This window comes from Streptomyces sp. NPDC005931 (genome assembly GCF_042871235.1).
GTDB lineage: Bacteria > Actinomycetota > Actinomycetes > Streptomycetales > Streptomycetaceae > Streptomyces.
Genome location: NZ_JBIAIG010000001.1, coordinates 112964 through 168744 on the forward strand (window position 1 = coordinate 112964; position 55781 = coordinate 168744).

A 55781-nucleotide genomic window follows, 5' to 3' on the forward strand; every position below is an offset into this window, starting at 1 on the left:
GCGCACCGCCCGCCCCGTCGCCCCGTACCACAAGGGCGACGGCCACGTCACCGACGACACGTTGATGACGCACGCGCTGGTCCGGGTGTACGGACGCGTCCGGGACCACCTGGACGCCTACTCCGTCGCCGACCACCTGGTCCCGGACCTGATGACCAACCCGCGGTGGATCCCGGAGCTGGAGGCGGAGGCACTGCCCCTGCAACGGATCTTCCTCGCGGAGAAGTGGCTGGTGGCCCGCCTGCACTACGGCCACGTCGACCCGCGTGAGGCAGGCACCGGCAACATCGTCAACTGCGGCGCGGCGATGTACACGGCCCCCGTCGGACTGGTCAACGCGGCCCATCCGCCCGCCGCCTACGCCGAGGCGCTCGACGTCGCGGGCGCCCACCAGTCGTCGTACGGCAGGGAGGCGGCCGGTGTGCTCGCGGCCGCCGTAGCGGCGGCGTGCGCGCCGGGGGCGAGCCCGGACTCGGTCGTCTCCGCCTGCCTGTCGCTGGCGAAGGACGGCACCCGCGCGGCCATCGAGCGGGTCTGCGAGGAGGCGTCCCGGCACACGGACTTCGAGTCGGCGCTGCGCCCGCTGCGGGAGGCGGTGGCCCCCTACGACACCGTGGGCCCCGACTACCGCGCCCCCTCCCTCGGCGCCCGCCGCCCGTCCCGGCTGCACTCCATCGAGGAGCTCCCCGTGGCCCTGGGCATGGTGGTGGTGGCCCGCGGCGACTTCCGGCACGCGGTGCTGGGCGCGGTGAACTACGGCCGCGACTGCGACTCCATCGCCACGATGGCGGGCGCGCTGACCGGTGCGCTGGGCTCACCCGTGCCGGACGACTGGGCGAAGACGGTCGCGGAGGCCAGCCGTCTCGACCTGTGGGCACCGGCGGCCACGCTCACCGAGGTGGCCCGCGAGATCTTCGCCCGCGACGTACGGCGCCGCCGCGCCCACGAGCGGGCGTTCGCGGAGCTGGGAGGCCCCGGATGCTCCGACTGACCTGGGTCCAGCCGGAGGATCTGATCGGCCATGAGCTGCGCCAGGCCGCCCAGGACGGCCGGGAGCCCTCGGCCGTCGCGGCCCGCTGGCGCGCGGCCGGCGGCCCCGAGGCCCCGCTGCGGGCGGGCGCCTCACCGCGTCCGGCCTCCCGCTACCTGCGGATGCTGGCCGAGGACCTGCTGGACGAACTGGCCGACCTGCCCAGCGGCCTCGCGGACGACGAGCCGACCGATCTGGCGCGGATCCGGGCCCTGTGCCCCGGCTGGCCGTCCGGGCCCGCCGCTCCCCCGCTCCCTCCCGGCCCGGAACGCCTCGAAGCGGCCTGGCTCGGGCGGGCCGTCGGCTGTCTGCTGGGCAAGCCGGTCGAGAAGCTCCCCCTGGACGGCATCCGCGCACTCGCCCGGGCCTCCGGCAACTGGCCCCTGACCACGTACTTCACCGCCCGCGGAGTCCCCGGTGAGCTGCTGGCCCGCCACCCCTGGAACCGCCGCTCCGCGGCCACCTCGCTCGTCGAGAACATCGACGGCATGCCCGAGGACGACGACCTCGACCACCCCCTCCTCGGTCTGCTCCTGCTCCAGCGGTACGGCCGGGACTTCACCACCACCGACCTGGCCCGCGTCTGGCTGGACGAACTCCCGGCCGGTCGCACCTTCACCGCCGAACGCGTCGCCTACCGCAACCTGCTCCGCGGTCTCGAGCCCCCGCACACCGCCCGCCACCGCAACCCCTTCCGCGAGTGGATCGGCGCGCTGATCCGCGCCGACCTGCACGGCTGGACCAACCCCGGCGACCCCGCCGCCGCGGCCGGGCAGGCCCACCGCGACGCCACGCTCAGCCACACCGCCAACGGCGTCTACGCGGCGATGTTCACGGCCGCCGTCATCGCCACCGCGACGACCGGTGACCACGACGTCCACGCCTGCCTGCGCACCGGCCTCACGGTCGTCCCGCCGCGCTCCCGCCTCGCCACGGCCGTCCGCCACGCCCTCGAACTCGCCCGCGTCCACAACGACTTCACCGCGGTCGTCGACGAACTCCACGCCGTGCACGCGGACCTGCACTGGGTGCACGCCGTACCCAACACCGCGCTGATCGCCGCCGCGCTCACCCACGCCGACGGCGACTTCACCGGCTCCCTCTGCCGTGCGGTGTCCGGGGGCTGGGACACCGACTCCAACGGGGCGACCGCGGGCGGCATCGCCGGTCTGCTCGCCGGCTCACCCGCGGCGCTCCCCGACCGCTGGACGGCACCGCTGAAGAACCGGCTGGCCACCTCCGTCGGCGACTTCAACGGCGTCGGCTTCGACACCCTGGCCCGGCTCACCCACCAGGAGGCCTCCCGCCCATGACCCGGCCCGATCCGACCGCCGCCTCCTCCTCCCCCGCCACCCCTCCGCTGGCCGGTCTGCGCGTCCTCGACCTCGCCACCCTCTTCGCCGGTCCGCTCGCCGCCACCCTGCTCGGCGACTTCGGCGCGGAGGTCGTCAAGGTCGAGCACCCCAGGAAGCCGGACCCCTCCCGCGGCCACGGCCCGTCCAAGGACGGCGTGGGCCTGTGGTGGAAGGTGCTCGGCCGGAACAAGCGCACCATCACCCTGGACCTGTCCCGGCCCGGCGGGCGCGCGACCCTGCTGCGCCTGGCCGCGACCGCCGACGTGATCATCGAGAACTTCCGCCCCGGCACCCTGGAGAAATGGGAGCTGGGCTGGCCGGAGCTGTCCGCCGTCAATCCCCGCCTGGTGCTGGTCCGGGTCACCGGCTTCGGACAGTTCGGCCCCTACGCGCACCGCCCGGGCTTCGGCACCCTCGCCGAGGCGATGAGCGGCTTCGCCGCGATCACCGGCGAGCCGGACGCGCCGCCCACCCTGCCGCCGTTCGGCCTGGCCGACTCCATCGCCGGACTGACCACCGCGTACGCGACCCTCACCGCGCTCGCCGGCCGCGACCGCACCGGCGAGGGACAGGTCGTCGACATGGCCCTGATCGAGCCGATCCTGACCGCCCTCGGCCCCCAGCCGACCTGGTACGACCAGCTCGGCCACGTCCAGCCCCGCACCGGCAACCGCTCCCAGAACAACGCCCCGCGCGGCACCTACCTCACCGCCGACGGCACCTGGGTCGCGGTCTCCACCTCGGCCCAGTCGGTCGCCGAGCGCGTGATGCACCTGGTGGGGCGCCCCGACCTCATCGACGAGCCGTGGTTCGCCACCGGCGCCGGCCGGGCCCGGCACGCCGACCTCCTCGACGAGGCGGTTGGCGGCTGGATCGCCGCACGCACCCGCACCGAGGTGCTGGCGGCGTTCGAGAAGGCGGAGGCGGCCGTCGCCCCCGTCCAGGACGTGCGGGACGTGATGGCGGACCCGCAGTACCGGGCCCTCGGCACGATCACCACCGTCGACGACCCCGAGCTGGGCCCGCTGCGCATGCAGAACGTCCTCTTCCGGCTCTCCCGCACCCCCGGCGCGATCCGCTGGGCGGGCCGGCCGCACGGCGCGGACACCGACGAGGTGCTGACCGAGCTGGGCCTGACCCCGGCCGACCTCGGCGCGCTGCGGGCGGAGGGCGCCCTGTGAGGGGCTTCCCCCTGACCTGGCTGTACGCCCCGGGCGACCGACCGCGGGCGGTGGCCAAGGCCCTGGCCGCCGGGGCCGACGTGGTGGTGGTCGACCTGGAGGACGCGGTGGCCCCGGACCGCAAGGCGTACGCCCGCGCGGCCACTGCCGAGTTGCTGCGGGACCCGCAGCCGGTGCCGGTCCACGTCCGCGTCAACGCCCTCTCCGGCCCCTGGGGCGAGGCGGACCTGGCCGCCGTCGCCGCGGCGCCCGGCCTGTCCGGCCTGCGGCTGCCCAAGGTCTGCGCCCCGGCCGACGTCGTCCGTGTCGCGCGGCGTGCCGTGTCCGCCCATGGCGGGACCCTCCCCCTGTACGCCCTGCTGGAGACGGCCCTCGGGGTCGAACGGGCCTACGCCGTGGCCACCGCCCACCCCTCCCTGCGGGGCATCGCCCTCGGCGAGGCGGACCTGCGGGCGGATCTGGGGCTGTGCGACGACGCCGGGCTCGTCTGGCCCCGCTCCCGGGTGGTCCTGGCGGCGCGGGCGGCGGGACTGGCCCCGCCCGCCCAGTCCGTCCACCCCGACATCCGGGACCTGGACGGCCTCACCGCCTCCTGCGCCCACGGCCGTGCCCTGGGCTTCCTGGGCCGTGCGGCGATCCACCCCCGCCAGCTCCCGGTGATCGAGCGGGCCTACCTCCCGACGCAGCGGGAGATCGAACAGGCGGAGACGATCCTCAAGGCAGCGGCCACGCACCGGGGCGCCCAGGCCCTGCCCGACGGCAGCTTCGTCGACGCCGCGGTGGTGACGGCGGCCCGGCGCACACTGGCCCTGGTCCGCAGGGGCTGACTCCCTGCCCCTCCGCTCCCCCCGGAACAGGCCGAGGGCGCCCGGGCATCCCGGGCGCCCCCGCTGCGTACGGCGGGCGGGTCAGCTCTTCTTGGCGGACCCTGCCCCGTCCTTGGAGTCCCGCGCGGCCTTCACGTCCGGGGAGTCCTCCTGGTTCTTCTCGTCGTGCTCCTCGTGCGCGTCCTGCTCGTCGTTCGCGTCGTTCGCGTCGTTCTCGTCCGCCGCGTCGTTCTCGTCCTTCGCGGCGCCCTCGGCGTCACCGCCGGCGGCCGGCTCCACGACGTCCTCGCGCCCTGGGCGCTTCCTCGCCGACAGCACGATGTACGCCACCGCGAGCAGGAAGACGAGGACGGAGGTCCAGTTGTTCAGCCGCAGGCCCAGGATGTGGTGGGCCTCGTCGACCCGCATGTACTCGATCCAGAACCGGCCGACGCAGTACGCGGCCACGTACAGCGCGAACGCCCGCCCGTGCCCCAGCCGGAAGCGGCGGTCGGCCCAGATCACGAGCAGCGCGACCGCGACGCACCACAGCGACTCGTACAGGAACGCCGGGTGGTACGTGCCCGGGATCCGTCCGTCCGCTGAGGAGGTGATCTCCACCGCCCACGGCAGATCGGTGGAGCGGCCGTACAGCTCCTGGTTGAACCAGTTGCCCCAGCGGCCGATCGCCTGCGCGAAGGCGATGCCCGGCGCGACGGCGTCGGCGTAGGCGGGCAGCGGGATGCCCCGGCGACGGCAGCCGATCCAGGCGCCCAGCGCGCCGAGCGCGATCGCGCCCCAGATGCCGAGGCCGCCCTCCCAGATCTTGAAGGCGTCCACCCAGTCACGGCCCTCGCTGAAGTACAGCTCGTAATCCGTGATCACGTGGTAGAGCCTGCCGCCGACCAGGCCGAAGGGCACGGCCCAGACAGCGATGTCGGCCACCGTGCCGGCCCGTCCGCCCCGGGCGATCCAGCGCTTGTTGCCGAGCCAGACGGCGACGAAGACCCCGATGATGATGCAGAACGCGTAGCCGCGCAGCGGAATGGGGCCGAGGTACAGCACCCCGCTCGACGGGCTGGGAATGTAGGCAAGTTCCATGGCAGGGTCGACGCTACCGTGCCGGGCCACCCCCACGGCAGGCAGCCCGGCTACGGGTCCATAACGGGGACGGGGCGGCCCCCCGCCCGCGCGTCATTCCTTGTTCGCGTCCTGGACCATCTGCTTGAGCTTCGCCGGGGTCATCGACTGGTCCTGGTAGATGTTCCGGCCGTCGAACAGGACCGTCGGCGTGCCCGTGAAGCCGCCCTTGCGGAAGGCCTCGTGCGCCTTGGCCACCCAGGCGTTGTGCTTGCCGTCCTCGACGCAGGCGCGGAAGGCGGGCGTGTCGAGGCCGTCGACCTTGCCGGCCAGCTCGATGAGCCGGGCCTTGTCGGCGAAGGCGTCGTCGCTCTCCGGCGGCTGGTTCTCGAACAGCACGTCGTGATAGGCGGGGAACCTGCCGGCGTCCTGGGCGCAGGCTGCTGCGTTGGCCGAGTTGAGGGAGCCGGTGCCGCCCATGCCGCCGTCGATGAGGGTGACCAGGTGGTACTCCACCTTCAGCTGTCCGGCTTCGGTCAGCTCGTGGACGGTCGGGCTGTACGCCTGCTCGAAGGCCTTGCAGGCCGGGCAGCGGAAGTCCTCCCAGACGGTGAGCGTGGCCTTGGCACTCTCCTTGCCGACCGGGACGGCGGTGCCGTCCTTGCCGAGCGCCCCGGAGGGCGCCACAACGGGGCCCTTCGACTCGCTCCCGTCGTCCTTGCCGGCGTTGGCGGCGACCACACCGACCACCGCCGCGAGCCCCAGGACACAGACCACGCTCGCGCCCACGATCAGGGTGCGGCGTCGCTTCTCCGCGGACCTCTGCTTCTCGCGCTCGACCGCCAGCCGCTCCCGGGCGGTGCGCTTTCCCTCACGGTTCTTCTCGCTCACACCCCGCAGAACGAACCGGGGAGGCGCAGCGCGCCTCCCCGGTCCCAGGTCCACCCTTACGAGGGACCCGTACGACTGGCCGCCGTTGTCCGGCGGTCACGCCTGTCCGCGCACCCCCGCCGCGAGCTCGCCCGCCAGCGCGCGGACGGCCTCGAGGGCGGCGCCGTGGTCGGGGGCGTCCAGCATCCTCTTGACGAAGGCGGAGCCCACGATCACGCCGTCCGCGAAGCCGGCGACCTCGGCGGCCTGGGCGGCGTCGGACACTCCGAGGCCGACGCAGACGGGCAGGTCGGTGCCGGTGGCCCGGGTGCGCTCCACGAGGTCATGGGCCTGGGCGCCGACCGACTCACGGGTGCCGGTGACGCCCATGAGCGAGGCGGCGTAGACGAAGCCGCTGCCCGCCGCGGTGATCCGCGCGAGCCGCTCGTCCCTGCTGCTGGGCGCCACCACGAAGACGGTCGCCAGACCGTGCTTCTCCGCGTGCTCCCTCCACAGCGCCGACTCCTGCACGGGCAGGTCGGGCAGGATGCAGCCCGCGCCGCCCGCCTCGGCCAGCTCGGCGGTGAACCGCTCGACGCCGTAGCGGTCGATGGGGTTCCAGTACGTCATGACGAGGACCGGCTTCCCGGTGGCCTCGAAGGCTTCCCGCACGGTCCGCATGACGTCGGCGATCCTGACCCCGCCGCGCAGGGCGATGTCGTCGGCGGTCTGGATGACGGGGCCGTCGAGGACGGGGTCGCTGTGCGGCAGGCCCACCTCGACGACGTCGGCTCCGCCGTCGAAGACGGCCTTGACCGCGTCGATGCCGCCGTCCACGGTCGGGAACCCGGCCGGGAGGTAGGCGATGAGCGCGGAGCGTCCCTCCGCCCTGGCGGCGGCGAGGGTGTCCGTCAACAGCTGGATGTTCCCGCTCACTTGGCGTCCCCCTCGATCTCGGCGGCGTCGGCGTCCGCGTCGGCGGCCACCTCGGCGTCGGTGTCGTACAGCCCGAAGTAGCGGGCGGCGGTGTCCATGTCCTTGTCGCCGCGGCCGGACAGGTTGACGACGATCAGCCCGTCCCTGCCGAGTTCCCTGCCGACCTCCAGGGCCCCGGCCAGGGCGTGGGCGCTCTCGATGGCCGGGATGATGCCCTCGGTGCGCGACAGCAGCCGCAGGGCCTGCATGGCGGCGTCGTCGGTGACCGCGCGGTACTCGCCGCGGCCGGAGTCCTTGAGGTAGGAGTGCTCCGGTCCGATGCCGGGGTAGTCCAGGCCGGCCGAGATGGAGTAGGGCTCGGTGATCTGGCCCTCGTCGTCCTGGAGGACGTAGGAGCGCGAGCCGTGCAGGATGCCGGGCTCGCCCGCGGTGAGGGTGGCCGCGTGCTCGCCGGTCTCGACGCCGTGTCCGGCGGGCTCGCAGCCGATGAGGCGGACGCCCTCGTCGGGGATGAAGGCGTGGAACAGGCCGATGGCGTTGGAGCCGCCGCCGACGCAGGCGATCGCGGCGTCCGGGAGCCGCCCGGCACGCTCGAGGAGCTGGCGGCGGGCCTCGACGCCGATCACGCGGTGGAAGTCGCGCACCATGGCCGGGAAGGGGTGCGGGCCGGCGACGGTGCCGAACAGGTAGTGGGTGTGGTCGACGTTGGCGACCCAGTCGCGGAACGCCTCGTTGATGGCGTCCTTGAGGGTGCGGCTGCCGGACTTCACGGAGACGACCTCGGCGCCCAGCATGCGCATGCGGGCGACGTTGAGGGCCTGGCGCCGGGTGTCGATCTCGCCCATGTAGATGGTGCAGTCGAGGCCGAAGAGGGCGCAGGCGGTGGCGGTGGCGACGCCGTGCTGGCCGGCGCCGGTTTCGGCGATGACCCGGGTCTTGCCCATGCGCTTGGTGAGCAGGGCCTGCCCGAGCACGTTGTTGATCTTGTGGGAGCCGGTGTGGTTGAGGTCCTCGCGCTTGAGGAACACCCGGGCGCCACCCGCCTCGGCGGCGAACCGGGGAACCTCGGTGAGCGCCGAGGGGCGGCCGGTGTAGTTGACCAGCAGGTCGTCGAGTTCCCGGGCGAAGTCGGGGTCGTGCTTGGCCTTGTCGTACTCGACGGCGACCTGGTCGACGGCCGCGACCAGGGCCTCCGGGATGAACTTGCCCCCGAAGGCGCCGAAGTAGCCCTCGGCGGTGGGGACCTGCCCCTCCGGGTCAGGGATGAAGAAGTGGCTGGGCATGCTTGAGCCTCACGGTGAGTGCGTGCGTGGAAGAACACTGATCGCCGTGGGGGCGGAGACGGTCGGTGGGCTGCGGGCCGCTGTCGGCCCGTCGCGCAGTTCCCCGCGCCCCTACGAGGGGCGCTGCCATCGACGGCCGTTGACCTGGCCGGGCTCGTCACCGATGACGTAGCGCACACGGCGGCCGTGGACCCGGCGGGCGGGCGCACGGCAGCCACGGGGCCGGCAGCCGCGCGCGAGGCGGGCGTAGCGGTCCTGCGCCGTCGTGGTGATCGGGAGCGTCATCGTGCCCAGCCTAGCGGGAGGTCAGCCCCGGCCGTGGCGGAGTGCCGGGTGTTCGCCGGCCGCCACCAGGTCCGAGACGGCCGTCCTGGGGTCGCGGCCGGTGACCAGCGATTCGCCGACCAGCACGGCGTCCGCGCCGGCGTTGGCGTAGGCGATCAGGTCGTGGGGGCCACGGATGCCGGACTCGGCGACCTTGACGCAGTGCGCGGGGATCTCGGGGGCCACCCGCTCGAAGGTGCCGCGGTCGACCTCGAGGGTCTTGAGGTTGCGCGCGTTGACCCCGATGACCTTGGCGCCGGCGTCCACGGCGCGCTCGACCTCGTCCTCGTCGTGCACCTCGACGAGCGGGGTGAGCCCGATGGACTCGGCGCGCTCGATCAGCGACTCCAGGGCCGCCTGGTCCAGGGCGGCGACGATCAGCAGCGCCAGGTCGGCACCGTAGGCCCGGGCCTCCCAGAGCTGGTAGGAGGTGACGATGAAGTCCTTGCGCAGCACGGGGACGTCCACGCGGGCGCGGACCGCCTCGAGGTCGGCCAGCGAGCCGCCGAAGCGGCGCTGTTCGGTGAGGACGGAGATGACGGCGGCGCCCCCCGCCTCGTAGTCGGCGGCGAGTCCGGCCGGGTCGGCGATCGCGGCGAGCGCGCCCTTGGACGGGCTGGAGCGCTTGACCTCGCAGATGACCTTGACGCCGTCGCCGCGCAGGGCGGCCACGCCGTCCTTGGCCGCGGGTGCCTTCGCCGCCCGCTGCTTGAGCTCGTCGAGGCTGACGCGCGCCTGCCGCTCCGCGAGGTCGGCACGGACTCCGTCGATGATCTCGTCGAGCACACTCACGCGAGCGGCCCCCTTCCAAACGGTCGGTCTTCGGTGGGTCCGGTCCCGCCGCGGGCGCCCGCGGCGGGCGGTGGTCGGGCGGAACCGATGGTCACTGCGATGGTATCCGCAGCGGGGCGCAGGCCCCGCATCCGGTTGACGCCGGTCCCACTACCTGGACGTTCACGGGTTGATCACGGGTGCAGCCACCCGCCGAACGGCAGGTTCCGGACAACGGTGAAGACCAGCAGCAACGCTCCCAGCGACCACAGCAGCAGCGGTGAGGGGTCGATCCGCAGCGGCCCGCCGCGCACCGCGCGGACCACCCATACGGTCCACAGCACGGCGAAGGCGGCGTAGCCGAGCACGGCCGGGGCGTTGGCCTGGAGCGCCGCCAGGAGGTCGCCGTGGACGACGGCGTGGGCGCTGCGCAGTCCGCCGCAGCCGGGGCAGTAGAGGCCGGTGAGGCGCAGCAGCGGGCAGGCGGGGTAGTGGCCGGGCTGGTTGGGGTCGACGGTCCCCACGTAGGCGAAGGCCCCGGCGACGGCCGCGAGGGTCCCGGCGGGGAGGGCGAGGCGGGCGGCCCGGCCGCGCGCCGTGCTGGGGCTGACGGAGTTCACGCTGTGCATTCTGACCCGGCCGCACGCCGGGGGCGCGCCCGTGCGTCCGTAAGCGCGTCAGGGGCGGTTCCGGCACCCTCGGTGTGTGCCGGCCGCCCCTGTCCGGGGTGCTCCGCGGCTCAGCCCTCGGCGCCGGCCGGCTCGCGGTCGCCGGTGACCTGGTGCACGGGGTGGGCGGTCTTCGGCTGGCCCATGCCCATCGCGCGCATGATCGCACCGACGACGCCGCCGAGGAGCACGATCGCCATGCCGGCCCAGAAGCCCACCGGCTGGTCCATCACCATGAACGCGCCCGCGACGCAGAAACCGATGAAGGCGATAGTGACACCGGTCCAGGCGGCCGGGGTGTGACCGTGGCTGCTGCCCGCCATTGCTTGCTCCTCGTTGCTGTGTGCGTGTCTGAGCAGGACGCTCGGGCTCATTGTCCCGCACGCGTGCGGACGCCGTGACCGGGGGTGCTCCCCCGCGCGCCGGAGGCGGGCCGTCCGATGCCCGTCCCGCCCGCCGCTCTCGCCCGCCGTCCTCGACCGCGGACGGGCCGGTTCCCGCGTCCTTGCAGGTCGGCACCGGGCCGGGGTCCGCCGAGCCCCGCGCGCGGCAACGGGCTCACGGAACCGGGACCCGGGGGCACCACCCGGGCTCACGGAACCGGGACCGGGGCACCCGGGCTCACGGCACCTCGGCCCCGGGCACCACACCCGGGCTCACGCTCCCGTCGGGTCCTCGCCGCGGTCGAGGGCCTTCCACAGGTCCTCGGGCCGGTCGGGGTCGACGGGCGCGGCCGCGCGGCGCGGCCGGGGCGCGCCGCCCCGCTCGTAGCGGCCGGACATGGCGGGCCACAGCCGGCCGTACCGCAGGGCGAGCAGTCCGGCCAGCAGGAGCAGCAGGCCGCCCACGGCCGCGACGTAGGGCCAGGCGGTGTGGGTGAGGGCGTCCACGGAGGCGGAGGTGTCGCCGGACACCGCGGCGGCCTTCTCGTCGAGCGCGGAGCTGTCGGACGCGCCGAGCAGCGCCGCCGTGACGGTGCCCGCGCCGGACAGGGCGAGCAGCACGGCCACGGCGAGCCGGCCGGCGCGGCGGACGGCGAAGACGGCGACGAGCGCGGCCAGGCCGACCACGGCCAGCGCTGCGGGCACACCGGTGACGTCGCTGCCCTTGGCGGTCAGCGGGAAGGCCCCGCCGGCCACCGTCGCGGTGCCCTCGGACCACTGCTGCCGGGTCGCGAGCAGGGCCACGGCCGCGCCCAGGGCGCCGCACAGCAGTGCGGCGGCGAGGCTGAGGCGGCCTGCCCGGCCTGGGCCGGCGGCTTCGGAGCGGGGGTGAGGTACGGCAGTCACGTAGTCCACTATCGCCTGAACCCCGGGCGAACCGTCACCCGGGGTTCGTCTCAGCCCTGTCCCAGCCGGTTCGCCGTGTGGACGGCGCGCAGCACCGCGGCCGCCTTGTTGCGGCACTCGATGTCCTCGGCGACCGGGTCGGAGTCGGCGACGATCCCCGCGCCGGCCTGCACGTACGCGGTGCCGTCGCGCAGCAGGGCGGTGCGGATGGCGATGGCGGTGTCGGAGTCGCCCGCGAAGTCCAGGTAGCCGACGCAGCCGCCGTACAGGCCGCGGCGGGACGGTTCGAGTTCGTCGATGATCTGCATGGCGCGGGGCTTGGGCGCGCCGGAGAGGGTGCCGGCCGGGAAGCAGGCGGTGAGCACGTCGAAGGCGGTGCGCCCGGGGGCGACCCGCCCGGTGACCGTCGAGACGATGTGCATGACGTGCGAGTAGCGCTCGACGGACATGAAGTCGACGACCTCGACCGAGCCGGGTTCGCAGACCCGTCCCAGGTCGTTGCGGCCCAGGTCGACGAGCATCAGGTGCTCGGCGCGTTCCTTGGGGTCGGCGAGCAGGTCCTCGGCGAGGGCCTGGTCCTCCCGCGGGGTGGCGCCGCGGTGCCGGGTGCCGGCGATGGGGTGGAGCATGGCCCGCCCGTCCTCGACCTTCACCAGGGCCTCGGGGGACGATCCGACGACGTCGAAGGCTCCGTCCTCCCCGTGGGGGAACCGGAACAGGTACATGTACGGGGACGGATTCGTGGCGCGCAGGACCCGGTAGACGTCGAGGGCGCTCGCCGTGCAGGGGGTCTCGAAGCGCTGGGAGGGGACCACCTGGAAGGCCTCCCCGGCCCGGATGCGCTCCTTGATGTCCTCGACGGCCGCCCGGAAGTCGGGGCCGCCCCACAGCGCGCTGTAGTCGGGCAGCTCGGAGGGCGGCAGGACGGCCGGGGGCTGGGCCACCGGGCGGGCGAGGTCGGCCTCCATCGCGTCGAGGCGGGCCACGGCGTCGGCGTAGGCCTCGTCGACGCCGGTCTCCAGGTCGTTGTGGTTGATCGCGTTGGCGATCAGCCAGACGGCGCCCTCCCAGTGGTCCATGACGGCGAGGTCGCTGGTGAGGAGCATGGTCAGCTCGGGCAGCCGCAGATCGTCCCGCTCGCCGGGGCCGATCTTCTCCAGGCGGCGCACGATGTCGTAGCCGAGGTAGCCGACCATGCCGCCGGTGAACGGCGGCAGGCCCAGGTCGTGGGTGAGGTCGCGGGGGGTGTGCAGCGTCTCCAGGGTCGCACGCAGCGCGGTGAGCGGGTCGCCGTCGGTTGGGACGCCCACGGGCGGGGTGCCCTGCCAGTGGGCCCGGCCGTCGCGCTCGGTGAGGGTGGCGGCGCTGCGGACGCCGACGAAGGAGTAGCGGGACCAGGAGCGTCCGTTCTCGGCGGATTCCAGCAGGAAGGTGCCGGGGCGCTCGGCGGCGAGCTTGCGGTAGAGGGCGACGGGCGTGTCGCCGTCGGCGAGCAGCTTGCGCGTGACCGGGATGACGCGGCGGTCGGAGGCGAGCTTGCGGAAGGTCTCGAGGTCCATGGCGGCAGACCCTACTGATCCGCGGCGGGCGCGCCGGAATCGGCGCCGCCGTCGTCCTTGAGCAGCACGTCGGCGTCGAAGCAGGTCCGGGCGCCGGTGTGGCAGGCGGCGCCGACCTGGTCGACCTTGACCAGCACGGTGTCGGCGTCGCAGTCGAGGGCGACGGACCGCACCCGCTGGACGTGCCCGGAGGTGTCGCCCTTGACCCAGTACTCCCGGCGGCTGCGCGACCAGTAGGTGCAGCGGCCGGTGGTCAGCGTGCGGTGCAGGGCCTCGTCGTCCATCCAGCCCAGCATCAGCACCTCTCCGGTGTCGTACTGCTGGGCGATGGCGGGCAGGAGGCCGTCGGGACTGCGCTTGAGCCGCGCGGCGATCTCCGGGTCGAGGCCACTGGGCCGGGAGGTGCTGGTCATGCCCACCATTGTGCCGCGCGGCGGGGTGCGGTCCGGGCCACGTCCACTGGGCGGACCGGGTGCACGGCCGTAGGCTGGCTGGCATGTCGACCCATGCCAAGCGTGAACGACTTCTTCTGGCCGATCTGTTGGAGACCGCGGGGCCCGAGGCGCCGACCCTGTGCGAGGGCTGGCTCACCCGGGACCTCGCCGCGCACGTGGTGGTGCGCGAGCGGCGTCCCGACGCCGCCGGCGGGATACTCGTCAAGCAGCTCGCGCCGCGCCTGGAGCGGGTGATGGCGGAGTTCACCGCGAAGCCGTACGAGGAGCTGATCCAGCTGATCCGTACCGGCCCGCCACGCTTCTCGCCGTTCTCCCTCAAGCAGGTGGACGAGCTGTCCAACATCGTCGAGTTCTACGTCCACACGGAGGACGTCCGCCGCGCCCAGCCGGACTGGGCACCGCGCGAGCTGGACCCGGTGTTCCAGGACGCCCTCTGGTCCCGCCTGGAGCGCACCGCCCGTCTGATGGGCCGCGGCGTCCCCACCGGCCTGGTCCTGCGCCGCCCCGACGGCCGCACGGTGGTCGCCCGCCGCGGCACCCCGGTGGTCACGGTCACCGGCGAGCCGTCGGAGCTGGTCCTGTTCACCTACGGCCGCCAGAGTGCTGCCCGGGTCGACCTGGAGGGCGACAAGGACGCGATCACCAGGCTCCACGAGGCCAAACAGCTCGGCATCTGACCGTTCCGGCGCGTCCGGCCGGCGCCGTGAGGCTCAGGGCTTCACCGGCGCGGCAGTTCGGCCCGCCGGACCGCACCGGAGCACAGGGCGATCAGCGCGCCCGTGGCACAGAGGGCGGCGCACCCAGCGAAGACCGGCCCGGTGCCCCATCGCTCGGCCGCCGCGCCCACCAGCGGGAAGGTGAGCGGGGCGACGCCGAAGCCCACCAGCGTGGACACCGAGGTGACGCGTCCCACGTAGGCGGGGCCCGCGTGCGTCTGCAGCAGGGCGGCACCGAGCGCACCACCGAGGCCGGTCGCCAGGCCGACGCCGAGGGCCACACACACGGCCACCACGAGGGACGGCAGCTGGGCGAGCACGCCGAGGGCCAGGCACCCGGCGAGCTCCGCCAGGGCCAGGACGAGCCCGGCCCGGGGCACCCGGCCCCGGAGGGTGAGCAACAGGGCCGCGCCCGCAGCACCCACGCCGAACCCGGCGAGCACCCAGCCCAGCCCGGTCGAGCCCCAGCCGCGCTCCTGGGCGAGCAGGGTCAGTCCGAGGTTCATGGGACCGACGAAGCCCAGGTCGACGAGGGCCGCACCGACGACGAGCGGGCACAGCACGGGGTCCCGGCCGATGTGCCGCAGCCCGTCCCGCAGTTGGGCGAGGACCGGTTCCCGCGTCCTGCTGTCGTCCGGGGACGGCGGGGCGGCTCGTACGGCCCGCAGCAGGGGCAGGGACACCCCGATCAGGACGGCGCAGAGCCCGAACGCCCCCGCCGTGCCGCCGACGGTGATGGCGAGGCCGCCGACCGGCCCGCCGAGCACCAGGGCGAGGCGGGTCGCGAGGCCGCGTATCCCCTGGACGCGGGCGAGCTGGTCCGGGCCGGTGATCCGGGCGGGCAGCGCTCCGGCTGCGGGAAGGAAGACGGCGTCGACGATCCCGAACAGCACCGCCACGGCGCCCAGCGCCCACAGCCCCGGGCCGGCCGTGAGGAGCAGTCCGGCCGCGGTGATCACCAGCGCACAGCGCACCGCGCTGCCGCCGAGGACGACGCGGCGCGGTCCGTACCGGTCGGCCACCACTCCGCCGCCGAGCATCAGCAGCGCGCGGGGCACCGCGCTGACCGCCGTGACCACTCCCGCCTGGGCGGGCGTGCCCACCTGAACGGCGGCCCAGGACAGGGCGAGGTAGTAGACGTTGTCGCCGATCGCCGAGGAGGTGTACGCGCCGGCCCAGCGCAGGACGTTCGGGTCGCGGTGGGCGGGTAAGCCGGCCGGAGGGACCGGCCGTGCGGTGATCGCGGGCATGCGGTTCCCCTCAGACGCGGAACGGGAAGCTGTAGGTGTGCACCGCGACGTTTTCGCGGCCCTCGGTGTCACCGGCCGCGTCGGCGGCCCGGCCCGCTTCCTGGTACCGGCGCAGCAGGTCGAGCATCTCGGCGTTGAGCCGGGCGAGTTCTTCGGCGGTGAGCCGGATCGCGGACTCGGAGGACTCGGCGGCTCGCTGCCACTCGGGCGCCCAGCGGGCCCGTTCGTCCAGGTAGCGGCGGTACATGTCGACGCGCTGTGCGAAGAGCAGCCGGGTGGCCGCCGAGTGGGCCGCGGCCTTCTCCGGTGCGTCCCGGAAGTCCTCGTCGTGGATGCTCACCCCGTCCGAGGCCGGCTGCCACCAGCGTTCCCGGCCGTCCGCGCTCTGAGCTTCGGCCTCCTCGATCAGCCCGTGCTCGGCCAGCTTGCGCAGGTGGTAGCTGACCAGCGACACGGCCTCGTCCACCTGCTCGGCGAGCTGCGAGGCGGTGGCGACGCGGGCCACGGTCAGCCCCCGGTAGAGCCGCATCCGCAGCGGATGGGCGAGGGCCTTGAGGGTGCCCAGGTCACTGATCCTGCGGTCTCTCTCCTTGCCTGTCATGACCCTGGACGCTAGATAGGAAAGAAAAGTTGCGCAATTGTTTTTGCGCGACTCGACCGCGCGTCCGGACGGCAGGAAGCCCCGGCCGCCGTGGGGCGGTCGGGGCTTCGGGAGAAGCGGAGGTCAGCGGACCGGGTGGCCCGCTTCGCGCAGGGTTTGCTTGACCTCACCGATGCGCAGGTCGCCGAAGTGGAAGACCGAGGCCGCCAGGACCGCGTCCGCGCCGGCGGCGACCGCGGGCGGGAAGTCGGACAGCCTCCCAGCGCCGCCGGAGGCGATGACCGGGACGGTGACGTGCTTGCGGACGGCGGTGATCATCTCCAGGTCGTAGCCGTCCTTGGTGCCGTCGGCGTCCATCGAGTTGAGCAGGATCTCGCCGGCGCCCAGTTCGGCGGCCCGGTGGGCCCACTCCACGGCGTCGATGCCGGTGCCCTTGCGGCCGCCGTGCGTGGTGACCTCGAAGGAGCCGGAGGCGGTGCGCCGCGCGTCCACCGACAGGACCAGGACCTGGCGGCCGAAGCGCTCGGCGATCTCGCGGATGAGGTCGGGGCGGGCGATCGCGGCCGTGTTGACGCCGACCTTGTCGGCGCCCGCCCGCAGCAGCCGGTCCACGTCCTCGGCGGTGCGGACGCCGCCGCCCACCGTGAGCGGGATGAACACCTGCTCGGCGGTGCGGCGCACCACGTCGTAGGTCGTCTCGCGGTCGCCCGACGAAGCGGTGATGTCCAGGAACGTCAGCTCGTCGGCGCCCTCGGCGTCGTACACCTTGGCCATCTCGACGGGGTCGCCCGCGTCGCGCAGGTTCTGGAAGTTGACGCCCTTGACGACCCGGCCGTTGTCCACGTCCAGGCAGGGGATGACTCGGACCGCCAGGGTCATGAATCCACGGCTCCTCTGAATGCTTCGAGTTCCACTGAGACCAGCACGCGCGAGTCGACGAACCCCTCCACCACCAGGAAGGTCGTGACCGGGCGCACCGAGTCGAACAGCTCCTTGTGGGCGCGGCCGGCCGCGTCGACGTCCCGTACGTGGGCGAGGTGGACGCGGGTGCGGATCACGGACTCCACGCCGAGCCCGAACTCGCCGATGGCCTCCAGTGCGGTGGTGAAGGCCACCTTGGCCTGCTCGTACGGGTCGCCCTCGCCGTAGAGCACGTCTCCTCGGAACGCGGTCGTGCCTCCCACCAGGACGCGGTCGCCCGCCGCCACGGCACGCGCGGAGCCGAAGGACTCCTCCCAGGGACTTCCGCTCTGCACGCGCCGTACGGCTTCGGATGTCATCGGGACACAGCCTCCAGGGCCTCTTCGAGTGTGAACGCCTTCGCGTACAGGGCCTTCCCGACGATCGCCCCTTCGACACCGAGCGGGACGAGGTCCGCGATGGCCCGCAGGTCGTCCAGCGACGACACGCCGCCCGAGGCCACCACCGGGCGGTCGGTCGCGGCGCAGACGTTCTTCAGCAGTTCCAGGTTCGGGCCCTGGAGCGTGCCGTCCTTGGCGATGTCGGTGACGACGTAGCGGGCGCAGCCCTCCTTGTCGAGGCGCTCCAGCGTCTCGTAGAGGTCGCCGCCGTCCCGGGTCCATCCCCGGCCGCGCAGGGTGGTGCCGCGCACGTCGAGGCCGACGGCGATCTTGTCGCCGTGCTCGGCGATGACCTCGGCGACCCACTCGGGGGTCTCCAGGGCGGCCGTGCCGAGGTTGACGCGGGTGCAGCCGGTGGCGAGGGCGGCGGCGAGGGTGTCGTCGTCGCGGATGCCACCGGACAGCTCCACCTTGATGTCCATCGCCGCGGTCACCTGGGCGATCAGCTCGCGGTTGTCGCCGGTGCCGAACGCGGCGTCCAGGTCGACCAGGTGCAGCCACTCGGCGCCGGAGCGCTGCCAGGCGAGGGCGGCCTCCAGCGGGGAGCCGTAGGAGGTCTCCGTGCCGGACTCGCCGTGCACCAGGCGGACCGCCTGGCCGTCGCGGACGTCGACGGCGGGGAGGAGTTCGAGCTTCGAGGCCATCAGAGGGTTCCGATCCAGTTGGTCAGCAGCTGGGCTCCGGCGTCGCCGGACTTCTCGGGGTGGAACTGCGTGGCCCACAGGGCGCCGTTCTCCACGGCGGCGACGAACGGCTTGCCGTGCGTGGACCACGTGACCCTGGGCGCGGTCATCGCCGGGTTGTGCACCTCCAGCGTCCAGTCGTGGACGGCGTAGGAGTGCACGAAGTAGAACCGGGCGTCGGGTTCCAGACCGGCGAACAGCTCGGAGCCGGCCGGGACGTCGACGGTGTTCCAGCCCATGTGGGGCACGATGTCGGCCTGGAGCGGCTCGACCGAGCCGGGCCACTCGTCCAAGCCCTCGGTCTCCACGCCGTGCTCGATGCCGCGCGCGAACAGGATCTGCATGCCGACGCAGATGCCCATCACCGGCCGGCCGCCGGACAGCCGGCGGTCGATGATCCAGTCGCCGCGCGCCTCCCTCAGGCCCTTCATGCAGGCGGCGAAGGCGCCGACGCCGGGCACCAGCAGCCCGTCGGCGTTCATGGCGGTGCCGAAGTCACGGGTGATCTCGACGTCGGCGCCGGCACGCGCGAGGGCGCGCTCGGCGGAGCGGACGTTGCCGAAGCCGTAGTCGAAGACCACGACCTTCTTGGTGGTGCTCATCTCACACCTCCAGCCTGAGGGCGCCCGCGACGAGACACATCGCGGCGCCGATCGAGAGCAGCACGACGAGGCTCTTGGGCATCTGCTGCTTGACGAACGAGATCACCCCGCCGACGAGGAACAGGCCGACCACGATCAGGACCGTGGACAGCCCGTTCACAGCGCGCCCTTGGTGGAGGGCAGGATGCCGGCGGCGCGCGGGTCCCGCTCGGAGGCGTAGCGCAGGGCTCGGGCGAGGGCCTTGAACTGGCACTCCACGATGTGGTGCGCGTTGCGCCCGTAGGGCACGTGCACGTGGAGCGCGATCTGCGCCTGGGCGACGAAGGACTCCAGGATGTGCCGGGTCATGGTGGTGTCGTACTCGCCGATCATCGGCGCCATCTTCTCGGGCTCGGTGTGCACGAGGTAGGGGCGGCCGGACAGGTCGACGGTGACCTGGGCGAGGGACTCGTCCAGCGGGACCGTGCAGTTGCCGAAGCGGTAGATGCCCACCTTGTCGCCGAGGGCCTGCCGGAAGGCGGCGCCGAGCGCGAGGGCGGTGTCCTCGATGGTGTGGTGGGAGTCGATGTGCAGGTCGCCCTCGGTCTTCACGGTCAGGTCAAACAGACCGTGCCGGCCGAGCTGGTCGAGCATGTGGTCGTAGAAGCCGACGCCCGTGGCGATGTCGGTCTTCCCGGTGCCGTCGAGATCGATCTCGACGAGGACCGAGGTCTCCTTGGTGGTGCGCTCCACGCGCCCAACGCGGCTCATGTGTTCTGCTCCTTCTTCAACTGGCGGACCGCGTCGAGGAACGCGTCGTTCTCCTCCGGTGTACCGGCCGTGACCCGCAGCCATCCCGGTACGCCGTTGTCCCGGACCAGGACGCCCCGGTCGAGGATCCTGCGCCACGCCTCGTGGGAGTCCTCGAACCTGCCGAACTGGACGAAGTTCGCGTCGGACTCGGTCACCGCGTAGCCGATGGCGCGCAGTTCGGCGACCAGCCGGTCCCGCTCCGCCTTGAGCTGCTCGACGTACTTCAGAAGGACACTCGTGTGTTCGAGCGCGGCCAGCGCGGTCGCCTGGGTGACCGCCGACAGGTGGTACGGCAGCCGGACGAGCTGCACGGCGTCCACGACCGCGGGATGCGCGGCGAGGTAGCCGAGGCGGAGCCCGGCCGCGCCGAACGCCTTCGACATGGTGCGGGAGACCACCAGGTGGGGGCGTCCTTCGAGCAGCGGCAGCAGCGAGCCGCGGTGGCTGAACTCGATGTACGCCTCGTCCACGACCACCATCGACGGCTTGGCCGCCTGCGCCGCCTCGTACAGGGCGACGACCGTCTCGGCCGGGACCGCGTTGCCGGTGGGGTTGTTGGGGGTGGTGACGAAGACGACGTCCGGACGGTGCTCGGCGAGGGCCCGCTCTGCGGCGGGGAGGTCGATGGTGAAGTCCTCGCCGCGGGGTCCGGAGATCCATCCGGTGCCGGTGCCGCGGGCGATCAGGCCGTGCATCGAGTACGACGGCTCGAAGCCGATCGCCGTGCGGCCGGGACCGCCGAAGGTCTGGAGCAGTTGCTGAATGACCTCGTTGGAGCCGTTGGCCGCCCACACGTTGGCGAGGCCCACCCGGTAGCCGGTGGTGTCGGTCAGGTACTCGGCGAGTCGGGTGCGCAGCTCGACGGCGTCCCGGTCCGGGTAGCGGTTGAGGTTCCGGGCCGCCTCGCGGACCCGCTCGGTGATCCGCTCGACCAGCGGTTCGGGCAGCGGGTAGGGGTTCTCGTTGGTGTTGAGCCGTACGGGCACGTCCAGCTGGGGCGCGCCGTAGGGGGACTTGCCGCGCAGCTCGTCCCGTACGGGCAGATCGTCGATTCCGAAGTTCACTTGCTCGTCGGTACCTTCCAGCCGAACCTGGCCTTGATCGCCGCGCCGTGCGCGGGCAGGTCCTCCGCCTCCGCCAGCGTCACCACGTGGTGCGCGACCTCGGCCAGCGCGTCCTCGGTGTAGTCGACGATGTGGATGCCGCGCAGGAAGGACTGGACGGACAGGCCCGAGGAGTGGCAGGCGCAGCCGCCGGTGGGCAGGACGTGGTTGGAGCCGGCCGCGTAGTCGCCGAGCGAGACAGGGGCCCAGGGGCCGACGAAGACCGCGCCCGCGTTGCGCACCCGGTCGGCGACGGCGGCGGCGTCGGCGGTCTGGATCTCCAGGTGCTCGGCGCCGTACGCGTCGACCACCCTGAGGCCCTCCTCGATGCCGTCGACCAGCACGATGGCGGACTGCCGGCCGGACAGCGCGGGGACGATCCGGTCGTCGATGTGCTTGCTGGCCCTGACCTGGGGCTCCAGCTCCTTGTCGACCGCGTCCGCGAGATCGGTGGAGTCGGTGACCAGCACGGAAGCAGCCAGCGGGTCGTGCTCGGCCTGGCTGATCAGGTCGGCGGCGACGTGCGCCGGGTCGGCCGTGGAGTCGGCGAGGATCGCGATCTCGGTGGGGCCGGCCTCGGCGTCGATGCCGATGCGGCCGGTGAAGTAGCGCTTGGCGGCGGCGACCCAGATGTTGCCGGGGCCGGTGACCATGTTCGCGGGCGGGCAGGACTCGGTGCCGTACGCGAACATCGCGACCGCGGTGGCGCCGCCGGCCGCGTACACCTCGTCCACGCCGAGCAACGCGCACGCGGCGAGGATCGTGGGGTGCGGCAGCCCGCCGAACTCGGCCTGGGCCGGGGAGGCGAGCGCGACGGACGGGACGCCGGCCTCCTGGGCGGGCACCGCGTTCATGATCACGGAGGACGGGTACACGGACCGGCCGCCGGGCGCGTAGAGGCCGACGCGATCGACCGGCACCCACTTCTCGGTGACCGTGCCGCCGGGCACGACCTGGGTGGTGTGGGTGGAACGGCGCTGCGCGCGGTGGACGAGCCGGGCGCGGCGGATGGACTCCTCCAGGGCGGCGCGCACGGCCGGCTCGAGCCGGTCCAGGGCGTCGGTGAGCGCCTCGGTCGGGACCCGGACGGATTCCAGACGCACGCCGTCGAACCGCTCGGCGAAGTCGATCAGCGCCGCGTCGCCGCGATGATGCACGTCCTCGCAGATGGGACGCACCTTCTCCAGGGCGGCCGCAACGTCGAAGTCGGCTCGGGGCAGCAGGTCGCGCAGGGCGGGGCCCTCGGGAAGGGCGTCGCCGCGCAGATCGATTCGGGAGATCACGTGCTCAATTCTCTCAGACCCGCGCCGAAGCCCGTGCGCCCGTTCCAATGGCTGATACGCATCCTCCTACGGATCCCTCCGCCCGCCGCCCGCACCCGCCCGGCCACGTCCGCGGGCCCCCACCCGGCCGTCCTCGAACCGCCCTACGGCCACCGCTGTGCACGCCCCCGGCCACGGCTGCACACCGCTGCCGGTCACGGCTGCACACCGCTGCCGGTCACGACCGCGCACCACTGCCGGTCACGGCCCGCACACGTCGGCAAGGTTTTTCTCACTGTCTGTGTTCAACGGGTCACCCAGTGGGCATGAACGGTTGTACGAAGCGATGAACCAGCGAGTATCTGGGGAGGAGGGGGAAGCCGTGGCCGAGGGGGCGGACCCGCGCTGCGGGGAGCCGCCGGACCACCTGACCGCGCCGGAGGCCGGGATGTGGCAGGCGTTCCGTGACGGCAGTGTGTACGACCTCACCAGCGGCGACGCGGCCGTCGACGATCCGCACGGAGGGCATCCGTGGGGACCGGAGCGGACCGTCCGGGCGCGCGTGGTGTGCTGGCTGCTGCTGGACGGCCCGCCCGCGCTGGCCGGCCGGGTGTCCTCGCTGAAACTGGTCGGTGTGCAGATCAGCGGCGCGCTCGACCTCGCCGGCGGCACCGTGGTGCCCTACGTCGAGATGCGGGAGTGCCGCTTCGAGCGGGAGGTGCTGCTGCCGGAGGCCCGCTTCACCACCGTGCGGCTGGTGGACTGCTCGGTGCCGCGTCTGGAGGCGGCCCGGCTGCACACCGAGGGCGATCTGCATCTGCCGCGGTGCCGCTTCCTCGGCGGCATACGGCTCACCGACGCCCGGATAGGCACGGACCTGCTGCTCAACCAGGCGATCGTGCACCGGGACCGCAGCGGCCGCTCGATCTCCGGGGACGGTCTGGCCGTGGGCCAGGACCTCCAGGCGGAGATGCTGGAGTCGCACGGCGAGCTGAGCCTGCGCAGCGCGAACATCGGGGTCTCGCTGAGCCTGCGCGGCGCCCGGTTGGTCAACCCGTTCACACGGCTGGCGCTGAACGCTCCCCAGCTGACGGTCGAGCGCTCGCTGTACCTGACCCCGGCCGGGATCGGTTCACAGGCGCGCAGCGGGATGACCCCGGCGCGCGGGACACGGATCCAGCGGTTCGAGTGCCGCGGCGGGGTGCGGCTGGACGACGGGCGGTTCGGGGACGCGGTGGACTTCGAGGGGGCACGGTTCGTCCTCACCGACGACCAGGAGCTGTCACTGCGCCGGGTGCAGACGCCGGAGCTGCGCTTCCTCGGGGAGCGTCCGGCGCGCGGCCGGGTGGTGCTGTCGGGCGCGCGGGTGGTGAACCTGATGGACCGGGTGGACAGCTGGCCGGGTCCGGGCCGGCTGCACATGGGCGGCTTCACCTACGAGAACCTGGTGCCGCGCGGGCCGTTCCCGCTGGAGAAGCGGCTGCGGTGGGTGGCCGCGGCGACCGCCGAGTACAACCCGGAGCCGTACGAGCGGCTGGCCGCCGTGCTGCGCGCGGGCGGTGAGGACGAGGACGCCCGCGAGGTGCTGCTCGCCAAGCAGCGACGCCGCCGCGAGAGCCTCCCGCTCGCCGCCAAGCTGTGGGGGTACGCGCAGGACTGGACGGTGGCCTACGGCTACCGGCCCGGCCGGGCCGCGGTGTGGATGGCGCTGCTGTGGGCGGGCGGGTCGCTGGCCTTCGCGCAGGCGCACCATCCGCCGCTCAAGGACGGGGAGCATCCGGCGTGGAACCCCTCGCTGTTCACCCTGGACCTGCTGCTGCCGGTGATCGACCTGGGCCAGGTGGGCTTCTGGCAGCTGCGCGGCGGCTGGCAGTGGCTGTCCGCGGCGTTCGTCCTGCTCGGCTGGATCCTGGCGACGACGGTCGCGGCGGGGGCGACGCGGACGCTGCGGCGCCACTAGGCGGAACCGGGCCGCGGCGGGCGCGCCGTGCGGCGCTGCGGCGCCGCATTTTTACCCGGCCTTGACTGTGCGCGGTACAACCTTCCACAACTTCCCCCGGACCTCTGGCGCCACTGTGACCTGCGGTCTTTCAATGGTCGACACCATGGCTCTGCTGCACGCTTTCACCCGCACCCGGGGGCGAGGAAGGACGGGCGCCCCACCGCCCGCCGTCGTCGTCGTGCTGCCCACGGACGACGAGGTGCTGCTCGACGCACCCGACGAACGGCTGGGTCCGGCGCTGGTCGGGGCCGCGGCCGGCGACCACCGGCCCGCCGCCGGGCTGCTGGCCGGCACCCGCCGCGAGGGTGCCTGGGAGCACCGCGACCGGTATGTGCGGCACCTGGCCGCCTTCGCCCGCTCGCGTCCCGAGTGGCTGCGCGACTGGCGCGCCCTCGATCCGCACGACCCCGACGGGCTGCTGGTGGAGGCGCAGCTGGCGGTGGACCGCGCCTGGCGCTCTCCCGCCCGGCTTGAACTGCTGCGCGAGGTCAGCCCGTCGATCACGGCCGCCGCGCGGGCCGACGACCGCGACCCGGTGCCCTGGCGGCTCGCCCTGGACCACGCCCGCGGGGCCCGCGCCGGGCACCGCTACTTCCAGGAGCTGTGGGAGGCGGCGGTGCGACGGGCCCCGCACCACTACGGCTGCCATGCGGCGGCGCTGCGGTACCTGGCCGCCTCGTGGCACGGTGCGCACCACGAGTGCCTCGACTTCGCCGACCGGGCCGCGCAGGACGCGCCGGACGGCTCGCTCACCCAGGGGCTGCCGCTGTGGGCGGCCTTCGCCTACCTCACCGACGGCTGCGGTCCCGAGGTGCCGCGGGAACGGCTCGAGGCGGCGGCCGACCGCGCGGTGGCACTCTCCGCCCGGCTGCCCGCGGGCCACTCCTGGCCGGCCGAGCTGCGCAACCTGCTCGCCTACGTCCTGGTCCGTCTGGAACGCTGGCCGGACGCCCTGGAACAGCTGCGCCTGACCGGCCCGTACGCCACCTCCTTCCCCTGGGACCGGGACGCGGACGATCCGCTCGGCCGGTTCCTGGAGGTCCGCCAGAGGGTGCGCGCGGCGGTGGGGCTGGGCGCGCCGGACGCCGGAACCGATTCCTCCGCGGCCGGCTCCGACGCGTTGCCCGCGGCCCTCGGCCCGCCACGGAGTGAACGGGGCGGACGAGTCCGCTTCGGCGACCATTAGGCTTTTGCGTCGTGACCACCGTCCGGCTCCCGCTCTTCCCCCTGAACTCGGTGCTGTTCCCCGGGCTCGTGCTGCCGCTCAACGTCTTCGAGGAGCGGTATCGCGCCATGATGCGCGAGCTGCTGAAGACGCCGGAGGACGAGCCGCGCCGGTTCGCCGTCGTGGCGATCCGTGACGGCCACGAGGTGGCGCCCAGCGCCCCCGGCATGCCGGATCCGACGACCCTGCCCGAGCGGGGTCCCGCGGCGGGCTTCGGCACCGACCCGGCCCACGCGTTCCACAAGGTGGGGTGCGTGGCCGACGCGGCGACGATCCGGGAGCGGGCCGACGGCACCTTCGAGGTGCTGGCGACCGGCACGACCCGGGTGCGGCTGCTGTCGGTCGACGCCTCGGGGCCGTATCTGACGGCGGAGCTGGAGCCGTTGGCGGAGGAGCCGGGCGACGAGGCGGGCGCGCTGGCGGAAGGCGTGCTCAGGGCGTTCCGCCAGTACCAGAAGCGGCTGGCCGGAGCGCGCGAACGGTCCCTGGCGACCGGCGCGGAGCTGCCGGACGAGCCGGGTGTCGTCTCCTACCTGGTGGCCGCCGCGATGGTGCTGGACACCCCGACGAAGCAGCGTCTGCTCCAGGCGCCGGACACCGCCTCGCGCCTGCGCGACGAGCTGAAACTCCTTCGCGCGGAGACGGCCATCCTCCGTAGCCTGCCGTCGTTGCCCGCGTCGGACCTGACGCGCGGCCCGACGAGTCTGAACTGACGTACGAGTGTCTGGGGTACAGGCCCGCATGGCGAAGAAGTCCAAGAAGCAGCAGCCCGGTGGAACGCCCGCCACGGTGGCCCTGACCGCGGCCGGGGTGGAGTACACCGTCCACTCCTACGAGCACGATCCCTCCCACCCCTCCTACGGGGAGGAGGCGGCCGAGGCGATGGGCGTCTCCCCGGACCGTGTGTTCAAGACGCTGGTGGCGGACGTCGACGGCACGCTGACCGTGGCGATCGTGCCGGTCGCGGGCCAGCTGGACCTGAAGGCCCTGGCGGCGGCGGTGGGCGGCAAGCGCGCCGCGATGGCCGATCCGGCGCTGGCGGAGCGCTCCACGGGGTACGTCCGGGGCGGGATCTCCCCCCTGGGGCAGCGCAAGAAGCTCCCCACGGTCCTCGACGCGTCGGCCTCGTCCCACAAGACCGTCTGCGTCTCCGCCGGCCGCCGCGGCCTGGAGGTCGAGCTCTCCCCCGACGACCTGGCCGGGCTCACGCGCGCGGTCTTCGCCCCGATCGGCCGCGGCTGACCACACCGGGTCCCGCCACGCCGCGTTCGGCCTGACCCCACCGGGTCCCGCCAGGACCCACGCGTGCGGCCCGGGGGCCGGCGGGTCAGGATCCGGCGGACCCGTACGGGTCGGCGCCGTAGGGTGCGGGGCCGTACGGCTCGGGGTCGCGGGGGCCGAACAGCGCGGTGAGCCCCAGGTGCAGCACCAGCGCCGACACCGGCCACGCCAGCAGTGCCCCCTTGGCCCCCAGCTTCAGCGGGGCGTCGAAGGTCACGCCCTTGCCGACGTCCTTGGCGTGGGCGATGACGTCCTGCGCGGGCCCGAGCCACACCCCGAGCCGCCATGCCAGCAGCGAGCCGAGCAGCCCGCCGACGGCCAGGGCCACCACCAGCGGCACTCCGCCGCGCCGCCGCACCAGGAACGCGACGAGCGCGCTGACCGCGCCGAAGGCCAGCGCCAGCAGCGTGAACGTCCCGTCGACGCCCACGGCCTGCTCGCCCTCGGTGTCCTTGAGGTAGACGACCCAGTTGTCACCGGACACCTCGCCCACCAGCGGCACGCGCGGCGCCAGCCACCACCACAGTGCTCCGAGGACCAGCCCGCCGAGCGCCACCACCACCGCGGCCACGACGGCCTCCCGCACTTCCGTCTTCATCCCGGGGCCGTCCTGTTCGTACCAGCCGCCGCTCCGCTCCTGCCCGCCCTGCCCGGCGTCCTTCGGCGCGGCGGCCACGTGCCCGGCGGACGGCGGCTGCCATTCGTCGTGGGCGGAGTGTTCGTGCGGGGGCGGTGGTGGCGTCAGAGGTGCGGTCACCCTGACATCGTGCCAGGCGCGGCCGGGCGGCGCGTCACCGGACGGCGGCCCTGCGGTACGCCCAGGTCGCCACCGCCAGCGAGATCACACCGACCGCCCCGCACACGGCGAGGTCACCGAGCACGAGGGCCCAGTCGGGACGCGGTCCGAAGGTCCGCGCGAGGGCTTCGACGCCGTACGTCGACGGCAGCAGGTCCCGGGCGAACCGCACCGCCTCCGGCATCCGGTCCGCCGGCAGCACGCCCAGCAGCAGCGCCGCCGACATGCCCAGCTGGCCCAGCAGCGTGGCCAGTTCCGGGCGCGGCGCCAGCAGGCCCAGGGCCGCGCCGAGACCGGCGAGCGCGGCGCCGGCGAGCGGGATCACCGCGGCGAGCACCCACAGGTGCGCCAGCGGCAGCCCGAACAGCACGCACCCGAACACGGCGGTCACCACGGTCCCGGGCACGGTGAAGGACGCATACGCGCCCGCCGCGCCCAGCACCACCGCCGCCGGCGGCACCGGCAGCGTCGCGTAGTGGTCGAGACCGCCGCTGGCCCGCAGCTGGCCGAAGTACTGGGCGAGCAGGTTCAGCGCGACGAAGGCGACGACCAGGACCGACGACCCGGCGACCACCGCACGGGCCTCGCCGCCGCCGTCCACGACCCCGCGCATGAGGATCATGATCCCGACGGACTGGAAGGTCGCCACGAACAGCAACGGGATCCGCGCCACCCGCGCCCGGGACAGCTGTGCCCGGTACACGGCCGCCAGCGAGGGCCACAGCCGCGCCCTGGGGCCGAGCTCGGCCGGGGCCGGGCCGGTGGCCTCCTCGGCTGCCAGGGCGGCGCCCGGCAGGACATCGGCGGGTACGACACTCACGTCGTGCTGCTCCCCTTCGCTCGGGTCCACTGCGGCAGTCGCCCTGCTCGGTACGGATGCGGTCGCCCGTGTGCTCACGCCTTCACCAGTCCCTGCCGCACGGCGCCGCCCAGCGCGAGGTACACGTCCTCGAGGCTCGGGGTGGCCAGCGTGAAGTCGTCCAGGGCGGCGAAGGCGGCGCCGCCGGTGACGGTGGCGACCACCGTACGGGCCTCCTCGGGCGCCAGGCGCAGCGTCCAGCGGCGGCCCGACTCGACGGCCCGGTCCCGCAGCGCGGCGACCTCCGGGACGTGCAGTGGGGGGGCCTCGCGCCACACCAGGTCGACCCGTACCTCGCCGGCGACCTGCTCCTTCAGCCCGGAGGGGCTGTCGCAGGCGATCACCCGGCCCCGGTCGAGGACGGCGACGCGGTCGAGGACGGTCTCGGCCTCGATGACGTTGTGGGTGACGAGCAGCACGGTGGTGCCGCGCTCGGCCCGGCGCCGGTCGACGGCGGACCACACCGCGCGCCGGGCGACCGGGTCCAGGCCGGTGGTGGGCTCGTCGAGCACCAGCAGGGGCCGCTCGCCCACCAGCGCGGCGGCGAAGCAGGCCAGCCGGCGCTGACCGCCGGACAGCTTCTTCAGCGGACGGCCCGCGATCGGGGTGAGCCCCAGCTCCTCCAGGACGGCGTCCCGCTCGGCCCGCGCCCGGCGCACGTCGAGGCCGCGCAGCCGTCCGGTGGTCTCGGCGGCGAGGGACACCGTGAGCTCGTCCAGGGCGGTGGACTCCTGTCCGAGGTAGGCGAGGATCCGGGCGGCCCGCTCGGGGTGGCGCACGATGTCGTGGCCGAGGATCTCCACGCTGCCGCGGTCGGGCCTCATCAACCCGGTGAGCTGGCGCACGAGGGTGGACTTGCCGGCGCCGTTCGGTCCGAGCAGCCCGAAGATCTCGCCGCGCCGGATGTCGAGCCGTACGTCGTCGGTGGCGCGGACCTCGGGGGTGGCCTGCACCCCGCGCCGTCCGCGCACCGCCGGATAGGTCTTGGTCAGCCCGCGCACCGCACACACGACGTCACCACCGTGCCGGGATGCCTGTGCCGCGCGCGTACTCACAAGCAACGAGACTACGGGGTCGGCGCCCCCGGCCCCTCCCCGGGTAGCCCGATCGTCCCTTCCCCGCGGTCCCGCGCCGACGCCCGCCGCCCCGGTGACCGGCCGGGCGGGCGGGCCCTCACTCCCCCGATGCCGCCCGTTCGGTCCCCGTGCGGAGGTCGACCTCCCGCCAGAAGCCGGCCCGGATGGCGTAGCGGTCGCGTTCGTCGATCTGGTCGTCCTTGTGGGCGAGCAGGCCGAAGCGGGCCGCGTAGCGCAGCAGCTCGCCGTCGATGCGGTGCGGGATGCGGGGGTACATGCCGGACAGCTTCTGGATGTGCGTCTGGTCGCCCAGCCGCTCCACCCAGCGCCGGGCGAAGACCTGCCCCACCTCGAAGGGGTCCCCGCCGACGGTGGTGATGTCCTCCTCGCGGTCGGCCCAGCGCTGCTCCGCCGTGGTCAGCTGTGCCAGCGTCGGCATGGACGCGGCTTCGGGCGGCTCGGCGACGGGCCGGTCCACCCAGCCCTTGTCGGAGGACCAGCGCAGGGTCGCCGAGGCGGGCTGCTGGGGCTGGTGGGCGCCGTGGCTGCGCAGCGCTGCCAGGTCCTTGGGGGTGGGCACGCCCTTGGCCGCGGGCGCCCGCTCGGCGGTGCCGTTCGTGGCAGAGGCGGTGTGCCGTGCCTCCTGCGTGGTTCGTTCGGCTGCCGCGGCGAGCGCGGACTCCGGCAGCGGCGCGGAGAGGATCGCGGCGATCTCGGGCCGGGCGGCGGGCGGCGGCGCGCAGGCCCCGGTGATCTCCTTGGCGCGGACCGCCTTGGTGATCCACGCCCGGTCCAGCACCCGGCGTTCGTCGGCCTCGGCGACCAGGTCCTCGGACTGGTTGTAGTCGCCGTCGGCCGCCTGCACGGCCCACAGGTGGACGGCGACGCCGTGCTCCTTGGCGGCCATCATGCCCGGCAGCAGGTCCCCGTCCCCGGTCACGAGGACGATGTCGGAGCAGGCGCGGTTGCGGGCCAGCTCGGTCAGCTCGGCGTGCATCGCGGCGTCCACGCCCTTCTGCGCCCAGCGTCCGTCGCTGCGGGTCAGCGCACCGAGCCGCACGGTGACCCGGGGCATCACACGCAGCCGGCGGTGCTCGGGCTGCGGGACGCGGTCGGGGGCGCCGTCGAACCAGTAGATGCGCAGCAGGGGCTGCTGCGTGTCGGACTCGGCGCGTTCGCGCAGCGCCTGGATGAGGGCGGCGTGGTCCACGGTGATCCGGGACCGCGAGGGTTCACCGGCGAGGAGACTGGCGGCGGCCCCCAGCAGATACCCGGCGTCCACCAGGACGATGCAGCGGTCCACGCGATCCACCCTCTTTCCGGGAGGTTTGCTTCGGGCTTGCTTCGAGTCTGCCCGACCACGCCGGGGTTAACGGCCCGAACTCGATCTTCGGCGTGGCGTTTCCCCACTTCCTCCACCGAGGAGGCATGTCACGGACGGTAATTGTCCGGCATGCGAGCGTTATCGGGCTGTGTGAATCTGGTTCCGGCCCCTAGATCCCCCACAGGAGGCATCACCATGGCCAAGAACAAGAATCGTGACCGTAAGCAGCGCCCGACCAACCGTGGTCAGCGGGCCGAGCGGATGCCCGCCGCGCAGGCCGAGACGCAGTCCGACATCGAGACGACGCCCGGCGAGGTGGCGACCCGGAAGCGGAAGCGCAGCTTCGGTCACAACTGACGTCGCCCGACGGGTCGTTGGGACCCGGGCACGACGGCGAGGGGCGCACCCGGGACCGGGCGCGCCCCTTCCGCGCGTCCCGGGCTCAACCGGCCAGGCAGGACGGCCCGAGGAGGACCTTGAGGTCGCCGAAGAGAGCCGGGTCGGGCTTGACCCGGTGCCGGTCCAGACGCAGCACCGTGGTCTTCGTCGGGCCCTGGAGCTTGATGCGGACCTCGCTGTCACCCTTGTGGTGGCTGAGGATCTCGCCGAGCCGGCTCACCATCGGCGGGGTCACGCGCGTCGCCGGGATGGTGAGGACGACCGGTGCGTTGGTGCCCGCGTTGGACAGGTCGGGCACCATCAGTTCCATCGCCACCAGCCGCGGCACGTCCTCGCGCTTGTCGAGCCGGCCCTTGACGAACACCACCGCGTCCTCGACGAGTTGGGTGGACACCAGCTGGTAGGTGGCCGGGAAGAACATGCACTCGATGGAGCCCGCGAGGTCCTCCACGGTGGCGATGGCCCAGGCGTTGCCCTGCTTGGTCATCTTGCGCTGGAGGCCCGAGATGATGCCGCCGATGGTGACCACCGCGCCGTCACCGAAGTCGCCGCCGGTGAGCTGGGAGATGCCCGCGTCGGCCTTGTCGGACAGCACGTGCTCCAGGCCGAACAGCGGGTGGTCGGAAACGTACAGACCGAGCATCTCGCGTTCCTGGGCGAGCAGGTACGTCTTGTCCCACTCGTCGGTGGAGAACTCCACGTCGAGCCCGAAGCCCGGCTCGCTGGTGTCCTGCTCGCCCATCCCGCCGAAGAGGTCGAACTGCCCCTCGGCCTCCTTGCGCTTGACCGCGACCACGTTGTCGATCATCGGCTCGTACTGGGCGGTGAGGCCCTTGCGGGTGTGGCCGAGGCTGTCGAAGGCGCCGGCCTTGATCAGCGACTCGGTGGTGCGCTTGTTGCAGACGACCGCGTCGACCTTGTCGAGGTAGTCCGGGAAGGAGGTGTACTTCCCCTTGGCCTTGCGACACCTGATGATCGACTCCACTACGTTGGTGCCGACGTTGCGCACCGCGGACAGGCCGAAGAGGATCACGTCGTCGCCCTGGGCGGCGAAGTTGGACTCGGACTCGTTGACGTTCGGCGGGAGCACCTTGATGCCCATGCGACGGCACTCGTTGAGGTAGACGGCCGACTTGTCCTTGTCGTCCTTCACCGAGGTGAGCAGCGCGGCCATGTACTCGGCGGGATGGTTCGCCTTGAGGTAGGCGGTCCAGTACGAGACCAGTCCGTACGCGGCGGAGTGCGCCTTGTTGAAGGCGTAGCCGGCGAAGGGCACCAGCACGTCCCACAGGGCCTGGATCGCCTCGTCGCTGTAGCCGTTCCTGCGGGCGCCGGCCTGGAAGATGACGAAGTTCTTCTCCAGCTCCTCGGGCTTCTTCTTGCCCATCACGCGGCGGAGGATGTCGGCCTCGCCGAGCGAGTAGCCGGCGATGATCTGGGCGGCCTTCTGCACCTGCTCCTGGTAGACGATCAGGCCGTAGGTGACATCCAGGACCTCCTTGAGCGGCTCCTCCAGCTCGGGGTGGATCGGCGTGATCTCCTGCTGGCCGTTCTTGCGCAGCGCGTAGTTGGTGTGGGAGTTCATGCCCATCGGGCCCGGCCGGTACAGGGCCGACACGGCGGAGATGTCCTCGAAGTTGTCCGGCTTCATCAGCCGGAGCAGGGAGCGCATCGGGCCGCCGTCGAACTGGAACACGCCGAGGGTGTCGCCGCGCTGGAGCAGTTCGAAGGTCGTGGGGTCGTCGAGCGGGAGGCCCAGGAGATCGATGTCGATCCCCTTGTTGGCCTTCACCATCTTGACGGCGTCGTCCATGATCGTCAGGTTGCGCAGGCCCAGGAAGTCCATCTTCAGCAGGCCGAGCGACTCGCAGCTCGGGTAGTCCCACTGCGTGATGGTCACGCCGTCGGTGTGCCTGACCCAGACCGGGACGTGCTCGGTGATGGTCTCGCTGGACATGATCACGCCGGCCGCGTGCACACCCATCTGCCGGACCAGGCCCTCCACGCCGCGGGCGGTGTCGATGACCTTCTTCACGTCCGGCTCGTTCTCGTACATCGCGCGGACCTCGCCCGCCTCCGAGTACCGGGGGTGGCCGGGGTCGGTGATGCCGGACAGCGGGATGCCCTTGCCGAGGACGTCGGCGGGCATCGCCTTGGTGATGCGGTCGCCCATCGCGTACGGGTAGCCCAGCACGCGCGCGGAGTCCTTGATCGCGTTCTTGGCCTTGATGGTGCCGTAGGTGCCGATCATGGCCACCTTGTCGGCGCCGTACTTCTCCGTGACGTACCTGATCACCTCGACGCGCCGGCGCTCGTCGAAGTCGATGTCGACGTCGGGCATGGAGATGCGCTCGGGGTTGAGGAACCGCTCGAAGATCAGGCCGTGCGGGATGGGGTCGAGGTCGGTGATGCCGAGCGCGTAGGCGACGATCGAGCCGGCCGCGGATCCTCGGCCGGGGCCGACGGCGATGCCCTGCTTCTTGGCCCACATGATGAAGTCGGCGACCACGAGGAAGTACCCGGGGAAGCCCATCGAGATGATGGTGTCCATCTCGTACTCGACCTGCTTCATGCGGTCGTCCGGGATGCCGTCCGGGAAGCGGCGGTGCATGCCGCGCATGACTTCCTCGCGGAACCAGCTGACCTCGGTGTACCCCTGCGGGATGTCGAACTTGGGCATCAGGTCGCGCTTCTCGAACATGCCCGTGGTGTCGACCATTTCGGCGATCAGGCGGGTGTTGGCGCAACCCTCCTGCCAGGCGTCCGAGGAGTCGATGGCGTACATCTCCTCGGTGGACTTCAGGTAGTAGCCGGTGCCGTCGAACTTGAAGCGGTCGGGGTCGGAGAGGTTCTTGCCGGTCTGGATGCACAGCAGCGCGTCGTGGGCACCCGCCTCGTGGGCGTACGTGTAGTGCGAGTCGTTGGTGACCAGCGGGGGGATGCCGAGCTTCCGGCCGATCTCCAGAAGGCCGTCGCGCACCCGGTGCTCGATGTCGATGCCGTGGTCCATCAGCTCCAGGAAGTAGCGGTCCTTGCCGAAGATGTCCTGGTAGTCGGACGCCGCCTTGAGCGCCTCGTCGAAGTGGCCGAGGCGCAGCCGGGTCTGGACCTCGCCGGAGGGACAGCCGGTGGAGGCGACCAGGCCCTCGGACCACTGGGCGATGGTCTCCTTGTCCATCCGGGGCCACTTCTGGAGCCAGCCCTCGGCGTAGGCGTCGGAGGAGAGCCGGAACAGGTTGTGCAGGCCCGTCCTGTCGACCGCCCAGATCGTCTTGTGGGTGTAACCGCCGGAGCCCGAGATGTCGTCCCGCTTCTGGTGCGGCTGGCCCCAGAGGATCTTGCGCTTGTTGCGGCGCGACTCCGGGGCGACATACGCCTCGATCCCGATGATCGGGGTGATTCCGGCCTTCTGTGCCGTGTGGAAGAAGTCGTACGCCCCGTGCAGGTTGCCGTGGTCGGACATGGCGATGTGCGTCATGCCCATCTCGTTGCAGGCGTTGAACATGTCCTTCAGCCGCGCGGCACCGTCCAGCAGCGAGTACTGGGTGTGGACGTGCAGGTGCGTGAACGGCGGCTTTGACACGGTCGGGCCTCCAGGGAGAACGCTCGGCGACGGGCGGCGGACGGTCCGCGGACGGCCGCAGGGCAGTCCGGTGGACAGCGTCGAAGTCTATGCCCCGGCACTGACACCCGGGGGGCGACGGGACGTACCTTCGGGCGAGGGTCACGGGCACTCGCGTGCGCCGTGGCGCGTTGGACAGGGGACGGATCAGCCGTCCCCGCAACGTCATGCACCAGGAGGCACCCAGCGATGTCGGTCCCGCAGCTCAACGACGAGCACCGCGGCGAGGAGATCCTCGCCGTCCTCGACACCGCCTTCGGCGAGCTCCTGGCCGCCGACCCGGCCGCGTTCCGGGTGAAGTTCCGCAAGATGGCGGCCTCCGCCTTCGCGTTCTACCGGGGCACGGCGTGCCTCTTCTACCACGATCTGGACGCCGCGGACGCCGGGCGGGGGGCCGGGAGGACGTACAGCGGCCCCTACCTGGACGACCGCACCTCACGCGTGTGGATCCACGGCGATCTGCACGCGGAGAACTTCGGCACGTACATGGATTCGAACGGCCGCCTGGTGTTCAACGTCAACGACTTCGACGAGGCGTACGTCGGCCCCTTCCTCTGGGACCTCCAGCGCTTCGCGGCCTCCGTGGCCCTGATCGGCTACGCCAAGGCGCTCAGCGACGAGCAGATCACCGAGCTGGTGACCGTCTACGCGGGCGCGTACCGCGAGCGCGTCCACGCGCTGGCCACCGGCGCCAAGAGCGACGAGGTGCCCCCGTTCACGCTGGACACCGCGCAGGGCCCGCTGCTGGACGCGCTGCGCGACGCCCGCTCGCTGACCCGCTTCTCGCTGCTGGATTCGATGACCGAGATCCGCGACTTCGAGCGCCGCTTCGCCCCCGGCGGCGGCGCGGTCGAGCTGGACGCGGCCACGCGCTACAAGGTGCTCGCCGCCTTCGACGGCTATCTGGAGACCCTGCCGGACGCCTCCCTGGCCCGCCCGGACTCCTACCGCGTGAAGGACGTGGTGGGCCGCCGCGGCGTCGGCATCGGCTCGGCCGGGCTGCCGTCGTACAACATCCTCCTCGAGGGCCACAGCGACGCCCTGGAGAACGACGTGGTGATCTACATCAAGCAGGCCCAGACCCCGGCGGTTTCCCGCCACATCACCGACCCGGCGATCCGCGGCTACTTCCGGCACGAGGGCCACCGCACGGTGATCTCCCAGCGGGCCCTCCAGGCACACGCCGACCCGTGGCTGGGCTGGACCGAGCTGGACGGCGCGGGACAGCTGGTCGCCGAGGTCTCGCCGTACGCCGTGGACCTGGACTGGGGCGACATCGACGACCCGGAGGAGATCGCCCAGGTCGTCGCCGACCTCGGCCGGGCCACGGCCACGATGCACGCGGCGGCGGACGACACCTCCGGCGAGTCCCTGGTCCCGTTCTCCACCGAGCGCGCCATCGACGCGGCGATCGCCGCCGACGAGGACGGCCTGGCACCCCTGCTGGTCGACTTCGCGCACGCCTACGGCGCACGGGCGCGCGCCGACCACCAGATCTTCCTGGACCTGTTCCGCAACGGCAGGATCCCGGGGCTGTGAGACCGCGTCCCGCCCGGGGGCACGCCTCCACAGGAACCCTTTAGACACCCCTTACCGCCGGACGTGACAGACTCTCCCTCGCCATGGACATAACCGGAACCCAGCTCAGAGCCGTCCGCGCGGCGCTGTTCACGGCGGTGGTCGTGACGCTCAGCACCGCGTCGCACGTGCTGCTGTCCGGGGCTCCGCTGCCGCTGAACACGGTGGCCGTGATCACCGCCGCCGTGTTCGTGCCGGCGTACGCCCTGGCGGGCCGCGAGCGTTCGTTCGGGCGGATCGCGGCGCTGCTGATTCCGCTGGAGCTCGCCGCCGACACCGTCTTCACCACCGGTCAGCACGTCTGCTACGGCCGGGCCGGCGGCCCGGTCGCGGGTCCGCTGCGCTCCCTCGGACTCGACGTGCTGTGCGGCGACGGCACCAGTGTGGGCTCCCCGCTCGCCCGGGTGACCGGGGCCGCCGACACCGGCGGCGAGCGGCTGGCCGGCCTGCTGGCCCAGGCCGACCCGAGCACCGCATGGCTGCTGCTCGCCGCGCACATCGGCGTCGGCCTGTTCGCCGCGGCCTGGCTGCGGCGGGGCGAGCGGGCGCTGGTCCAGCTGCTGCGGGCGACGGCGTCCACGGCGGTCCGGCCGCTGCTGCTGGCCGTCGCCGCGGTGACCGGGCGCCGGACCCCCGAGGCCCGCCGCCCGGCCCGCCGGGTCCACCGGGCCGTCACGGCCCGGACCCGGATCCTCACGCACTCCCTGGGACGGCGCGGACCGCCGTGCTCGACCGCCGTCGCCTGAGGCAACCCCTGCCCCGGCGCCGGCGACCTTCGAGCACCAGTGGTCCCCATCCGTATCCCGCACACCACATGTGCGTCCCCCGTGGAGAACATCATCATGAGCAAGCGGAACAGCCAGGCGGCGAAGTCTGCGGCCCGGGAGCGCCTGCGCGTCGAGCGCGAGCGCCAGGCCAAGCGCGACAAGGTCAGGCGCCAGCTCGTCGTCGCCGGTTCCATCGTCGCCGTCCTGGCCATGGCCGGCGGCATCGGCTACGCGGTGGTCCAGGGCAACAAGCCCGGCCACTGGGAGGCCGTGAAGGACGACAAGGTCGTCGCCCCCGCCAACACGACGGGCCAGAACGGCACCACCGTCGTCATCGGCAAGGACAGCGCGAAGAAGACCCTGAAGGTCTACGAGGACCCGCGCTGCCCGGTCTGTGCGACGTTCGAGCAGAACACCAGCGAGACTCTGGACAAGGACCTGGAGGCCGGCAAGTACAAGGTCCAGTTCGTCGGCGGCACCTTCCTCGACGGCGACTCCCTCGGCGACGGCAAAGTCGGCTCCAACGGAGAGGGCTCCAAGAACGCGACGAGCGCGCTGGGCGCCGCGCTGAACGTGAGCCCCGAGGCCTTCCTCCACTTCAAGACGGCGATGTACTCGTCGAAGTGGCACCCGAAGGAGTCCGACGACAAGTTCAAGGACGACGCCTACATCATCGACATCGCGAACACGGTGCCCGAACTGAAGGGCAACAAGACCTTCCAGGACGCCGTGAAGAAGGGCACGTACGACGCCTGGGCCCTCGCGATGTCGAAGACGTTCGACACCAACAAGGACGGCGTCAACGGCACCCCGACCCTGATCATGGACGGCAAGAAGGTCACCGGACCCGACGGCCAGAGCGCCCCCATGGACGCCGAGCAGTTCAAGGCGGCGATCGACACGGCCCTCAAGGGCTGACTCCCGGTCGGCTGACCGCGGCCTGAAGAGCGGGCGAACTTTGGCGAGTTCGCCCGCTCTCGTGCGTACCGGTCAGTAATCTGATCGGCCGTGACCAGTCGAGACAGATCTTCACGAAGCGGCGCCTCCGCCACCGCGGACGCCAACTCCCTTGCCCCTCGCCGCCGTACGGTGGTGAAGGCGGCGGCCGCCGCCACCGCGGTGCTGGCCGGCCCGCTCGCCGCCTCCCTGCCGGCCCGGGCGGCTGCGCAGGCCCCCGCCTTCCTGCACGGCGTGGCCTCCGGCGACCCCCTGCCGGACGGGATCCTGCTGTGGACCCGGGTGACCCCCACGCCGGAGGCGATACCCGGCTCCGGGATCGGCCCGGACACCGAGGTGAGCTGGACCGTGGCCCGGGACAGGGCGTTCACCGACGTCGTGGCGAGGGGCACCACCCTCGCCACCGCCGCCTCCGACCACACCGTCAAGGCGGACATCCGCGGCCTGGAACCGGCCACCGACTACTGGTTCCGCTTCTCCTCCGGGGGCACCGACTCCCCCGTCGCCCGCACCCGCACGGCCCCCGCCGCCGACGCCGCGGTGACCGGGCTGCGCTTCGGCGTGGTCTCCTGTTCCAACTGGGAGGCCGGCCACTTCGCGGCGTACCGCCACCTCGCGTCGCGGGGTGATCTGGACGCCTGGCTGCATCTGGGCGACTACATCTACGAGTACGGCACCGGCGAGTACGGCACCCGTGGCACGGTGGTCCGCCCGCACGCGCCCGCCCACGAGATCGTCACCCTCGCCGACTACCGGGTCCGGCACGGCGCGTACAAGACCGACCCGGACCTCCAGGCCCTGCACCACAAGGCCCCGGTCGTGGCGATCTGGGACGACCACGAGCTCGCCAACGACGCCTGGTCGGGCGGCGCCGAGAACCACACCGAGGGCGCCGAGGGCACCTGGGCCGCCCGCCAGGCCGCCGCCAAGCAGGCGTACTTCGAGTGGATGCCGGTGCGCCCCGCGCTCGCCGGCACCACCTACCGCCGGCTGCGCTTCGGCAGGCTCGCCGACCTCTCGCTGCTGGACCTGCGCTCCTTCCGCTCCCAGCAGGTCTCCGTCGGCGACGGCGACGCCGACGACCCGGACCGTACCCTCACCGGCCGCGCCCAGCTCGACTGGCTCAAGGCGGGCCTCGCGCAGTCGGACACCACCTGGCGACTGGTCGGCACCTCGGTGATGATCTCCCCGTTCGCGGTCGGCTCGCTCCCGGCCGATCTGCTCAAGCCGCTGGCCAAGCTCCTGGGTCTGCCGCAGGAGGGCCTCGCCCTCAACACCGACCAGTGGGACGGCTACACCGACGACCGGCGTGAACTCCTCGCCCATCTGCGGTCCCACGCCATCCGCAACACGGTGTTCCTCACCGGCGACATCCACATGGCGTGGGCCAACGACGTGCCGGTGAACGCCGGTACCTACCCGCTGTCCCCCTCCGCCGCCACGGAGTTCGTCGTCACGTCGGTCACCTCCGACAACCTCGACGACATCGTCAAGGTCCCCGAGGGCACCGTTTCGGCGGTCGCCTCCCCGCTGATCCGGGCCGCCAACCGGCACGTGCACTGGGTCGACACCGACCGCCACGGCTACGGCGTGCTGGACATCTCCGCCGAGCGTGCGCAAATGGACTACTACGTCCTGTCCGGTCGTACGGCCGACGCCACCTCCAAGTGGGCCCGCTCGTACCGGACGCGCACCGGCACGCAGAAGGTCGAGCGCTCCTACGACCCGGTGTAGTCCCCGCCGGCCTGCCCCCAGGGGCTGTTTTCGGCCAACCCCGATCGAGGGGCGTGCCGTTGAGCAGAGATCACATCGCTCCGGCGGGTGGTGTGCACCGTGAACCGAATCCGGACACACCACTCGACCGATGACCGACCCCGTTACGTCGAGATCCCAGACTCCGGACGGCGGAAGGTTTCAGCCTCCTTCACCTCCCTGATTGCCCCTGTTTGACGGGCCGTTGATTGGGCTTGATCAGCGCTCCTGCCACATGGTCATGTCCACGTAATCTCCGGGCGGCGGCCAGGAAAGATCCCTGCGCCGCTCTCCCCACCGCATCCGCTAGGAGCCTGCATGCGTGCGCTTGCCCGGATATCTCCCCTGTCGCGCAGACGCCTTCTCGGCACCGCCGTCGTGGCCGGAACCCTGATGTTCACTCCCTTGTCCGCGCCCACCGGCATCGCCGCGGCCGGCACCGGCACCGCTGTCGAGTGCGCCGAGGACACCCACGCCACGGCCCGTGAGGCCCGTCCCGGCAGCGGCGAGCACATCGCCGAGCCGAACGAGATCAGTGAGTCCCGCGCCAAGGCCATGGACGCCGAGCTGCGCGCCCGGCTCGACAAGCTGCGCGCGAACGGCCGCAGCACGACGGCCGGCGCCACGACGACGAGCATCCCGGTGTACTTCCACGTCATCCACGACGGCGAGAACGGCAAGCTCGGCTCCGCCGACATCACCGCCCAGATGAACGTCCTGAACGCGGCCTACGCCGGCCAGGGCACCGGAAACACCGACTCGGGCTTCCAGTTCACGCTGGCCGGCACCGACTACACCGACAACGCCGCCTGGTACACCGTCGGCCACGGGTCGGCGGAGGAGAAGGCGATGAAGTCCGCCCTGCGCAAGGGCGGCGCGAACGCGCTCAACTTCTACACCGCGAACATCGGCGGCGGTCTCCTCGGCTGGGCCACCTTCCCCAGCTCCTACCGGTCCAACCCGACGATGGACGGCGTGGTCGTGCTCGACGCCTCGCTGCCGGGCGGCTCGGCCACCAACTACGACGAGGGCGACACCGCCACCCACGAGGTCGGCCACTGGTTGGGCCTGTACCACACCTTCCAGGGCGGCTGCAACGGCAACGGCGACTACGTCAGCGACACCCCGGCCGAGAAGAGCGCCGCGTACCAGTGCCCGACGGGCCGCGACACCTGCGCCAGCAAGCCCGGCGTGGACCCGGTCCACAACTTCATGGACTACACGTACGACGCGTGCATGTACCAGTTCACCTCCGGCCAGGTGACGCGCATGCAGGAGAACTGGGCCGCCTACCGGGCCGCCGGCTGATCCTCCTGGAGCGAGTCGAGGAAGCCGAGAGCCACCCGCCAGGTGGCCTCGGCGGCCTCCTCGTCGTAGTCCGGCAGGTCGGGGTCGGTGTAGAGGTGGCCGGCCCCGGCGTACCGGTACACCTCGACGTCCGCCCCCGCCCGGCCCATCTGCAGATACCAGGCGCCGAGCCAGTCGTCGGTCTCGAACGGGTCCGGTTCGGCGACGTGCAGCTGCACCGGCAGCCCGTCCGCCGAGGCGGTGGCGGCGATGTCCGAGGTGCCGTGCAGGAGCAGCAGACCGCGCGCCTTGTCGTCGCCGAGCGCCAGCGTCTGGGCGACGGAGGCGCCGAAGGAGAACCCGGCGTACACCAGGCCGCGGTCGGAGTAGGGGGCGACGGCGAGCACGGCCCGCCGCAGCAGCTCGTCCTTGCCGATCTCCTCCTTGTGCGCCATGCCCTCCTCGACCGTGTCGAACGTGCGGCCCTCGAAGAGGTCGGGCACCCGGACCTCGTGTCCCGCCGCGCGCAGCCGGTCCGCGGCTCGGTGCACCGCGGGCCGGAGACCGTAGGTCGAGTGAAAGAGCATGATGTCCATGGGGCCCATGGTGCCAGCCGGGTGTGAACGCACCGGATCGCGGCACTACCCCCCACTGTGCGGAAATCACATGTTCATGCCCGCCCGTGGCCGGTTAGGTTCGCAGACATGGATGACGTGCTCCGCCCGCTGATCGTGGTCGGCGGCTCGGTCGTGCTCACGCTGCTGCTCGGCTGGGCCACCGATCTGCTGCTGCGCAAGGCCGACGAACGGCACCACGAGACCCCGCTGTGGGGTCTGCTGCGCCGTGCCCGTGTTCCCTACCAGCTGGTGCTCTGCGCCGCCCTGCTCAGAGGGTCCTACGTCGAGGCCCAGGTCTTCCCGGACCACCGGGTCGGCATCGGCCGGGCGCTGACCCTGGTGCTGATCGGATCGACCGCCTGGCTGGTGATCCGGATTGCGGCGGCGGTCGTGGAGATGTCCTACACGCGCTACGCCAACGCCCGTTCGCACCGCGACCCCGCCCGCGTTCGCCGGGTGCGGACCCAGGTCACCCTGATCCGGCGGGTGGTCTCGGCGATCGTCGGCGTGGTCGCCGTGGCCGCGATGCTGCTGACCTTCCCGGCGATGCGCGCGGCCGGCGCCTCACTGCTGGCCTCGGCCGGCATCCTCGGCATCGTCGCCGGTGTCGCCGCGCAGTCCACCCTGGGGAACATGTTCGCCGGGCTCCAGATCGCCTTCGGCGACATGGTGCGCATCGGGGACACGGTCGTGGTGGACGGCGAGTGGGGCACGGTCGAGGAGATCACCCTGACCTTCCTCACCGTGCGCACCTGGGACGAGCGCCGGATCACCATGCCGGTGTCGTACTTCACGTCCAAGCCGTTCGAGAACTGGTCGCGCGGCACGCCGCAGATGACCGGCATCGTCTTCTGGCACCTCGACCACTCGGCCCCGCTGGACGCGATGCGCGAACGGCTCCGCGACATCCTGCGCGAGTGCCCGGCCTGGGACGGCCGCGCCTGCGACCTGTCCGTGACGGACACCAGCCCCACCACCATGCAGGTGCGGGCCCTGGTGACGGCCAAGGACGCGGACGACATCTGGACGGTCCGGGTCACGGTGCGCGAGCGCATGATCCGCTGGCTCGCCGCCGAACACCCCTACGCGCTGCCCCGCGTCAACACGGCCGACGCGGTCCTGCCCCCGGGCCCCGACGACCACCACCGCACCTCCCACAGCCTGCCGCGCCCCCGCCGGGTGCACAGCGCGCCGAGGGAACGCTGAGCGGCGCGCCGCTCGGGCGCGGGCACCGGACCACGGTCAGTGCCCGCGCTCGGCACCGCCGTTGACCTGGATGATCTGCGAGGTGATGTGTCCGGCGCCCGGTGAGGCGAGCCAGTGCAGGGTCGAGGCGACGTCCCCGGGCGTGCCGGCCCGCCGGTCGGAGGTCTCGGCGATCAGCCGGGCGCGCCGCTCCTCGTCGATGCCGTCGCCGAAGAACCCGGTGTCCTCGACGTAGCCGGGCGCGACCACGTTGACGGTGATGCCGTGCGGCCCCAGCCTCCGGGCGAGGTCGTGGGCGTACGGATGCAGCCCCGCCTTGGCCGCCGCGTACGCCACCTGGCCGGAACCCCGGTAGGCGGCGATGGAGCTGAGGAACAGCACTCGCCCGCCGGGTTCGGCGAGCCGGTCCCTGAGGGCCTCGGTGAGCAGCACGGCGGTCAGCAGGTTGAGCCGGAAGTTGACCGTCCAGTGGCGGGCGACGGCGTCCAGCGGGTCGTCCCCGCCGACGGGCGGCTCGAGCAGCCCGTTGCCCCCGGCGCTGTGGACCAGCACGTCCACGGCGCCGAACTCCCGTCCCACGAAGCCGGCCACACCGCGCACGGCCTCCGGGTCCGTCAGGTCGGCGGCGTACACCAGCGCCCCCGGCACTCCGGCCCCTGCCCGCTCCAGCACGTCCCCCCGCCGGCCGAGCAGCAGCACCCGGTCACCGTCCGCGGCGAAGACCCGCGCGGTCGCCAGCCCGATCCCCGTACCGCCCCCGCTGATCACAACATTCCGAGTCATGGCAGGACCCTACGGACGAGACCGCCGACGACGCCGAACCAACGCGGGAAACGCCCGGCCGGGCCGCGGAATCCACCGCGGACCCTGGTCAGAGAACGCGCCGCATGGCACGGTGCGGCATACCCGCGTCCGGGAACTCCGGACCGTACGCCTCGTAGCCGAGCCGCTCGTAGAAGCCGAGGGCGTGGGTCTGCGCGTGCAGGTCGACGGCCGTGAGGCCCCGCGCGAGGGCCGCCTCCTCGATGGCCCGCACCAGTGCAGCCCCGACACCGAGCCCCCGGGCCTCACGCGTCACCGCGAGCCGCCCGAGGGAGCCGACGGCCGGATCGCCGCCGTTCTTCGCCGCGGCGGCCTCGCCGTGCAGCAGCCTCCCGGTGCCGAGCGCCGCGCCGTCCTCCCGGACCGCGAGCACGTGCACGGCGCCGGCGTCGTGGGCGTCGTACTCGATGTCCTCGGGAACGCCCTGCTCGGCGACGAAGACCTCCTTGCGCACCGCGAAGCACGCCTCGCGGTCGCCGGGCTCGCGCGCTTCGCGGACCGCGTAGGCGTGGGAGCCGGTCATGCGTAGGTCTCCTCCCGGACCTGGTCCAGCGCCTGCTGGAGGTCGTCGGGGTAGTCGCAGGAGAACTCGGCCCACTGCCCGTCCCCGGGGTGCTCGAAGCCGAGCCGCACCGCGTGCAGCCACTGGCGGGTCAGCCGCAGCCGCTTGGCGAGCGTGGGGTCGGCGCCGTACGTGAGGTCGCCGACGCAGGGGTGCCGGTGGGCGGCCATGTGGACGCGGATCTGGTGGGTGCGGCCGGTCTCCAGCTTGACGTCGAGCAGGGAGGCGGCGCGGAAGGCCTCGATGAGGTCGTAGTGCGTGACGGACGGCTTGCCGTCGGCGGTGACCGCCCACTTGTAGTCGTGCTGCGGGTGCCGGCCGATGGGGGCGTCGATCGTGCCGCTGGTCGGGTCGGGGTGGCCCTGGACGAGCGTGTGGTACCGCTTGTCGACCGTGCGCTCCTTGAACTGGCGCTTGAGCGACGTGTACGCGTACTCCGACTTGGCCACCACCATCAGGCCGGACGTGCCGACGTCGAGGCGGTGCACGATGCCCTGGCGTTCGGCGGCGCCGGAGGTGGAGATGCGGTAGCCGGCGGCGGCGAGCCCGCCGATGACGGTGGGGCCGGTCCAGCCCGGGCTCGGGTGGGCGGCGACCCCGACCGGCTTGACGATGACCACGACGTCGTCGTCGTCGTGCACGATCTCCATGCCCTCGACGGGCTCGGCGACGACCTGCACCGGCGCGGGCGCCTGCGGCATCTCGACCTCGAGCCACGCGCCACCGTGGACCCGCTCCGACTTGCCGACCACCGATCCGTCGACCGTGACCTTCCCCGAGGCGGCGAGCTCGGCCGCCTTGGTACGGGAGAAGCCGAACATGCGGGAGATGGCGGCGTCGACGCGCTCGCCCTCCAGGCCGTCGGGCACGGGCAGGGTACGGATCTCGGGAATCGTGCTCACCCGTCGAGTATGCCGGACGGGTGAGAGGGCACCGAACGCGCGCTCAGTCCTTGTGGACGGTGCCGTCCGGATCAAGTCCTCTGAAGGACAGCAGCACGATCAGGATGCCGCCGCACACGATCGCCGAGTCGGCGAGGTTGAAGACGGCGAAGTGCTTGGGGGCGATGAAGTCGACGACCGCACCCTCGAAGACGCCCGGCGAGCGGAAGATCCGGTCGGTGAGATTGCCGAGGGCGCCGCCGAGCAGCATGCCGAGCGCGATCGCCCAGGGCAGGCTGTACAGCTTGCGCGCGAGCCGGACGATCACCACGATCACCGTCGCCGCGATGACCGTGAAGATCACCGTGAAGGCCTCGCCGAAGCCGAAGGCCGCGCCCGCGTTGCGGATCGCCTCGAACCTCAGCCAGTCGCCGACGATCTCGATCGGCGGGTGGTGCTCCAGCTTGGCCACCACGATCATCTTGCTGATCAGGTCGAGGGCGTAGGCGAAGACGGCGACGCCGAACAGCACGGCGATGCGCCGCCTGCCGCGGGGGCGCTCGGTCTCCGGCCCGGTGCCGTCGGCGCCGGACCCGCCTGCCGGGACCTCCCCCTCCTGGGCACCGGCCGGCCCGCCCGTCACGGGCTCCGCGGGCCGTTCCCGCCCGTCCCGGCCCGCGTCCGGGGTGTCCGGCGTACCGATGATGCGCTCCGCCTCTGCCACGTGAGTCCCTCAGCCTAGGTACCTGACTGAGGACGAGGGTACGGCACGCCCCGTGCCGCCCACGTGCTCAGGAGGCATACGGAGGCCGGTCAGTACCGGCGCTCCTGCTTCTGCTTGCACTCGACACAGAGCGTGGCCCTCGGGAAGGCCTGCATGCGGGCCTTCCCGATGGGGTTGCCGCAGTTCTCGCACAGGCCGTAGGTACCGGCGTCCAGGCGCTGGAGGGCGTGCTCGAACTGCGTGAGCATCTCGCGCGCGTTGGCGGCGAGCGCCAGCTCGTGCTCGCGGGTGATGTTCTTGGTGCCGGTGTCGGCCTGGTCGTCGCCGGCGCCGTCACCGGAGTCCCGCATCAGGCCGGCCAGCGACTGCTCGGACGAGGTGATCTCCTCGCGCAGCCGCACCGCCTCGGACATCAGCTCGGCCCGTGCCTCCTCGACCTCTTCAGGTGTCCACGGTTCCTCCCCCGGGCGCACCGCGAGATCGCCGGGCTCCGCCGCGGCGATCCGTGCCTTGGGAACGGCGGACTTCGCCGCCGTGGCCGTGCCAGGAGTCTTCTTAGCACCCACCGTCGTCGCTCCCGTCTGCGTCGCGGCCTCCACCGCACCCGCGTCAGTGGCCGTGCCCTGCCCGGCCATCTCCTGTGTCCCCCGACCGCGCCCATGCGCCGCACCGCCACCCCGGCGGGCTTCCTCACCGGCCCGGCCGGCGCCCGAAGCACCGGTCCTCCCCCGGGTGACCTTCTTCCCGCCGATCGTCTTCCCGGGGGCCGCCTGCTTCCCGGCGCCCGGCTTGCGCCCGGCCTTGTCGACGGCCTTGTCGACGGCCTGGTCGACGACCTCGGCGGCGGCCGCCTCGGGGCCGGCGCGCTTCCGGCCGGCGGCCTTCCCCGTGACCGGCTCGTCGGCGGTCTGCCCGGCGTCGACCGCTTTCCGGGCCGCCGTCGCCTGACCTGCCGCCTTCTTGACCGCTGTCTTCTTCGCGGCCACCTTCTCGTCCGCCGTCTCCTTCGCGGCCACCTTCTCGGCCGCCGTCTCCATCGCCGCCGTCTCCTTCGCCACCGACTTCTCGGCCGCCACCTTCTTGGCGACCGGCTTCCCGGTGCCGAGCTTCTCGCCGACGGACTTCTCGGTGTCGGGCTTTCCGGCGTCGGGCGTCCCGGTCGGCGCGTCCTTTGCGGCCGGCTTCCCGGCTGCCGCCTTGGACGACGTCTTTCGGCCCCCCGCACCGGCCGCCGCCCTCTTCACGCCCGACGTCTTCTTCCCCGCGGCCTTCCCGCCGGAAGCGGCCTCCTCCACCGCCGCCTTCCCCCCGGCACCCCGACCAACCGTCCCGGCCGTCCCCGCCGTCCCCGAAGCGTCGGCCCGCTTCGTCTCCGATCCGGAAGCAACCCCCCGTACCGTCTGCGCCGCCGTGTGCCCACCTCCGGCCCGGGCGGACCCGGGCCTGCCGGATGCCGAGTGCTGTACGGCGGTCTTCTTCGCCACCATGGCCACGGCCCCTTCACATGTGGTGATCTTGCTCGCGAATCGTGCTGGGACGATAAATCGACTCGAGTCCCGCGGCAACGGGGCACACCGCCCGATTCGCCCACCCCGCGGACGCCGCGCGGCGAACCTGCATGCGTTGTGCCCAGCAACCCGCCGGGTATGCCGCCCGGCCGGACCTCCCGGGATACGAGCGCCCACACCTGGCCATTCGGGGCATGAAAGGCGATACGGAACACAACGCCCACCCCCTGCCTCCCCGCCGGTAAACCGGTCGGCCCCGGTCCCCACCGCGCCGTACACTGGGCGGAGCGAAAAGCGTGGATGGGGACGAGTAGCGGCGTACGCAGCCCAGAGCGACCCGGGGACGGTGGAAGCCCGGGGGCGAGCGCGGCGTGAAGATCACCCCGGAGCCGCCGGAAGAAAGCCGCAGCCGACAGGCGGGCGAGTAGAACCGGCATCGCGACCCCAATGAGGGGGCTCACCGCCGCACACCGCGCGGGGGGCCAAGGAGGGTGGTACCGCGGGAGCGCGCCGCACACGGCGTACAGCACAGGCTCTCGTCCCTCCGGACGGAAGGCAGCAAGTCCGCCGGAGGAAGCGCGCTGATGACAACGCCGACGTACCGCCAGGTGCCCGCCCAGGTCGACCTGCCCGCCCTCGAGCACGCCGTGCTCGACTTCTGGCGCGAGCAGAAGATCTTCGCCAAGAGCCTGGAGCAGTCCGAGGGCCGCCCCGAGTGGGTGTTCTACGAGGGCCCGCCCACCGCCAACGGCATGCCGGGCGCCCACCACATCGAGGCGCGCGTCTTCAAGGACGTCTTCCCCCGCTTCCGCACCATGCGCGGCTACCACGTGGCCCGCAAGGCCGGCTGGGACTGCCACGGCCTGCCCGTGGAGCTGGCCGTGGAGAAGGAGCTGGGCTTCTCCGGCAAGAAGGACATCGAGGCGTACGGCATCGCCGAGTTCAACGCCCGGTGCCGGGAGTCCGTGCTCCGCCACACCGACGCGTTCGCCGAGCTGACGACCCGGATGGGCTACTGGGTCGACCTCGACGACGCCTACGTGACCATGGAGCCCGAGTACATCGAGTCGGTCTGGTGGTCGCTGAAGGAGATCTTCAACAAGGGCCTGCTGGTCCAGGACCACCGCGTCGCCCCGTGGTGTCCCCGCTGCGGCACCGGCCTGTCCGACCACGAGCTGGCCCAGGGTTACGAGACGGTCGTCGACCCCTCCGTCTACGTCCGCTTCCCGCTCACCTCCGGCCCGCTGGCCGGCGAGGCGGCGCTCCTGGTGTGGACGACCACCCCGTGGACCCTGGTCTCCAACACCGCCGTCGCCGCGCACCCCGAGGTGACCTACGTGGTCGCGACGAACGGCGAGGAGAAGCTGGTCGTCGCCGAGCCGCTGGTCGCCAAGGCGCTCGGCGAGGGCTGGGAGACCACCGGCCGGAGCTTCACGGGCGCCGAGATGGAGCGCTGGACCTACCGGCGCCCCTTCGAGCTGGTCCCGTTCGACGCCGAGGCCCACTTCGTGGTCAACGCCGAGTACGTCACCACCGAGGACGGCACGGGTCTGGTCCACCAGTCCCCCGCCTTCGGCGAGGACGACCTCAAGGTCTGCCGCTCCTACGGCCTGCCGGTGGTGAACCCGGTCCGCCCCGACGGCACCTTCGAGGAGGACGTCCCCCTCGTGGGCGGCGTCTTCTTCAAGAAGGCCGACGAGAAGCTCACCGCGGACCTCGACGAGCGCGGCCTGCTCTTCACGCACATCCCGTACGAGCACAGCTACCCCCACTGCTGGCGCTGCCACACCGCGCTGCTCTACTACGCGCAGCCGTCCTGGTACATCCGCACCACGGCGATCAAGGACCGTCTCCTCCAGGAGAACGAGAACACCAACTGGTTCCCGGACACGGTCAAGCACGGCCGCTTCGGCGACTGGCTGAACAACAACATCGACTGGGCGCTGTCCCGCAACCGCTACTGGGGCACCCCGCTGCCCATCTGGCGCTGCGAGGACGACCACCTCACCGTCGTCGGCTCCCGCGCGGAGCTCACCGAGCTGACCGGCACCGACCAGTCGGACCTGGATCCGCACCGCCCGTACATCGACGACGTGACCTTCGCCTGCCCCAGCTGCCGGAAGACGGCCACGCGCGTGCCGGAGGTCATCGACGCCTGGTACGACTCGGGCTCGATGCCGTTCGCGCAGTGGGGCTACCCGTACAAGAACAAGGAACTGTTCGAGTCCCGTTACCCGGCGCAGTTCATCTCCGAGGCCATCGACCAGACCCGTGGGTGGTTCTACACCCTCATGGCGGTCGGCACCCTGGTCTTCGACAAGTCCTCGTACGAGAACGTCGTGTGCCTCGGCCACATCCTCGCCGAGGACGGCCGCAAGATGTCCAAGCACCTGGGGAACATCCTCCAGCCGATCCCGCTGATGGACCAGCACGGCGCGGACGCGGTCCGCTGGTTCATGGCGGCCGGCGGTTCCCCGTGGGCGGCACGCCGCGTGGGTCACGGCACGATCCAGGAGGTCGTCCGCAAGACGCTCCTCACCTACTGGAACACGGTCGCCTTCCAGGCCCTGTACGCCCGTACGTCCCAGTGGGCCCCGTCCGAGGCCGACCCGGCCCCTGCCGACCGCCCGCTGCTGGACCGCTGGCTGCTGTCCGAACTGCACGCGCTCACCGACCAGGTGACCCGTGCGCTCGAGGGCTACGACACCCAGCGCGCCGGCAAGCTGCTGTCCGCGTTCGTCGACGACCTGTCCAACTGGTACGTCCGCCGTTCCCGGCGCCGCTTCTGGCAGGGCGACAAGGCCGCGCTGCGCACCCTGCACGAGGTCGTCGAGACGGTCACCAGGCTGATGGCCCCGCTCACCCCGTTCATCACCGAGCGGGTGTGGCAGGACCTGGTCGTCCCGGTCACCCCGGGCGCCCCGGAATCGGTGCACCTGGCGTCCTGGCCGGAGGCGGACCTGGACGCCGTCGACCCGGAGCTGTCGAAGCAGATGGTGCTGGTGCGCCGGCTCGTGGAGCTCGGCCGGGCCACCCGCGCGGAGTCGGGCGTGAAGACCCGCCAGCCGCTCAGGCGGGCGCTGATCGCGGCCTCCGGCTTCGACGCCCTGGACCTCGAGCTGCACACGCAGATCACCGAGGAGCTGAACGTGGAGTCGCTGGCCTCCCTCTCCGAGGTGGGCGGCTCCCTGGTGGACACCACCGCGAAGGCCAACTTCCGCGCGCTGGGCAAGCGGTTCGGCAAGCGCGTCCAGGATGTGGCGAAGGCCATCGCGAACGCGGACGCCGCCGCCCTGTCCCTGGCCCTGCGCGAGGGCACGGCCTCGGTGGAGGTGGACGGCGAGACGATCACCCTCGCCCCGGACGAGGTGATCATCACGGAAACACCGCGCGAAGGCTGGTCGGTGGCCTCCGACGCCGGTGCCACGGTCGCCCTTGACCTGGAGATCACCGAGGAGCTGCGCCGCGCGGGCCTCGCTCGCGACGCGATCCGGTTGATCCAGGAGGCCCGCAAGAACAGCGGGCTGGACGTCGCCGACCGGATCGCCCTGCGTTGGACGGCGACGGACGAGGCGACGGTCGCCGCTCTGGCCGACCACGCCGGCCTCATCGCCGAGGAGGTCCTGGCGACCGACTTCGCTCAGGGTGAGGCGGACGACACGTACGGCTCCGCGTTCACGGACGAGGGCCTCTCGCTGACGTTCCGGCTGCGCAAGGCGTAACCCCCGCAGGGGCGCGGAGACGCCTGTCACAGGCCCGGGGCCACCGGAAAAATCTTGGTGGACCCGGGCCTTCGGCGTTGTGTCCCAAGGACACATCACCCCACCTCGAACAGCCGCGCGGCAAAAGGGCGGGGCCCGGGTTCGTGAACCCGGGCCCCGCCCTGAACGCTGCCGACGGCTACGCCGTACTCATGGCCACACGGCCGTCAGTTGTCGTCCTCGTCGATGAGGAACCCACGCATCGGCGAGGGAGCCTGCCCCATCGGCGACGGACCCTGCGGACGCACCGGCGCCATGGGCTGGGTCATCGCCGGCGACATCTGCTGCTGGCCGCCGTAGGACGGCCCGGACTGGCCGGGGCCGCCGCCCATCGTCTGGTTGCCGCCGTAGGACGGCGCACCGGCACCGGCCGGAGCCATCGAGGGCGCCGGGGACGGCGGGAGCGACGGAGCACTCGCGGGCTGGCGCGGCGGGGCGAGCGAGTCGTCGGCCTGGGTCTCCAGCTGACGGAGCTGCGACTCCAGGTACGACTTCAGACGCGTGCGGTACTCGCGCTCGAAGCCGCGCAGGTCCTCGACCTTGCGCTCCAGCGTGGCGCGGGCGGACTCCAGCGAGCCCATCGCGACGCGGTGCTTCTCCTGCGCGTCCCGCTCCAGGGCGTCGGCCTTGGCGCGGGCGTCCCGCTCCAGGCCCTCGGCACGCGAACGCGCCTCGCCCACGATCTTGTTGGCCTCGGAACGGGCCTCCGCGATCGCCTGGTCGGCGGTCTGCTGGGCCAGCGACAGAACGCGCGCGGCGCTGTCGCCACCAGGGGCCTGGCCGGGCATGCCGGGACCGCCCATGGGGCCGCCCATCGGGCCACCAGGGCCCATCTGCCCCTGCATCGGGCCACCCTGGCCCATCGGCCCGGGACCCTGACCCATCGGGCCGGGACCCATCGGGCCGGGACCCTGCGGGCCGCCCTGACCGCCGGGGCCGGCGGGCAGCTGAGGAGCACCGCTCGGCAGCTGGGGCGGGCCACCCATGGGGCCACCCATCTGCTGCTGCGGCGGGCCCGATATCCCGGCGGGCACCGGAGCGCCGGGACCTCGCATGCCCTGCTGCGGCATGCCCTGCGGCGGCATGCCCTGCGGCGGGCCCTGCTGGTCCTGCTGCTCCGGGGGCTTGCGCATGTTCTGCTGGTTCTGGGCAGCGGCGCGCGTGGCCGCGGCCAGCTTGGCGCGCAGGTCCTCGTTCTCGCGGAGCAGGCGCGTCAGTTCGGCTTCGACCTCGTCGAGGAAGGCATCGACCTCGTCCTCGTCATAGCCTTCTCGGAGGCGGACGGTCGTGAACTGCTTGTTCCGCACGTCCTCGGGGGTCAACGGCATCTCTTCACCTCAACGTAGTCATCGGCAGTCGGCAAGACCGTATCGTCCACAGTCACCTCGCGAGATTGCCCACGATCGAGATCAGGATGTAGACGATGATCATCAGTACGAAGAAGGACAGGTCGAGCGCCACGCCCCCGAGACGCAGCGGCGGGATGAACCGCCGCAGAAGCTTCAGCGGTGGATCGGTGACAGTGTAGGTGGCCTCCAGGACGACCACCATCGCCTTGCCGGGTTGCCACGAGCGGGCGAACTGAAAGACGTAGTCCATGACCAGACGGAAGATGAGCACGATGAGGAACACCATCAGCGCGATGTAGATCACCTGCGCGAACACGCTCATGGTCTGTCGTTCCCTCTCCCCTGTGCCCTGCTTCTGTCCGGTCCTGCGTCTCAGCTCTGGTTGAAGAACCCGCCCTCTGCGATGCGGGCCTTGTCCTCCGCCGTGACATCGACGTTAGCAGGCGACAACAGGAACACCTTCTGCGTCACCCGCTCGATGCTGCCGTGAAGACCAAACACCAAACCGGCCGCAAAGTCGACAAGTCGCTTCGCGTCTGTGTCGTCCATCTCAGTCAGATTCATGATCACCGGCGTACCCTCACGGAAGTGTTCCCCGATGGTACGGGCCTCGTTGTAGGTCCGCGGGTGAAGCGTGGTGATCCGGTAAGGCTCTCGTTCCGACACGACCTTGGGCATGATCACCGGTGCGTTCTTCTCCAGGCTTGCGCGTTCTTGTGTGATGGATGCCACGGGCGCGATACGCGCCGGGCGTGCCGATTCCGCGGGGAGCGAAGCAGCCCGGGCGACCGGCTCGCGCGGCGCGGGCGGCTGTACGACTCGCACCTCTTCGTCCCTTTGGGACTGATGTGAGCCGTGTGACTGGTGCGACAGCTCGTGCCGCCTGTGGTCCCGTTCCGGCTCCGGGTCGAGTTCGGGCTCGAAGTCGTCGTCTGGGTCGAATCCGCGGCCGTCGTACCCATCGTCCTCCACGAGGCCGAGGTAGACCGCCATCTTGCGCATCGCGCCGGCCATGCTCTGAGTCCTCCGCTCTGTGGTGGATCGGCTGACGACCGCCAAGTGCCCGCGATCCACGAGGTCCTTATGTCCGCTGTTCGGCGGCAATGACCATATTTTCTGCTGTGGTCCGACTTCCTGGCGACGTTACCCGAGCCCGGCGCGGACTCCGAGTACCGCGCTGCCGACGCGCACATGTGTCGCTCCGGCCGCCACGGCCTGTTCGAGGTCCGCGCTCATTCCTGCGGAGACCATGTTTGCAGCAGGATGACTCCGGCGCAGGTCGGTCGACAAATCCACCAACCGCTCGAAGGCCGCCCGTTGACGTCCCGCGTACTCGCCGGTGAGCGGCGCGACCGTCATCAGCCCGTCCAGCCGCAGCCCCTCGGACCCCGCGACGAGGTCGGCCAACTCCGCGACACCACCGGGCGCGACGCCTCCGCGCTCCCCACGGGCGCTCTCGCCGGCGTCCAGCGCGACCTGGATCAGGCAGCCCAGCTCGCGCCCCGCCCGCACGGCCTCCCGGGAGAGCACCGTGACCAGCCGCGCCCGGTCGACCGACTGCACGATGCCCGCGTACCCGACCACGGAGCGGACCTTGTTGGTCTGGAGCTGACCGACGAAGTGCCACGTCAGGGGCAGGTCCGAGCACTGAGCGGCCTTGGGAGCGGCGTCCTGGTCGCGGTTCTCGGCCACATGACGCACACCGAGTTCCGCCAGGATCCGCACGTCGCTCGCGGGGAAGGTCTTGGTGACCACGATGAGGGTGACCTCGTCGCGCGTACGTCCGGCGGCCTCGCACGCGACGGCGATCCGTTCCTCCACTCTCGCCAGGTTCGTGGCGAGTTCGTCCTTACGCTCCGTCATTCCCCATCAGTCCAGCCAGACATAGCCCGCGAGCCGGCCGGTGGCACGGTCGCGACGGTACGAGAAGTGGTCGCCCGATTCCAGCGTGCACACCGGTGCGTGCTCCCGGTCGCGCACCCCGAGCCGTTCGAGCTGCGCGTGCACCCCGGCGCTCACGTCGACCGCCGGTGTGCCCCAGCCGGTCTCGGCGTACGCCGCCGGCTCGACCGCGGCCACCTCGGCCCGCATCGGCTCCGGCACTTCGTAGCACCGGCCGCAGACGGCGGGTCCGGTACGGGCGACGATCCGGGCCAGGTCGGCACCGAGTTCGGTCATGGCCCGTACGGCGGCGGGGACCACCCCCGCCACCAGTCCGGGCCGGCCGGCATGGGCCGCGGCGACGACACCGGCGACCGGATCGGCGAGCAGCACCGGCACGCAGTCGGCGGTGAGCACGGCGAGGGCGAGCCCCCGCCGCGCGGTGACGATCGCGTCGGTCTCGGGGACCGGGCGCTCGCCCCACGGCTCGTCGACGACGACCGCGCCGGCCCCGTGCACCTGGTTCATCCAGACCACGCGGGACGGATCCAGGCCGAGGGACTTGGCGGCCAGTTCACGGTTGGTGCGCACGGCCTCGGGGTCGTCGCCGACCGCTCCCCCGAGATTGAGCTCCTCATACGGAGCGGCGCTCACCCCGCCCCACCGGTCGGTGAAGGCGAAGTGCGCGCCGCTCACGCTCTCGCGCTGTCCTATCACTTCAGGAAGTCCGGTACGTCCAGTTCCTCGGCTGCACTGTCCGAGTAGGTCCGCGACGGCGGCACCGGGGGCTGGGCGACCGGGATGTCGTGCACCGGCTCCGGGGCCACCGGCTCCGGGTCCTCCTTCGGCGTGACGCTGCCGAGCGAGCCGAAGGACGGACGGGCCTCCGGCTGCCGGGCGGGGGCGGGCTCCTCGCGCTTGACCGAGGAGGAGCCGAGGACGTTGTCCCGCTTGGCCGGCGGCTGACCGCCGTCGAAGCCGGCCGCGATCACGGTGACCCGCACCTCGTCGCCGAGGGCGTCGTCGATCACCGCGCCGAAGATGATGTTGGCCTCGGGGTGGGCCGCCTCGCTGACCAGCTGGGCGGCCTCGTTGATCTCGAACAGGCCGAGGTCGGAGCCGCCGGAGATGGACAGCAGCACACCGCGCGCGCCGTCGATGGACGCCTCGAGCAGCGGGGAGGAGATCGCCATCTCGGCGGCGGCCACCGCGCGGTCGTCGCCGCGGGCCGAGCCGATGCCCATGAGGGCCGAACCCGCCTCGGACATGACCGACTTGACGTCGGCGAAGTCGAGGTTGATCAGACCGGGCGTGGTGATGAGGTCGGTGATGCCCTGAACGCCGGAGAGCAGGACCTGGTCCGCCGACTTGAAGGCGTCGAGGACGGAGACCTGGCGGTCCGAGATGGACAGCAGCCGGTCGTTCGGGATGACGATGAGGGTGTCGACCTCTTCGCGGAGCTCGGCGATGCCGTCCTCGGCCTGGTTCGCGCGGCGCCGTCCCTCGAAGGTGAACGGGCGCGTGACCACACCGATGGTGAGGGCGCCGAGCGAGCGTGCGATGTTGGC

The 55781-nt window shown here is 72.4% G+C and carries 55 protein-coding genes (2 of these 55 running past the window's edge); 17 read left to right on the plus strand and 38 right to left on the minus strand.

The genetic code is table 11. The annotated features are described in order from the left end of the window. The 4 genes in view from ACFYOV_RS00485 to ACFYOV_RS00500 are tightly spaced (each overlapping or abutting the next) and all read left to right on the plus strand, a layout consistent with a single transcriptional unit that may run on beyond the window. Positions 1-991, plus strand: partial view of an ADP-ribosylglycohydrolase family protein gene (locus ACFYOV_RS00485; RefSeq protein ID WP_389080914.1) — the 3' portion only. Its footprint begins 191 nt before the window's first position; only the last 991 of its 1182 coding nucleotides appear in the window; the start codon falls outside the window, past its left edge; the stop codon is at positions 989-991. Then, positions 979-2343: an ADP-ribosylglycohydrolase family protein gene (locus ACFYOV_RS00490; protein WP_389080916.1), complete on the plus strand. Its 1365-nt coding sequence runs from the start codon at positions 979-981 to the stop codon at positions 2341-2343. Before ACFYOV_RS00485 ends, ACFYOV_RS00490 begins: the two co-directional genes overlap by 13 nt. Next, on the plus strand, positions 2340-3566 hold the full coding sequence (locus ACFYOV_RS00495) for a CaiB/BaiF CoA transferase family protein (RefSeq protein WP_389080919.1): 1227 nt from the start codon (positions 2340-2342) through the stop codon (positions 3564-3566). Before ACFYOV_RS00490 ends, ACFYOV_RS00495 begins: the two co-directional genes overlap by 4 nt. Then, positions 3563-4393 carry an HpcH/HpaI aldolase/citrate lyase family protein gene (locus tag ACFYOV_RS00500; RefSeq protein ID WP_389080922.1) on the plus strand — a complete coding sequence of 277 codons (831 nt, stop codon included), beginning with the start codon at positions 3563-3565 and terminating at the stop codon, positions 4391-4393. Before ACFYOV_RS00495 ends, ACFYOV_RS00500 begins: the two co-directional genes overlap by 4 nt. Before the next feature lie 81 nt (positions 4394-4474). Here the strand turns inward: ACFYOV_RS00500 and lgt are convergent, their stop codons facing one another. From lgt to hisI, 11 genes are all read right to left on the minus strand, one after another. Next, a complete protein-coding gene (gene lgt / locus ACFYOV_RS00505) occupies positions 4475-5473 on the minus strand; it encodes a prolipoprotein diacylglyceryl transferase (RefSeq protein WP_389080924.1) in 999 nt (332 codons plus the stop codon). Between the two features lie 93 nt (positions 5474-5566). After that, the gene (locus tag ACFYOV_RS00510; protein ID WP_389080926.1) at positions 5567-6343 is read right to left on the minus strand and encodes a DsbA family protein; all 777 of its coding nucleotides are present in this window, start codon (positions 6341-6343) and stop codon (positions 5567-5569) included. 96 nt (positions 6344-6439) lie between these two features. Then, complete coding sequence (gene trpA, locus ACFYOV_RS00515) at positions 6440-7258, minus strand: tryptophan synthase subunit alpha (RefSeq protein WP_389080930.1); 819 nt, start codon at positions 7256-7258, stop codon at positions 6440-6442. Further along, entirely contained in the window at positions 7255-8541 is a 1287-nt protein-coding gene (gene trpB / locus ACFYOV_RS00520; RefSeq protein ID WP_389080932.1) for a tryptophan synthase subunit beta, read from the minus strand. Before trpB ends, trpA begins: the two co-directional genes overlap by 4 nt. A gap of 111 nt (positions 8542-8652) precedes the next feature. Further along, on the minus strand, positions 8653-8826 hold the full coding sequence (trpM, locus tag ACFYOV_RS00525) for a tryptophan biosynthesis modulator TrpM (RefSeq protein ID WP_389080934.1): 174 nt from the start codon (positions 8824-8826) through the stop codon (positions 8653-8655). A gap of 21 nt (positions 8827-8847) precedes the next feature. Continuing rightward, positions 8848-9657: an indole-3-glycerol phosphate synthase TrpC gene (trpC, locus tag ACFYOV_RS00530; protein WP_389080937.1), complete on the minus strand. Its 810-nt coding sequence runs from the start codon at positions 9655-9657 to the stop codon at positions 8848-8850. Between the two features lie 173 nt (positions 9658-9830). Beyond that, positions 9831-10265 carry a DUF2752 domain-containing protein gene (locus tag ACFYOV_RS00535; protein ID WP_389080939.1) on the minus strand — a complete coding sequence of 145 codons (435 nt, stop codon included), beginning with the start codon at positions 10263-10265 and terminating at the stop codon, positions 9831-9833. Between the two features lie 110 nt (positions 10266-10375). Next, the gene (locus ACFYOV_RS00540; RefSeq protein ID WP_389080942.1) at positions 10376-10627 is read right to left on the minus strand and encodes an HGxxPAAW family protein; all 252 of its coding nucleotides are present in this window, start codon (positions 10625-10627) and stop codon (positions 10376-10378) included. Positions 10628-10960: 333 nt separating this feature from the next. Continuing rightward, positions 10961-11602, minus strand: a complete 642-nt coding sequence (locus ACFYOV_RS00545; protein ID WP_389080944.1) for a TIGR02234 family membrane protein — start codon at positions 11600-11602, stop codon at positions 10961-10963. A 41-nt stretch (positions 11603-11643) separates the two neighbouring features. Beyond that, on the minus strand, positions 11644-13152 hold the full coding sequence (locus tag ACFYOV_RS00550; protein ID WP_389080947.1) for an anthranilate synthase component I: 1509 nt from the start codon (positions 13150-13152) through the stop codon (positions 11644-11646). Between the two features lie 11 nt (positions 13153-13163). After that, on the minus strand, positions 13164-13565 hold the full coding sequence (hisI, locus tag ACFYOV_RS00555; protein ID WP_389080949.1) for a phosphoribosyl-AMP cyclohydrolase: 402 nt from the start codon (positions 13563-13565) through the stop codon (positions 13164-13166). 83 nt (positions 13566-13648) lie between these two features. On the opposite strand from hisI, the gene ACFYOV_RS00560 reads away from it, so the two are divergent. After that, positions 13649-14284 carry a TIGR03085 family metal-binding protein gene (locus ACFYOV_RS00560; RefSeq protein WP_389080951.1) on the plus strand — a complete coding sequence of 212 codons (636 nt, stop codon included), beginning with the start codon at positions 13649-13651 and terminating at the stop codon, positions 14282-14284. A gap of 41 nt (positions 14285-14325) precedes the next feature. Here ACFYOV_RS00560 and ACFYOV_RS00565 read toward each other — a convergent pair whose 3' ends face one another. The 10 genes from ACFYOV_RS00565 to hisD form a co-directional block, all read right to left on the minus strand. Continuing rightward, entirely contained in the window at positions 14326-15573 is a 1248-nt protein-coding gene (locus ACFYOV_RS00565) for an MFS transporter (protein WP_389080954.1), read from the minus strand. Positions 15574-15583: 10 nt separating this feature from the next. Then, entirely contained in the window at positions 15584-16174 is a 591-nt protein-coding gene (locus ACFYOV_RS00570; protein WP_389080956.1) for an ArsR/SmtB family transcription factor, read from the minus strand. Positions 16175-16297: 123 nt separating this feature from the next. Continuing rightward, positions 16298-17053, minus strand: coding sequence for an imidazole glycerol phosphate synthase subunit HisF (gene hisF, locus ACFYOV_RS00575; RefSeq protein ID WP_389080959.1), 756 nt, complete (start codon positions 17051-17053; stop codon positions 16298-16300). Beyond that, positions 17050-17454, minus strand: coding sequence for a Rid family hydrolase (locus ACFYOV_RS00580; protein WP_389080961.1), 405 nt, complete (start codon positions 17452-17454; stop codon positions 17050-17052). The genes hisF and ACFYOV_RS00580 overlap by 4 nt, the downstream gene beginning before the upstream one ends. After that, positions 17451-18179, minus strand: a complete 729-nt coding sequence (gene priA, locus ACFYOV_RS00585) for a bifunctional 1-(5-phosphoribosyl)-5-((5-phosphoribosylamino)methylideneamino)imidazole-4-carboxamide isomerase/phosphoribosylanthranilate isomerase PriA (RefSeq protein WP_389080963.1) — start codon at positions 18177-18179, stop codon at positions 17451-17453. Before priA ends, ACFYOV_RS00580 begins: the two co-directional genes overlap by 4 nt. After that, complete coding sequence (gene hisH, locus ACFYOV_RS00590; RefSeq protein WP_389080965.1) at positions 18179-18820, minus strand: imidazole glycerol phosphate synthase subunit HisH; 642 nt, start codon at positions 18818-18820, stop codon at positions 18179-18181. Before hisH ends, priA begins: the two co-directional genes overlap by 1 nt. A gap of 1 nt (position 18821) precedes the next feature. Beyond that, positions 18822-18980 carry a hypothetical protein gene (locus tag ACFYOV_RS00595; RefSeq protein WP_389080967.1) on the minus strand — a complete coding sequence of 53 codons (159 nt, stop codon included), beginning with the start codon at positions 18978-18980 and terminating at the stop codon, positions 18822-18824. Next, complete coding sequence (hisB, locus tag ACFYOV_RS00600) at positions 18977-19570, minus strand: imidazoleglycerol-phosphate dehydratase HisB (protein ID WP_389080970.1); 594 nt, start codon at positions 19568-19570, stop codon at positions 18977-18979. The genes ACFYOV_RS00595 and hisB overlap by 4 nt, the downstream gene beginning before the upstream one ends. Continuing rightward, a complete protein-coding gene (locus ACFYOV_RS00605; protein ID WP_389080972.1) occupies positions 19567-20676 on the minus strand; it encodes a histidinol-phosphate transaminase in 1110 nt (369 codons plus the stop codon). Before ACFYOV_RS00605 ends, hisB begins: the two co-directional genes overlap by 4 nt. After that, the gene (gene hisD, locus ACFYOV_RS00610) at positions 20673-21998 is read right to left on the minus strand and encodes a histidinol dehydrogenase (protein ID WP_389080975.1); all 1326 of its coding nucleotides are present in this window, start codon (positions 21996-21998) and stop codon (positions 20673-20675) included. Before hisD ends, ACFYOV_RS00605 begins: the two co-directional genes overlap by 4 nt. Positions 21999-22359: 361 nt before the next feature. Here hisD and ACFYOV_RS00615 point away from each other — a divergent pair, with 361 nt between their 5' ends. The 4 genes from ACFYOV_RS00615 (at position 22360) to ybaK (ending at position 26446) form a co-directional block, all read left to right on the plus strand. Further along, on the plus strand, positions 22360-23937 hold the full coding sequence (locus ACFYOV_RS00615) for an oxidoreductase (RefSeq protein ID WP_389080977.1): 1578 nt from the start codon (positions 22360-22362) through the stop codon (positions 23935-23937). Between the two features lie 133 nt (positions 23938-24070). Beyond that, positions 24071-25165, plus strand: a complete 1095-nt coding sequence (locus ACFYOV_RS00620; protein ID WP_389080980.1) for a hypothetical protein — start codon at positions 24071-24073, stop codon at positions 25163-25165. 11 nt (positions 25166-25176) lie between these two features. Further along, positions 25177-25917, plus strand: coding sequence for an LON peptidase substrate-binding domain-containing protein (locus ACFYOV_RS00625; RefSeq protein ID WP_389080983.1), 741 nt, complete (start codon positions 25177-25179; stop codon positions 25915-25917). 28 nt (positions 25918-25945) lie between these two features. Then, positions 25946-26446, plus strand: coding sequence for a Cys-tRNA(Pro) deacylase (gene ybaK, locus ACFYOV_RS00630; protein ID WP_389080985.1), 501 nt, complete (start codon positions 25946-25948; stop codon positions 26444-26446). An 85-nt stretch (positions 26447-26531) separates the two neighbouring features. On the opposite strand, the gene ACFYOV_RS00635 is transcribed toward ybaK, so the two are convergent. The 4 genes from ACFYOV_RS00635 to ACFYOV_RS00650 all read right to left on the minus strand — a co-directional run bounded on the left by ACFYOV_RS00635 (position 26532) and on the right by ACFYOV_RS00650 (position 30519). Then, the gene (locus ACFYOV_RS00635; RefSeq protein ID WP_389080988.1) at positions 26532-27242 is read right to left on the minus strand and encodes an AAA family ATPase; all 711 of its coding nucleotides are present in this window, start codon (positions 27240-27242) and stop codon (positions 26532-26534) included. 34 nt (positions 27243-27276) lie between these two features. Then, positions 27277-28101: an ABC transporter permease gene (locus tag ACFYOV_RS00640; RefSeq protein WP_389080991.1), complete on the minus strand. Its 825-nt coding sequence runs from the start codon at positions 28099-28101 to the stop codon at positions 27277-27279. 74 nt (positions 28102-28175) lie between these two features. Beyond that, complete coding sequence (locus ACFYOV_RS00645) at positions 28176-29150, minus strand: ABC transporter ATP-binding protein (RefSeq protein ID WP_389080993.1); 975 nt, start codon at positions 29148-29150, stop codon at positions 28176-28178. A 163-nt stretch (positions 29151-29313) separates the two neighbouring features. Next, entirely contained in the window at positions 29314-30519 is a 1206-nt protein-coding gene (locus ACFYOV_RS00650) for an NYN domain-containing protein (protein ID WP_389080996.1), read from the minus strand. A 216-nt stretch (positions 30520-30735) separates the two neighbouring features. On the opposite strand from ACFYOV_RS00650, the gene ACFYOV_RS00655 reads away from it, so the two are divergent. Next, entirely contained in the window at positions 30736-30897 is a 162-nt protein-coding gene (locus ACFYOV_RS00655) for a hypothetical protein (RefSeq protein WP_389080998.1), read from the plus strand. Positions 30898-30982: 85 nt separating this feature from the next. Here ACFYOV_RS00655 and dnaE read toward each other — a convergent pair whose 3' ends face one another. Continuing rightward, positions 30983-34522: a DNA polymerase III subunit alpha gene (gene dnaE, locus ACFYOV_RS00660; protein ID WP_389081000.1), complete on the minus strand. Its 3540-nt coding sequence runs from the start codon at positions 34520-34522 to the stop codon at positions 30983-30985. Between the two features lie 228 nt (positions 34523-34750). Between dnaE and ACFYOV_RS00665 the strand changes: the two genes are divergently transcribed. The 5 genes from ACFYOV_RS00665 to ACFYOV_RS00685 all read left to right on the plus strand — a co-directional run bounded on the left by ACFYOV_RS00665 (position 34751) and on the right by ACFYOV_RS00685 (position 40923). Further along, positions 34751-36100, plus strand: a complete 1350-nt coding sequence (locus tag ACFYOV_RS00665; protein WP_389081002.1) for a DUF2252 domain-containing protein — start codon at positions 34751-34753, stop codon at positions 36098-36100. Between the two features lie 83 nt (positions 36101-36183). Then, a complete protein-coding gene (locus tag ACFYOV_RS00670) occupies positions 36184-36885 on the plus strand; it encodes a hypothetical protein (RefSeq protein ID WP_389081005.1) in 702 nt (233 codons plus the stop codon). Positions 36886-36981: 96 nt separating this feature from the next. Next, complete coding sequence (locus ACFYOV_RS00675) at positions 36982-37824, plus strand: DsbA family protein (protein WP_389081007.1); 843 nt, start codon at positions 36982-36984, stop codon at positions 37822-37824. Between the two features lie 90 nt (positions 37825-37914). Then, entirely contained in the window at positions 37915-39597 is a 1683-nt protein-coding gene (locus ACFYOV_RS00680; RefSeq protein WP_389081010.1) for an alkaline phosphatase D family protein, read from the plus strand. Between the two features lie 336 nt (positions 39598-39933). Further along, positions 39934-40923 (plus strand): zinc metalloprotease, encoded by a 990-nt coding sequence (locus ACFYOV_RS00685; RefSeq protein ID WP_389081012.1) that lies wholly within the window; start codon positions 39934-39936, stop codon positions 40921-40923. Here the strand turns inward: ACFYOV_RS00685 and ACFYOV_RS00690 are convergent. Continuing rightward, positions 40905-41498, minus strand: coding sequence for a dienelactone hydrolase family protein (locus tag ACFYOV_RS00690; protein WP_389081015.1), 594 nt, complete (start codon positions 41496-41498; stop codon positions 40905-40907). The genes ACFYOV_RS00685 and ACFYOV_RS00690 overlap by 19 nt on opposite strands. Before the next feature lie 108 nt (positions 41499-41606). Here ACFYOV_RS00690 and ACFYOV_RS00695 point away from each other — a divergent pair, with 108 nt between their 5' ends. Continuing rightward, complete coding sequence (locus tag ACFYOV_RS00695; protein ID WP_389081017.1) at positions 41607-42725, plus strand: mechanosensitive ion channel family protein; 1119 nt, start codon at positions 41607-41609, stop codon at positions 42723-42725. A 36-nt stretch (positions 42726-42761) separates the two neighbouring features. Here ACFYOV_RS00695 and ACFYOV_RS00700 read toward each other — a convergent pair whose 3' ends face one another. From ACFYOV_RS00700 to ACFYOV_RS00720, 5 genes are all read right to left on the minus strand, one after another. Next, complete coding sequence (locus ACFYOV_RS00700) at positions 42762-43508, minus strand: SDR family NAD(P)-dependent oxidoreductase (RefSeq protein ID WP_389081019.1); 747 nt, start codon at positions 43506-43508, stop codon at positions 42762-42764. Positions 43509-43596: 88 nt separating this feature from the next. Next, entirely contained in the window at positions 43597-44070 is a 474-nt protein-coding gene (locus tag ACFYOV_RS00705) for a GNAT family N-acetyltransferase (protein WP_389081021.1), read from the minus strand. Further along, on the minus strand, positions 44067-45011 hold the full coding sequence (locus ACFYOV_RS00710; protein WP_389081024.1) for an RluA family pseudouridine synthase: 945 nt from the start codon (positions 45009-45011) through the stop codon (positions 44067-44069). The genes ACFYOV_RS00705 and ACFYOV_RS00710 overlap by 4 nt, the downstream gene beginning before the upstream one ends. 43 nt (positions 45012-45054) lie before the next feature. Beyond that, positions 45055-45714: a signal peptidase II gene (gene lspA / locus ACFYOV_RS00715; protein WP_389081026.1), complete on the minus strand. Its 660-nt coding sequence runs from the start codon at positions 45712-45714 to the stop codon at positions 45055-45057. An 89-nt stretch (positions 45715-45803) separates the two neighbouring features. Then, entirely contained in the window at positions 45804-47009 is a 1206-nt protein-coding gene (locus tag ACFYOV_RS00720) for a TraR/DksA C4-type zinc finger protein (RefSeq protein WP_389081028.1), read from the minus strand. 797 nt (positions 47010-47806) lie between these two features. Here ACFYOV_RS00720 and ileS point away from each other — a divergent pair. Continuing rightward, positions 47807-50944 carry an isoleucine--tRNA ligase gene (gene ileS / locus ACFYOV_RS00725; RefSeq protein ID WP_389081030.1) on the plus strand — a complete coding sequence of 1046 codons (3138 nt, stop codon included), beginning with the start codon at positions 47807-47809 and terminating at the stop codon, positions 50942-50944. A 206-nt stretch (positions 50945-51150) separates the two neighbouring features. Here ileS and ACFYOV_RS00730 read toward each other — a convergent pair whose 3' ends face one another. The 6 genes from ACFYOV_RS00730 to ftsZ form a co-directional block, all read right to left on the minus strand. Continuing rightward, on the minus strand, positions 51151-52311 hold the full coding sequence (locus tag ACFYOV_RS00730) for a DivIVA domain-containing protein (RefSeq protein WP_389081033.1): 1161 nt from the start codon (positions 52309-52311) through the stop codon (positions 51151-51153). Positions 52312-52363: 52 nt separating this feature from the next. Further along, on the minus strand, positions 52364-52654 hold the full coding sequence (locus ACFYOV_RS00735) for a YggT family protein (protein WP_004932337.1): 291 nt from the start codon (positions 52652-52654) through the stop codon (positions 52364-52366). 50 nt (positions 52655-52704) lie between these two features. After that, on the minus strand, positions 52705-53346 hold the full coding sequence (locus ACFYOV_RS00740) for a cell division protein SepF (protein ID WP_389081036.1): 642 nt from the start codon (positions 53344-53346) through the stop codon (positions 52705-52707). Positions 53347-53475: 129 nt separating this feature from the next. Further along, positions 53476-54195 carry a YggS family pyridoxal phosphate-dependent enzyme gene (locus ACFYOV_RS00745; protein WP_389081038.1) on the minus strand — a complete coding sequence of 240 codons (720 nt, stop codon included), beginning with the start codon at positions 54193-54195 and terminating at the stop codon, positions 53476-53478. Positions 54196-54201: 6 nt separating this feature from the next. Beyond that, on the minus strand, positions 54202-54930 hold the full coding sequence (gene pgeF / locus ACFYOV_RS00750; protein ID WP_389081040.1) for a peptidoglycan editing factor PgeF: 729 nt from the start codon (positions 54928-54930) through the stop codon (positions 54202-54204). Further along, a protein-coding gene (gene ftsZ, locus ACFYOV_RS00755) for a cell division protein FtsZ (protein WP_389081043.1) crosses the window boundary here: on the minus strand, positions 54927-55781 show its 3' portion. Its footprint extends 342 nt past the window's final position; the window shows 855 of its 1197 coding nt (coding positions 343-1197); its start codon lies beyond the right edge, outside the window — the gene reads right to left on this strand; its stop codon occupies positions 54927-54929. Before ftsZ ends, pgeF begins: the two co-directional genes overlap by 4 nt.

Bases quoted from the DNA above. Each gene is read 5' to 3' on its own strand.
- hisB (WP_389080970.1), bottom strand. From the start codon at position 19,570: ATGAGCCGCGTTGGGCGCGTGGAGCGCACCACCAAGGAGACCTCGGTC.
- ACFYOV_RS00655 (WP_389080998.1), top strand. From the start codon at position 30,736: ATGGCCAAGAACAAGAATCGTGACCGTAAGCAGCGCCCGACCAACCGT.
- ACFYOV_RS00675 (WP_389081007.1), top strand. From the start codon at position 36,982: ATGAGCAAGCGGAACAGCCAGGCGGCGAAGTCTGCGGCCCGGGAGCGC.
- ACFYOV_RS00570 (WP_389080956.1), bottom strand. From the start codon at position 16,174: ATGACAGGCAAGGAGAGAGACCGCAGGATCAGTGACCTGGGCACCCTC.
- ybaK (WP_389080985.1), top strand. From the start codon at position 25,946: ATGGCGAAGAAGTCCAAGAAGCAGCAGCCCGGTGGAACGCCCGCCACG.
- ACFYOV_RS00685 (WP_389081012.1), top strand. From the start codon at position 39,934: ATGCGTGCGCTTGCCCGGATATCTCCCCTGTCGCGCAGACGCCTTCTC.
- ACFYOV_RS00535 (WP_389080939.1), bottom strand. From the start codon at position 10,265: ATGCACAGCGTGAACTCCGTCAGCCCCAGCACGGCGCGCGGCCGGGCC.
- ACFYOV_RS00730 (WP_389081033.1), bottom strand. From the start codon at position 52,311: ATGCCGTTGACCCCCGAGGACGTGCGGAACAAGCAGTTCACGACCGTC.
- ACFYOV_RS00735 (WP_004932337.1), bottom strand. From the start codon at position 52,654: ATGAGCGTGTTCGCGCAGGTGATCTACATCGCGCTGATGGTGTTCCTC.
- ACFYOV_RS00705 (WP_389081021.1), bottom strand. From the start codon at position 44,070: ATGACCGGCTCCCACGCCTACGCGGTCCGCGAAGCGCGCGAGCCCGGC.
- ACFYOV_RS00695 (WP_389081017.1), top strand. From the start codon at position 41,607: ATGGATGACGTGCTCCGCCCGCTGATCGTGGTCGGCGGCTCGGTCGTG.
- ACFYOV_RS00580 (WP_389080961.1), bottom strand. From the start codon at position 17,454: ATGACATCCGAAGCCGTACGGCGCGTGCAGAGCGGAAGTCCCTGGGAG.
- ACFYOV_RS00740 (WP_389081036.1), bottom strand. From the start codon at position 53,346: ATGGCCGGCGCGATGCGCAAGATGGCGGTCTACCTCGGCCTCGTGGAG.
- ACFYOV_RS00670 (WP_389081005.1), top strand. From the start codon at position 36,184: ATGGACATAACCGGAACCCAGCTCAGAGCCGTCCGCGCGGCGCTGTTC.
- ACFYOV_RS00550 (WP_389080947.1), bottom strand. From the start codon at position 13,152: ATGGACCTCGAGACCTTCCGCAAGCTCGCCTCCGACCGCCGCGTCATC.
- ACFYOV_RS00495 (WP_389080919.1), top strand. From the start codon at position 2,340: ATGACCCGGCCCGATCCGACCGCCGCCTCCTCCTCCCCCGCCACCCCT.
- lgt (WP_389080924.1), bottom strand. From the start codon at position 5,473: ATGGAACTTGCCTACATTCCCAGCCCGTCGAGCGGGGTGCTGTACCTC.
- priA (WP_389080963.1), bottom strand. From the start codon at position 18,179: ATGGCCTCGAAGCTCGAACTCCTCCCCGCCGTCGACGTCCGCGACGGC.
- ACFYOV_RS00560 (WP_389080951.1), top strand. From the start codon at position 13,649: ATGTCGACCCATGCCAAGCGTGAACGACTTCTTCTGGCCGATCTGTTG.
- ACFYOV_RS00540 (WP_389080942.1), bottom strand. From the start codon at position 10,627: ATGGCGGGCAGCAGCCACGGTCACACCCCGGCCGCCTGGACCGGTGTC.
- ACFYOV_RS00565 (WP_389080954.1), bottom strand. From the start codon at position 15,573: ATGCCCGCGATCACCGCACGGCCGGTCCCTCCGGCCGGCTTACCCGCC.
- ACFYOV_RS00620 (WP_389080980.1), top strand. From the start codon at position 24,071: ATGGTCGACACCATGGCTCTGCTGCACGCTTTCACCCGCACCCGGGGG.
- hisF (WP_389080959.1), bottom strand. From the start codon at position 17,053: ATGACCCTGGCGGTCCGAGTCATCCCCTGCCTGGACGTGGACAACGGC.
- ileS (WP_389081030.1), top strand. From the start codon at position 47,807: ATGACAACGCCGACGTACCGCCAGGTGCCCGCCCAGGTCGACCTGCCC.
- ACFYOV_RS00690 (WP_389081015.1), bottom strand. From the start codon at position 41,498: ATGGACATCATGCTCTTTCACTCGACCTACGGTCTCCGGCCCGCGGTG.
- hisH (WP_389080965.1), bottom strand. From the start codon at position 18,820: ATGAGCACCACCAAGAAGGTCGTGGTCTTCGACTACGGCTTCGGCAAC.
- trpB (WP_389080932.1), bottom strand. From the start codon at position 8,541: ATGCCCAGCCACTTCTTCATCCCTGACCCGGAGGGGCAGGTCCCCACC.
- ACFYOV_RS00745 (WP_389081038.1), bottom strand. From the start codon at position 54,195: ATGACGGAGCGTAAGGACGAACTCGCCACGAACCTGGCGAGAGTGGAG.
- hisI (WP_389080949.1), bottom strand. From the start codon at position 13,565: ATGACCAGCACCTCCCGGCCCAGTGGCCTCGACCCGGAGATCGCCGCG.
- ACFYOV_RS00665 (WP_389081002.1), top strand. From the start codon at position 34,751: ATGTCGGTCCCGCAGCTCAACGACGAGCACCGCGGCGAGGAGATCCTC.
- trpM (WP_389080934.1), bottom strand. From the start codon at position 8,826: ATGACGCTCCCGATCACCACGACGGCGCAGGACCGCTACGCCCGCCTC.
- ACFYOV_RS00490 (WP_389080916.1), top strand. From the start codon at position 979: ATGCTCCGACTGACCTGGGTCCAGCCGGAGGATCTGATCGGCCATGAG.
- ACFYOV_RS00700 (WP_389081019.1), bottom strand. From the start codon at position 43,508: ATGACTCGGAATGTTGTGATCAGCGGGGGCGGTACGGGGATCGGGCTG.